46 protein-coding genes, 1 pseudogene and 1 riboswitch (2 of these 48 cut by a window edge) are annotated in these 57,671 nt (G+C 42.9%); of the genes and pseudogenes, 27 read left to right on the plus strand and 20 right to left on the minus strand.

The features are described 5' to 3' along the window. Positions 1-251, plus strand: the 3' portion of a protein-coding gene (locus OCU48_RS18970) for an ACT domain-containing protein (RefSeq protein ID WP_141346625.1). Its footprint begins 148 nt before the window's first position; 251 of the gene's 399 nt are visible here — the last part of the coding sequence; its start codon lies off the left edge, out of view; it ends in the stop codon at positions 249-251. Between the two features lie 72 nt (positions 252-323). On the opposite strand, the gene OCU48_RS18975 is transcribed toward OCU48_RS18970, so the two are convergent. Continuing rightward, positions 324-2,189, minus strand: a complete 1,866-nt coding sequence (locus tag OCU48_RS18975; RefSeq protein WP_141346626.1) for a TonB-dependent receptor domain-containing protein — start codon at positions 2,187-2,189, stop codon at positions 324-326. Between the two features lie 39 nt (positions 2,190-2,228). Then, positions 2,229-2,449, minus strand: a riboswitch (cobalamin riboswitch). 178 nt (positions 2,450-2,627) lie between these two features. On the opposite strand from OCU48_RS18975, the gene putA reads away from it, so the two are divergent. From putA to OCU48_RS18995, 4 genes are all read left to right on the plus strand, one after another. Next, complete coding sequence (putA, locus tag OCU48_RS18980; protein WP_141346627.1) at positions 2,628-5,798, plus strand: bifunctional proline dehydrogenase/L-glutamate gamma-semialdehyde dehydrogenase PutA; 3,171 nt, start codon at positions 2,628-2,630, stop codon at positions 5,796-5,798. A 2-nt stretch (positions 5,799-5,800) separates the two neighbouring features. Beyond that, complete coding sequence (locus OCU48_RS18985) at positions 5,801-6,496, plus strand: hypothetical protein (RefSeq protein ID WP_141346628.1); 696 nt, start codon at positions 5,801-5,803, stop codon at positions 6,494-6,496. Between the two features lie 101 nt (positions 6,497-6,597). Beyond that, complete coding sequence (locus tag OCU48_RS18990) at positions 6,598-7,692, plus strand: patatin-like phospholipase family protein (protein ID WP_141346629.1); 1,095 nt, start codon at positions 6,598-6,600, stop codon at positions 7,690-7,692. Positions 7,693-7,717: 25 nt separating this feature from the next. Beyond that, positions 7,718-8,506, plus strand: a complete 789-nt coding sequence (locus OCU48_RS18995) for an ABC transporter permease (RefSeq protein ID WP_141346630.1) — start codon at positions 7,718-7,720, stop codon at positions 8,504-8,506. A gap of 32 nt (positions 8,507-8,538) precedes the next feature. Here the strand turns inward: OCU48_RS18995 and OCU48_RS19000 are convergent, their stop codons facing one another. Together OCU48_RS19000 and OCU48_RS19005 are read right to left on the minus strand one after the other, a co-directional pair. Further along, positions 8,539-9,627 carry a mechanosensitive ion channel family protein gene (locus OCU48_RS19000; protein ID WP_141346631.1) on the minus strand — a complete coding sequence of 363 codons (1,089 nt, stop codon included), beginning with the start codon at positions 9,625-9,627 and terminating at the stop codon, positions 8,539-8,541. Next, positions 9,627-10,562 (minus strand): LysR family transcriptional regulator, encoded by a 936-nt coding sequence (locus tag OCU48_RS19005; protein ID WP_141346632.1) that lies wholly within the window; start codon positions 10,560-10,562, stop codon positions 9,627-9,629. Before OCU48_RS19005 ends, OCU48_RS19000 begins: the two co-directional genes overlap by 1 nt. A 127-nt stretch (positions 10,563-10,689) precedes the next feature. Between OCU48_RS19005 and chrA the strand changes: the two genes are divergently transcribed. Further along, the gene (gene chrA / locus OCU48_RS19010) at positions 10,690-11,838 is read left to right on the plus strand and encodes a chromate efflux transporter (RefSeq protein WP_141346633.1); all 1,149 of its coding nucleotides are present in this window, start codon (positions 10,690-10,692) and stop codon (positions 11,836-11,838) included. A 33-nt stretch (positions 11,839-11,871) separates the two neighbouring features. On the opposite strand, the gene OCU48_RS19015 is transcribed toward chrA, so the two are convergent. Then, positions 11,872-12,903: a helix-turn-helix transcriptional regulator gene (locus tag OCU48_RS19015; protein ID WP_141346634.1), complete on the minus strand. Its 1,032-nt coding sequence runs from the start codon at positions 12,901-12,903 to the stop codon at positions 11,872-11,874. Positions 12,904-13,642: 739 nt separating this feature from the next. Beyond that, positions 13,643-14,500 (minus strand): transporter, encoded by an 858-nt coding sequence (locus tag OCU48_RS19020; RefSeq protein WP_141346635.1) that lies wholly within the window; start codon positions 14,498-14,500, stop codon positions 13,643-13,645. Between the two features lie 207 nt (positions 14,501-14,707). Between OCU48_RS19020 and OCU48_RS19025 the strand changes: the two genes are divergently transcribed. Further along, positions 14,708-15,562, plus strand: coding sequence for an SMP-30/gluconolactonase/LRE family protein (locus tag OCU48_RS19025; RefSeq protein ID WP_244312359.1), 855 nt, complete (start codon positions 14,708-14,710; stop codon positions 15,560-15,562). Positions 15,563-15,622: 60 nt separating this feature from the next. On the opposite strand, the gene OCU48_RS19030 is transcribed toward OCU48_RS19025, so the two are convergent. Then, on the minus strand, positions 15,623-16,069 hold the full coding sequence (locus OCU48_RS19030) for a carboxymuconolactone decarboxylase family protein (protein WP_141346637.1): 447 nt from the start codon (positions 16,067-16,069) through the stop codon (positions 15,623-15,625). A 216-nt stretch (positions 16,070-16,285) separates the two neighbouring features. Here OCU48_RS19030 and OCU48_RS19035 point away from each other — a divergent pair, with 216 nt between their 5' ends. Beyond that, entirely contained in the window at positions 16,286-17,809 is a 1,524-nt protein-coding gene (locus OCU48_RS19035) for a sensor domain-containing diguanylate cyclase (protein WP_244312360.1), read from the plus strand. A 39-nt stretch (positions 17,810-17,848) separates the two neighbouring features. On the opposite strand, the gene OCU48_RS19040 is transcribed toward OCU48_RS19035, so the two are convergent. Next, positions 17,849-19,063: a multidrug effflux MFS transporter gene (locus OCU48_RS19040; RefSeq protein ID WP_371859131.1), complete on the minus strand. Its 1,215-nt coding sequence runs from the start codon at positions 19,061-19,063 to the stop codon at positions 17,849-17,851. Between the two features lie 78 nt (positions 19,064-19,141). Between OCU48_RS19040 and OCU48_RS19045 the strand changes: the two genes are divergently transcribed. Beyond that, complete coding sequence (locus OCU48_RS19045; protein ID WP_141346639.1) at positions 19,142-20,032, plus strand: LysR family transcriptional regulator; 891 nt, start codon at positions 19,142-19,144, stop codon at positions 20,030-20,032. Positions 20,033-20,052: 20 nt separating this feature from the next. Here the strand turns inward: OCU48_RS19045 and OCU48_RS19050 are convergent, their stop codons facing one another. Continuing rightward, positions 20,053-21,144 (minus strand): MBL fold metallo-hydrolase, encoded by a 1,092-nt coding sequence (locus OCU48_RS19050; RefSeq protein ID WP_371859132.1) that lies wholly within the window; start codon positions 21,142-21,144, stop codon positions 20,053-20,055. Positions 21,145-21,268: 124 nt separating this feature from the next. Between OCU48_RS19050 and OCU48_RS19055 the strand changes: the two genes are divergently transcribed. Together OCU48_RS19055 and aroG are read left to right on the plus strand one after the other, a co-directional pair. Beyond that, entirely contained in the window at positions 21,269-21,877 is a 609-nt protein-coding gene (locus OCU48_RS19055; protein WP_141346641.1) for a TetR/AcrR family transcriptional regulator, read from the plus strand. Positions 21,878-22,116: 239 nt separating this feature from the next. After that, positions 22,117-23,169 carry a 3-deoxy-7-phosphoheptulonate synthase AroG gene (aroG, locus tag OCU48_RS19060; protein WP_141346642.1) on the plus strand — a complete coding sequence of 351 codons (1,053 nt, stop codon included), beginning with the start codon at positions 22,117-22,119 and terminating at the stop codon, positions 23,167-23,169. 80 nt (positions 23,170-23,249) lie between these two features. On the opposite strand, the gene OCU48_RS19065 is transcribed toward aroG, so the two are convergent. From OCU48_RS19065 to astA, 3 genes are all read right to left on the minus strand, one after another. Beyond that, complete coding sequence (locus tag OCU48_RS19065) at positions 23,250-23,441, minus strand: hypothetical protein (protein WP_141346643.1); 192 nt, start codon at positions 23,439-23,441, stop codon at positions 23,250-23,252. A gap of 639 nt (positions 23,442-24,080) precedes the next feature. Beyond that, complete coding sequence (astB, locus tag OCU48_RS19070) at positions 24,081-25,436, minus strand: N-succinylarginine dihydrolase (protein WP_141346644.1); 1,356 nt, start codon at positions 25,434-25,436, stop codon at positions 24,081-24,083. A gap of 20 nt (positions 25,437-25,456) precedes the next feature. Beyond that, complete coding sequence (astA, locus tag OCU48_RS19075; protein WP_141346645.1) at positions 25,457-26,494, minus strand: arginine N-succinyltransferase; 1,038 nt, start codon at positions 26,492-26,494, stop codon at positions 25,457-25,459. Positions 26,495-26,873: 379 nt separating this feature from the next. Here astA and OCU48_RS19080 point away from each other — a divergent pair, with 379 nt between their 5' ends. Beyond that, a complete protein-coding gene (locus tag OCU48_RS19080; RefSeq protein WP_141346646.1) occupies positions 26,874-27,614 on the plus strand; it encodes a type 1 glutamine amidotransferase in 741 nt (246 codons plus the stop codon). Between the two features lie 59 nt (positions 27,615-27,673). Here OCU48_RS19080 and OCU48_RS19085 read toward each other — a convergent pair whose 3' ends face one another. The 3 genes from OCU48_RS19085 to glgX all read right to left on the minus strand — a co-directional run bounded on the left by OCU48_RS19085 (position 27,674) and on the right by glgX (position 34,938). Then, a complete protein-coding gene (locus OCU48_RS19085; protein ID WP_141346647.1) occupies positions 27,674-29,500 on the minus strand; it encodes an ABC transporter ATP-binding protein in 1,827 nt (608 codons plus the stop codon). A 1,186-nt stretch (positions 29,501-30,686) separates the two neighbouring features. Next, the gene (locus OCU48_RS19090; protein ID WP_141346149.1) at positions 30,687-32,567 is read right to left on the minus strand and encodes a sensor domain-containing diguanylate cyclase; all 1,881 of its coding nucleotides are present in this window, start codon (positions 32,565-32,567) and stop codon (positions 30,687-30,689) included. Between the two features lie 370 nt (positions 32,568-32,937). Continuing rightward, on the minus strand, positions 32,938-34,938 hold the full coding sequence (gene glgX / locus OCU48_RS19095) for a glycogen debranching protein GlgX (protein ID WP_141346150.1): 2,001 nt from the start codon (positions 34,936-34,938) through the stop codon (positions 32,938-32,940). A gap of 610 nt (positions 34,939-35,548) precedes the next feature. Here glgX and lamB point away from each other — a divergent pair. From lamB to OCU48_RS19130, 7 genes are all read left to right on the plus strand, one after another. Next, positions 35,549-36,757 carry a maltoporin LamB gene (gene lamB / locus OCU48_RS19100; RefSeq protein WP_141346151.1) on the plus strand — a complete coding sequence of 403 codons (1,209 nt, stop codon included), beginning with the start codon at positions 35,549-35,551 and terminating at the stop codon, positions 36,755-36,757. Positions 36,758-36,899: 142 nt separating this feature from the next. Next, entirely contained in the window at positions 36,900-37,730 is an 831-nt protein-coding gene (locus tag OCU48_RS19105) for a MalM family protein (protein WP_141346152.1), read from the plus strand. 788 nt (positions 37,731-38,518) lie between these two features. Further along, on the plus strand, positions 38,519-39,160 hold the full coding sequence (locus OCU48_RS19110) for a tetratricopeptide repeat protein (RefSeq protein WP_141346153.1): 642 nt from the start codon (positions 38,519-38,521) through the stop codon (positions 39,158-39,160). Between the two features lie 43 nt (positions 39,161-39,203). Beyond that, positions 39,204-39,470, plus strand: coding sequence for a hypothetical protein (locus OCU48_RS19115; protein ID WP_141346154.1), 267 nt, complete (start codon positions 39,204-39,206; stop codon positions 39,468-39,470). Between the two features lie 106 nt (positions 39,471-39,576). Further along, on the plus strand, positions 39,577-40,227 hold the full coding sequence (locus OCU48_RS19120) for a YjbF family lipoprotein (protein ID WP_141346155.1): 651 nt from the start codon (positions 39,577-39,579) through the stop codon (positions 40,225-40,227). A 20-nt stretch (positions 40,228-40,247) separates the two neighbouring features. Then, complete coding sequence (locus OCU48_RS19125; RefSeq protein ID WP_141346156.1) at positions 40,248-41,027, plus strand: capsule biosynthesis GfcC family protein; 780 nt, start codon at positions 40,248-40,250, stop codon at positions 41,025-41,027. Beyond that, on the plus strand, positions 41,024-43,207 hold the full coding sequence (locus OCU48_RS19130; RefSeq protein ID WP_141346157.1) for a YjbH domain-containing protein: 2,184 nt from the start codon (positions 41,024-41,026) through the stop codon (positions 43,205-43,207). The genes OCU48_RS19125 and OCU48_RS19130 overlap by 4 nt, the downstream gene beginning before the upstream one ends. Before the next feature lie 58 nt (positions 43,208-43,265). Here the strand turns inward: OCU48_RS19130 and OCU48_RS19135 are convergent, their stop codons facing one another. Together OCU48_RS19135 and OCU48_RS19140 are read right to left on the minus strand one after the other, a co-directional pair. Next, positions 43,266-44,180 carry a hypothetical protein gene (locus OCU48_RS19135; protein ID WP_141346158.1) on the minus strand — a complete coding sequence of 305 codons (915 nt, stop codon included), beginning with the start codon at positions 44,178-44,180 and terminating at the stop codon, positions 43,266-43,268. Between the two features lie 71 nt (positions 44,181-44,251). Next, positions 44,252-44,809 carry an outer membrane beta-barrel protein gene (locus tag OCU48_RS19140; protein WP_141346159.1) on the minus strand — a complete coding sequence of 186 codons (558 nt, stop codon included), beginning with the start codon at positions 44,807-44,809 and terminating at the stop codon, positions 44,252-44,254. Between the two features lie 332 nt (positions 44,810-45,141). Between OCU48_RS19140 and OCU48_RS19145 the strand changes: the two genes are divergently transcribed. Beyond that, the gene (locus OCU48_RS19145) at positions 45,142-46,020 is read left to right on the plus strand and encodes a DMT family transporter (RefSeq protein ID WP_141346274.1); all 879 of its coding nucleotides are present in this window, start codon (positions 45,142-45,144) and stop codon (positions 46,018-46,020) included. Continuing rightward, entirely contained in the window at positions 46,017-46,841 is an 825-nt protein-coding gene (locus OCU48_RS19150; RefSeq protein ID WP_141346160.1) for a methylated-DNA--[protein]-cysteine S-methyltransferase, read from the plus strand. The genes OCU48_RS19145 and OCU48_RS19150 overlap by 4 nt, the downstream gene beginning before the upstream one ends. 86 nt (positions 46,842-46,927) lie before the next feature. Here OCU48_RS19150 and OCU48_RS19155 read toward each other — a convergent pair whose 3' ends face one another. The 3 genes from OCU48_RS19155 to OCU48_RS19165 form a co-directional block, all read right to left on the minus strand. After that, positions 46,928-48,313, minus strand: a complete 1,386-nt coding sequence (locus OCU48_RS19155; protein ID WP_141346161.1) for a YjiH family protein — start codon at positions 48,311-48,313, stop codon at positions 46,928-46,930. Positions 48,314-48,531: 218 nt separating this feature from the next. Beyond that, positions 48,532-48,930 (minus strand): GFA family protein, encoded by a 399-nt coding sequence (locus tag OCU48_RS19160; protein ID WP_141346162.1) that lies wholly within the window; start codon positions 48,928-48,930, stop codon positions 48,532-48,534. A 1,145-nt stretch (positions 48,931-50,075) separates the two neighbouring features. Then, positions 50,076-51,680 carry a mechanosensitive ion channel family protein gene (locus OCU48_RS19165; protein ID WP_141346163.1) on the minus strand — a complete coding sequence of 535 codons (1,605 nt, stop codon included), beginning with the start codon at positions 51,678-51,680 and terminating at the stop codon, positions 50,076-50,078. 416 nt (positions 51,681-52,096) lie between these two features. Here OCU48_RS19165 and coxB point away from each other — a divergent pair, with 416 nt between their 5' ends. From coxB to OCU48_RS19185, 4 genes and pseudogenes are all read left to right on the plus strand, one after another. Next, entirely contained in the window at positions 52,097-53,212 is a 1,116-nt protein-coding gene (coxB, locus tag OCU48_RS19170) for a cytochrome c oxidase subunit II (protein ID WP_244312332.1), read from the plus strand. Positions 53,213-53,283: 71 nt separating this feature from the next. Next, positions 53,284-54,840: pseudogene (gene ctaD / locus OCU48_RS19175) on the plus strand (cytochrome c oxidase subunit I); the annotation flags it as partial. Positions 54,841-54,857: 17 nt separating this feature from the next. Further along, a complete protein-coding gene (locus OCU48_RS19180; protein ID WP_141346166.1) occupies positions 54,858-55,478 on the plus strand; it encodes a cytochrome c oxidase assembly protein in 621 nt (206 codons plus the stop codon). Continuing rightward, entirely contained in the window at positions 55,475-56,350 is an 876-nt protein-coding gene (locus tag OCU48_RS19185; RefSeq protein WP_141346167.1) for a cytochrome c oxidase subunit 3, read from the plus strand. Before OCU48_RS19180 ends, OCU48_RS19185 begins: the two co-directional genes overlap by 4 nt. Before the next feature lie 83 nt (positions 56,351-56,433). Here the strand turns inward: OCU48_RS19185 and OCU48_RS19190 are convergent, their stop codons facing one another. After that, positions 56,434-56,655 carry a DUF2909 domain-containing protein gene (locus tag OCU48_RS19190; RefSeq protein WP_141346168.1) on the minus strand — a complete coding sequence of 74 codons (222 nt, stop codon included), beginning with the start codon at positions 56,653-56,655 and terminating at the stop codon, positions 56,434-56,436. On the opposite strand from OCU48_RS19190, the gene OCU48_RS19195 reads away from it, so the two are divergent. Together OCU48_RS19195 and OCU48_RS19200 are read left to right on the plus strand one after the other, a co-directional pair. Then, positions 56,606-57,397, plus strand: coding sequence for an SURF1 family protein (locus tag OCU48_RS19195; protein ID WP_244312325.1), 792 nt, complete (start codon positions 56,606-56,608; stop codon positions 57,395-57,397). The genes OCU48_RS19190 and OCU48_RS19195 overlap by 50 nt on opposite strands. Positions 57,398-57,399: 2 nt before the next feature. Then, positions 57,400-57,671 carry the beginning of a hypothetical protein gene (locus OCU48_RS19200; protein WP_141346170.1) on the plus strand. Its footprint extends 289 nt past the window's final position, so the window shows 272 of its 561 coding nt (coding positions 1-272); it begins with the start codon at positions 57,400-57,402; its stop codon lies beyond the right edge, outside the window.

Below are 57,671 nucleotides of genomic sequence, written 5' to 3' on the forward strand. Positions count from 1 at the left end.
GTTTAACCTTAGTGCTAGAAAGAAGTGTGGCAGAGCAGAATCAATTACCGTTTGATGGCTCCTTTCGAATGATTACATTAACCGTGCATTCAAGTCTTGAGGCTGTGGGCCTCACTGCTGCAGTTTCAACTAAATTGGCTTCAAAGGACATCAGTGCGAATGTGGTAGCTGCGTATTACCATGACCATATTTTTGTTCCGGCTGCAAAGGCTGACTTAGCTCTTCAAGCTTTGAATGAATTTAGCGAGTAATATTATTCTTAAAATAGTAGATACAAAAATCCCGACATAAATGTCGGGATTTTTGTATCGCGTTAACGAGTACTAGAAGCGGTAGTCTAGGCCCGCGTAGTAGCTTCTTTCTGCACCAACCCAATAAAATTGGTTGAATGAGTCGTAACTGGTTTCGTAGTCTTCATCAAATAAATTGTCGACTTTAAACTTAACGTCCAAATTGTCTGTCACTTTATAGGAACTAGCAAAGTCTACAGTGATGTATGAGTCTAGCTCTACTGTGCCTTTGGCATCAGGACGCTCACCAGTATAGTTTGTGGCAAGAGATAAACCGAGTGCTTCGTAGTTATATCCAGCGATCCATTTGTAGTTCTGTTTTGCTCGGCGGTCTAGTTGGCGGTCGTTTGTGCGATCTTGTGGATCTTTCCAATCACCTACTAGGATGTGATGAACAGGACCTGTATCAAAATCAACACTTAACTCGATACCTTGAATTCGTGCATCTTCAACGTTGGATGGCACGAATGTAAGTGGATCAGCAACGATAAGATTTTCAATATCATTTTGGTATGCAACTAGCTGCCATGTAAACAAGTCATAGTAGCCATTTAAGCCCACTTCAAATGACTCTGATTTTTCTGGTTCTAAGTCCGGATTACCAGACCCCCCAAAGGCATCAGAGTAAAAAAGGTCAAAGAATGTTGGCGCACGGAATGCAGTGCCGTAATTACTGGTAAGCTGTATTGAGTCTGTTATAAACCAACCAGCCCCAATCCCCCAAGTTGTGTTACCACCATAGGCACTGTTTTCATCATGACGAACACTTGCTTCTAGGAGCACAGGGGAGAAATCTATGGCAGTAGTAACAAATACACCAGTGTTATTGCGCGTAGTTTCTGTGAAGTCTTGTACTGGTGTTCCGTAGATTTCACCTGAATTATTCGCTTCATCATAGGAGTAATCTACCCCACCGTTTAATGTCACTGCATCAATACCTTTATAGGTATTCACCCAAAGTACAGAAGTGCGTTTTGAGTCAATAAAGCTTCTCGGTGCATTGGTTACATCATTACCATCACTTTGCTCTTCAGCTGAAAAGTTGACTTGCAGTGAAGAGTTAAAGTCATCAATTTGATAATTCACATTACCAGAAACGATGTAGCTTTCAGTCTCTTGACGCTTTGGCGTACCTGAAGGTCCAAAGTCTCCAACATACTGGTTTTCATAGCGTTGCCAAACACCGTTGAAGCCGGCGCTCCAGTTGTTATTAATTTTTTTAGTAACACCACCTGTTGCAAACTGAGATTGGTAACCAAAGTCTTGGTCAATATCTTGGTCTGTAATGTTGTAGCCCTTGCTGCCTTCATTGCTTATTACGATATGACCTTGAGCGGAATCGGACAGATCACCTGCAGAGCGCCAACCTTCTTGATGATAGTTGTTTGAACCACCATTTAAGGTTAGTTCATGCACTGATTCATTATTTGGTTTAGTGATAATTGCAATAACACCACCAATAGCATCTGCACCATATACAGCTGCACGTGGACCACGCACAACTTCAATGCGTTCGATAGCAAAAGCAGGAATTAAACCTAAAGTGTTGTATGTGCCACCAGCCGCAGTATTTAAACGCACACCGTCTAGCAAAATTAAGGTTTGATTACTGTTAGAGCCGCGAAGAAACACACTGTTATTACTGGCTTTGGTTCCTTGTCCGCGAACTTCGACGCCTGGCAAAGTTTCTAACACATCATAAGCACTATCAGCTTGCAGTTGCTCTATTTGTTCGCGTTCAACAACACTCACGGAAGCTAATGCAGAAGTTTTAGTTTGTTCAAATCGATTGGCTGTGACGACCATAGTTTCATCAACTTCTGTAGAGTCGACGTCTTGAGCTAAAAGTGTTGGAGCGTACAGCGAAACAATGGCTGTAGCTAAAATGGATTTTTTCATTTTGAGTCCTAATACGCGTAGTTATAAAAACGCTTATGTTTGCGTTTTTTCTTACTGGCAGGTATTCGGACTAATGAGCACTGTAGAGTCGTATCTACAACCTAGCGTCGCACTTCCTGCAATAGGCTATTGCAGTGTGTAGGGTCACCCCTAAGACGTTCGTTCTCAAATACCGCTGCGCGTCAGTTTTGGATTCACACCAAATTCCCTTTTAAGCCTGAAATCTCCGATTTCATGACACCAGCGGGGGAGAGTCTATAGAGTGTTAAAGGAGGTGTCTAGTTCCCTGAAAAACTTGTTAAATGTGACGAAATGTAATGTTAAGCGGCTGTAATCACACTTCTCTTGATCAGTGTTCCGTATTCTTTGCTTTGCATAGTTGCGCTCTGTAGGATTGTCGCCAAATTCATGGTGGTTTTATAGAGCTGAGGAAAAGCAATGTTTACAGCATCTAGTGTTTTAAATCCCGATTTCATTAACCAACCGAAAGAGACGCTTTGGTCTCTTATTTCACCTATGTACATGGTGGATGAATCGACTTGGTTGAATGAATTATTAAAGCTAGCAACACCTCTTGAAGAGGAAAAGCAGCGCACAAAACGCCAAACTACGGCTCTAATTACAGCGATTCGCGCCGATAAGCGTTCAATCCAGATGATTGACGCGCTTTTACTGGAATACAGCTTAGATACGCAAGAAGGCATTTTGTTGATGTGTCTTGCCGAAGCATTGATGCGCATTCCTGACTCTGAAACTGCCGATGCCCTAATCAAAGACAAACTAACGGTAGCCGATTGGAAGTCTCATCTAAGCCAATCTGACTCAGTGTTTGTTAATGCCTCAACTTGGGGTTTAATGCTGACAGGTAAGGTTGTCGGGGTTAACAATCAAGAAACAACTAGCCCAAGTTCTGCTTTGTCTAAGCTAGTAAATAAAATGTCTGAGCCGGTGATTCGTAAGGCGATGCACCAAGCAATGAAGGTTATGGGGCACCAGTTTGTATTAGGTCGTGATATTAAAGAAGCCCAGAAAAACGGAGCTTCATTACGTAAAAAAGGGTTTACCCACTCTTTTGATATGCTTGGCGAAGCGGCTTTAACTTCAGAGGATGCACAAAAGTACTTCAATGACTACTTGATGGCGATCGAATCTGTAGGCCGAAACAAACAAAATGATGACTCAAGTCCTGCACCATCTATTTCTATCAAGCTATCAGCATTGCACCCTCGTTATGAGGTAGCAAACAAAGAGCGAGTTCTCAACGAGCTTCATGACACATTGATTGAGTTATTAACTCGAGCTATCGAGCTAGATGTAGCCATCACCATTGATGCAGAAGAAGCGGATCGTCTTGAATTGTCTTTGCAGTTGTTTGAGAAGGTCTACACCAACGATCTTGTTAAAGGCTGGGGCAAGTTTGGGCTTGTGATCCAAGCATACTCAAAGCGTTGTTTACCTGTTTTAGTATGGGTGAATGCGCTTGCGAAAGAGCAGGGCGATCTTATCCCACTGCGTTTGGTTAAGGGCGCGTATTGGGATAGTGAGATTAAATGGTCGCAGCAGGCCGGTTACGCTAACTACCCTGTTTACACGCGCAAAGAAGCCACGGATATGTCTTATCTGGCTTGTGCTCGCTTCTTATTGAGTGACAGTGTACGTGGCAATATTTTCCCACAATTTGCGAGCCATAATGCGCATACTGTAACTGCTATTGCAGAGATGGCAGATCATTCGGACTATGAGTTCCAGCGCCTGCATGGCATGGGCGACTCGCTCTACCATCATGTGATGGAGAAGTATGGTCAACCTGTGCGTATCTACGCGCCAGTAGGAAGCCACAAAGATTTACTACCGTACTTAGTGCGTCGTCTTCTTGAAAATGGTGCCAACAGCTCGTTTGTACATAGACTGGTTGATGCACGTTGTCCGGTTGAAGATCTCACACATCACCCCGTTGATACTTTGTTATCCAATGAAACCCTACACAATGATCAGATCCCGCTTCCACCGCAGATATTTGGTGAGCGAGTGAATTCCATCGGTATCAATGTGGATGTTGAGAGTGAGGCTCTGCCATTTGAAGAACAAGTAACAAGCTTCTTTGAGAAGCAATGGCTAGGTACTCCAATCATCAATGGATCTGCAATTTCAGGAACTATGATCAAGGAAGAAAATGTCGTAGCTCCTTTTGATCGTCGTTTAACCGTAGGTAAGATCAGTTTTGCAAACCTTGATCATGTTTCCGAGGCGATTGCCACCGCTCAATTAGGCCTTGAGCACTGGCGGTATGCGCCGGTTGCTCGTCGTGCTGAGTGTTTGAAAAATCTCGCGGATAAACTAGAAGAGAATCTTGCTGAGCTAGTTGCCCTTTGTCATATGGAAGCAGGCAAAACTATCCATGACAGTATTGATGAGGTACGTGAAGCGGTCGACTTCTGTCGCTACTATGCAGATAGCGCCATTCATCTTGGCCCTGAATCTATTCAAGGTTTTGATGGCAACTTGCAATGGTGTGAGCGACATGGCCGTGGGGTATTTGTGTGCATTAGCCCATGGAACTTCCCGTTAGCGATCTTCTTGGGGCAAATATCGGCGGCGCTTGTCGCAGGTAATACCGTTATCGCGAAACCTGCTGAGCAAACAAGTTTGATTGCCTCTCGAACCATAGAGTTGATGCTAGAGTCAGGTTTCCCTGCAGATGTGATTCAATTCCTTCCAGGACGAGGGGCAGAGATTGGTTCTGCTCTTACTTCTCATCCTGCGATTGCAGGTGTGGCATTTACTGGCTCGACTGCTACGGCTAAGCGAATCAACCTCTCTCTTGCTGAACGCGACAGCCAACCGGTTCCGTTTATTGCAGAAACGGGGGGACAGAATGCAATGATCGTCGATTCTACAGCGCTTCCAGAACAAGTGGTTCGTGATGTAGTGCGAAGTGCGTTTGCTTCTGCAGGTCAGCGCTGTTCGGCGCTACGAGTGTTGTTTGTTCAACAAGACATAGCACCAAGAATTATTACGTTGATTCAAGGGGCAATGAAAGAACTCAGCGTAGGTTTGCCTTATCTGCACAGCACCGATGTAGGCCCTGTGATTGATGAGCTAGCCCAACAGAAGTTGCTCTCACATATCGAGACTATGCGCAAAACCCAGAAGGTTATTGCTGAAGTCGAATTAGGTGAGCAATGCAATCCTGGAATGTATGTACCACCAACGGCAATCGAGATTAGTGATATCTCTGTGTTAAAAGAAGAACAGTTCGGTCCAATCTTGCATATCGTACAATTTGAGGCGAGCCAGATCGCTGAGATCGTGGATACGATTAATAACACAGGCTTTGGTTTAACCATGGGTATTCACTCTCGTAATGAAACCACTTATCGCTGGATTGAAGAAAATGCTCGAGTGGGCAACTGTTACATTAACCGTGATCAAGTGGGTGCAGTGGTAGGCGTTCAACCCTTTGGTGGGCAGGGGCTATCTGGTACTGGTCCAAAAGCCGGTGGGTCAAATTATTTGTATCGCTTTACTGAACATGTGTGCCGAAATCGTCAAGTGACGGATTCAACACAAGCACAACAATCTACACAAACTGATGAGCAAGGGGTATAGCCATGAAAAAAGCATCGATTTGCTTCTCAGAAGCACAACACGCGTGGGCACTTTGGAATCAAACGGCATACGCGACTCGCTACGAGCTTCTTTGTTCGGTAGCGACTAAGCTTAAATTGGACAACTTTAAGGCTCCATTGGCATTTCATCATAAACACAGCGCTCAGTTATTATCTGAGCCTGAATTGATGCCGGGTCCAACGGGAGAAACCAATGAGCTTTACACCGCAGGGCGCGGAGTCGCACTTATCATTGCTGATAAGTCTGTGGAGCTAGGTTGTGCAAAAGCACTCTACGCACAGCTAGCGGTGGCGCTACTGTCGGGAAATTGTGTGCTACTGTGTGTGCAAGATAGTGAGTTGGCAAACGAAGTATTGACGCTTATCGAGAATCTATCGCTTCCATTAGGCGTAATTAGTTTGGTGGAGTATGACCAATTCTCTCAATTATTGGATAGTGATGTTCGTGTTGTCTGTGTTCTAGGTGAAGAAGAGCTAGTGAAGTCAGTAAATCGCAGCTTGGCAGGTAAACCTGGTGCTATCGCTCCGTTAGTCACCGAGGTGGACTTGCACAGAATGCCAGTAGCGCAAGACCCTAAATTGGCTCTTCGCTACATTACAGAGCGCACACGAACTATAAATATTACAGCGGTTGGCGGCAATGCAACACTGCTCGAGTTGGGTAGTGCTGAACATTAAGGTCAATAGGCTCTAGCCACGCTCAAATATCACGATACCGAGTTGAAACCTTTGGATTCACTCGGTATTTTGTTATCTGACGTATTAAAGGAATGTGGAACATGGAAATTGAGTGTACGAATAAGTATTCGCTAGTGGTTCAAGGTGGAGGGCAAAAAGGCGCATTTGCGGCCGGTGTCTTGGACACCTTTATTGCCGCGAACTATGATCCGTTTTCTTTGTATTTAGGAACCTCTGCTGGTGCGCTCAATGTTTCTTCATTTGTGACCAAGCAACCTGGTTTAGGTTTAGATTTTATCCTTAATTACACGACTCAGAATCGCTTCTTTGACTTTAATAGATTGGTTAATAAAGAGCGCACAGCAATGGATCTGGATTGGGCATTTCAGTTTGTGCATAGCGGCGAGTTCCCATTAGATTTGAAAAAGGGTGCTATAAACCTTGGTTCAGAAAAGCAAGCGTTGGCATGTGTTACTCATGTTGAAGAGATGAAGGACTATTACTTCCCTATTTTTTCTGAGAATTGGTATGACGTGCTAAGGGCCACTTGCGCTATCCCTATGCTTTACCATCAAGAGATCAATATAGATGGCGCTAACTGGGTTGATGGTGGTGTTACTGCCACTGTTCCTGTTCACGAGGCGTATCGACGTGGAGCGTGCAACATGGTAGTGATTACTACAGAGCCCATGATTGAAAAAGCAATGCAAAATAAGGTCGCTATAAAAGCTGATCCACTTGAAAAGCTTAAATTAGAATTAGCTCGTGGTATAGAACCCTACATCAATCGCATTGCACCTTTAAGCAAGAATGAGCGCGTGAGACACCTTAGTGATCTGTTCTTGAATCGAGTGAGTCAGCTTAAGCAAAGCCACCAGTTTCCTGCACTCAATTCCCTGCCTAAAAACTGGTTGCCGGACACCGAGAAGTTGAAAGAAATGCTTGCACATCAATCACACAAGCAACTAAAAGCGCATACCCCCCGTTCGATGGAAATGCTATTTGCTCACTATATGAATCATTCCAGTATTACGGAGTTTATGAACCAGCCTCCGGAGGGGGTTACGATCCGAGAGATTGCTCCGCATAAGCCACTTAACTGTACCGGCTTGTTGAGCCACAAAGACGATATCTTTGCGGACTATGAGATGGGAGTCTTGGCAGGAAAAGAGTTTTTATCTAACCTGCCAAGCTAAATCAATTTCTACTACGGTCTTAACTATGCAGCCTTCTCACGATATTGATTGGTGGTATCTAGCTGCCTTTTCTTTTCTACTTATTATACCTTTTGCGATTAATCGCTTTTATAGGCTTGAGCTAGGAAAAGAGATGGGAATATCTGTCGCAAGAATGTTTGTGCAGCTGATCTTAGTGGGAGCGTATTTAGAGTTTGTATTTTCGATTAACAATCTATGGCTAAATTTGATTTGGATTGCCGTGATGCTTGGAGTCGGTGCCAGTGCGATTGTTAGTAAAGCAAAACTCCCACACAAGGTGTTATTTACCCCTGTGATCGGTGGCTTGATTATAGGCCTCGGCCCGATACTTTTTATTTTGTGTTGGCTGGTGGTTCAGCCCACTCCAATCTACAGTGCGCAATATGTGATTCCTTTGGCGGGGATGCTGCTTGGGAATAGTTTGAGTGGCAACATCGTCGCATTGCAAAATCTATATACCGCTTTTGAACAGCGAAATGAAGAGTATCAAGTTGCCATTGCATTGGGAGCACCACCTCTTTTTGCAACATTGCCATTTGTGAGAGCGGCTATGCAAAAAGCGTTTGCTCCTATCTTGGCTTCGATGGCAACAACAGGCTTAGTAACGTTACCTGGGATGATGACAGGGCAGATCTTAGGAGGTGCTTCCCCTATGGTCGCCATCAAGTATCAGATGATGATACTGATCGCTATCTTTGTGATGATGAGCATTTCGGTCACGCTGACTTTACAATTTAGTTTGCGCAGGTCGGTAAATGAGAACGGAAGAGTGATTGTTGGTTTGATGAAGTGATGTCCGAGGACATCACTTAAATTGCTTAGGCATTAGTTCTGAACAAAAGCCTGTTCAGGTGCATGATCCAGCTTTAAGGTCTGAGTAGGGAAGGCTACATCAGCGCCGTTGTCGTGGATAATTTGCATGATTTGCAGCAGTACATCTTGTTTCACTTCGTGGTACCTGACCCAGTTTACGGTCTTAGTAAAGGTGTAAACAAAGAAGTCTAAAGACGAAGACCCAAAGGTATTAAAGTTCACGATCAGTGTTTGATTTGCATCGATATCTGGGTGATTTTTTAACATGTAATGCACGTCTTCAATAACCTTATCGACCTTAGTTGAATCATCATAACGAAGACCTATTGTTTCGTATATTCTGCGGTTGGTCATACGTGAAGGGTTCTCCACAACAATGTTACTGAATACCGAGTTTGGTACATACAATGGACGCTTATCAAAGGTAATAATCTTAGTCATTCGCCAGCCAATACGATCAACTGTCCCTTCAATGCTACGATCTGGAGAACGGATCCAATCGCCGACTTTAAATGGACGGTCAAAGTAGATCATCATTCCGCCAAAAAAGTTAGAGAGTAAATCTTTTGCAGCAAGACCTGCAATTAAGCCACCGACACCACCAAAGGTAAGTAAGCCAGAAAGACTAAGCCCAAGGGCTTGCATTACCGTAAGCACACCGATAATGACGACCAGCAACCGAGCTAGCTTGGCTATAGCTTGAACTGTAGTGACGTCTCGATTTTTTTTCTCTAAAAGTTGGTTTTCAAAGTTTGTAATGATTCGAGATAGAATCCAAATTGCAATGCAAATAACCAGAATCAGCTTGAGAGTAGAGAGCCAATTTAAATCATGGTTAAAGTTTTCTTCAAGGAATAATCCCATCGAGACAGTGCCAGGCCATAGCCAGATCAAGGTACTTATTGGAGCCTTAAGTCCATGAATGACAGCGTTATCCCAAGTAATTTTGGTTTTTTCTGCAATGCTTTCGAGCCTTGTAATTAATAACTTCCAAACCAACCAAAAAACCAAACTTAGAGTGGTGATAAACACTATTTCATTGATGATTGGACTGTCGGTTATCTTAAAGAGGTTAAGCCATTCAGCTTTGGTATGTTCCATTATTGCTTGTTTTCCTTGAGTTGATTGTTTTGCACTGCCGTTGCTACTCGAGATTGTAGCCACTGCTGCTTATCATTGCTTGCTAGTCCGCTCTTCCATACCATGCTAATAGTAAAGTCTCCGACCTCAATGGCGGGTTTTGCGCGAGTGAGCCCATCTGAAATGTAGGGGATCAGCGACATTAGCTGCGGTACAATACAAATGAGATTTCTCCCTTTTATTAACTGGCCAATGGTTAAGAAATTTCGAGAAATTACCTGCACGTTTCGCTGGTGGTTCTGCTTTGCCAATTTATTATCAGTAGCTGTTACCCATTGACCATCAGGGCTTACCAATGCATGAGGAATACGACAGAAGTCCTCCAAGCTCACCGGTGCGCGTAACCCTGTTGCGTCTGGGTCGAACAAGCAAACGTGGCTTTCTTGGTAGAGTTTTTGAGATTCAAAACCTTCCCCTAGTTCAGGAAAGCTACCGATAACCAAGTCTAAGCGTTCTTTTTCAATGATGTCGACGAAATTGTGTCTATTCACATTGATAAAGCTTACCTTAACATTAGGGGCCTGCTCAGTTAATGCGTCGAATATCAGAGGTGCGAAGACGAACTCTGCATAATCGGTAAGTCCTAACCTGCAGGTGCCATTGAAGGTTTCTGCGTCGAAGTTTTCTGGGGATAGGATATTGTTTTTAATCACAGACAAAACTTGTTCGACATCATTACCCAGATTGAGAGCTCTTTCTGTCGGCTCCATTTTATGCCCACTACGATGAAATAGAGGATCATTTAATAGAGTTCGGAGACGCGATAAGCTGTGGCTCATAGCTGATTGACTAATATGTAGTTCATTTGCAGCTGCAGACACACTGCGAGCCCTAAGAAGGGCTTGAAATGCGACGAGTAAGTTCAGGTCAACGCCTTTCCAATTGATCTCCGCCATTGAGCCTCCAGAATGTAATTGGTTTCTTTAATCCTATTTCATTCATTAAATATATCAATACTATTAATTTGAGTCATATAAATGTATCGATTAGGGTATGAACAAATTTCATCAGTCGTAATTGGTTATGATTTCAATTTTTAAAATATTTTTTGCATTGGGTTGGGTCAGCTTTGGCGGGCCAGCAGCACATATTGGTTATTTCAGAAAAACGTTTGTAGAGCAGAAACAATGGTTAACGGATGAAGAGTATGCGCAGCTAGTTGCCCTTAGCCAGTTTCTTCCGGGTCCAGGGTCTAGTCAGGTTGGGTTTGCATTAGGTTACAAGAAAGGTGGTATTGCTGGCGCTTTTGCTGCTTTTTTCGGGTTTACCCTTCCGTCTGTGATCTTGATGTTAGCACTGGCTTTACTGAGCAGTAGTTTACTAGAGACGTCATTATTTATTGCCATTATTCATTCTCTAAAGCTGCTCGCAGTAGTGGTGGTTGCTGACGCTATAGTTGGGATGTACAAGAATTTTTGTCAGACTAAACAATCTATTGGTCTTTGCCTCTTTGTCGCGGTTGCTATGTTGATGTTTAGCGGTATTGCCGCTCAAATCGTTGTTCTATTGCTGTGTGCGGTACTGGGCTCGGTGTGGTTCAAACAGCAGAGTCAGACTCATACTGACTCATTAAAGGGTAAGCTCTCGGTTGCTCCATTGGTCGTTTTTGTTGCTGTGTTGTTGATAGGACCTTTTGTAGCAAGCCAAACACCGCTACTGAAGATATTTCATGACTTCTTCTATGCAGGTTCTTTGGTATTTGGTGGTGGGCATGTTGTCCTTCCGTTATTACAAAATTTAATTGGTGATCAGCTTACAACGGATAGCTTCTTAACGGGCTATGCAGCAGCGCAGGCAGTTCCTGGACCTATGTTTACCTTTGCGACTTACTTAGGGTATGAATTATTGCCTCAGCAGCCCATTGTTGGTGCATTAGTGGCAACGATAGCGGTATTCCTACCGGGTTTTTTACTGGTGCTGTGTGTCATTAACAATTGGCAAGCTTTAGCTTCTATTCCCAGAGTTTCAGCTGCGCTAAAAGGAGTAAACGCGGGTGTGGTAGGATTATTGATTGCTGCATTGTACCAGCCTATCTTTGTCAGCGCCGTCAATGGCGCGCAAGATTTCGCTATCGTACTCATTGGTTACTTCTTGTTAAAACAGATGAAGCTGCCCATTGTTGCTTTGGTCGGGAGTTTTATAGGCTATGGTGTTCTGCTCTCTGTCTTTTAAGAGATAGGCGCTAGTTAAAGGCTCTGCTCGTGTTCATTCTGAGCGCGGGCTAAGTCCATTTTTCTGAGCATACTGCATCGGTGGCAGACCTGTAATACGCTTAAAGGCTCGGATAAACTTTGATGAGTTGGCATACCCTAGGTGTGATGCAATGTCAGAGATACTAAACCTACCGTCTTTCAATACTCGAATTGCAAACTGCATGTGCAGTTGTTCAATGACCTTTCGAAATGTAGTGTGCTCATTTTTTAGCTTTCGTTGAATAGTACGTCTAGAGGTATTGAGGATCTCAGATGCACTATCAAGGTCGAGTTTACGTTCACCAATATATGGCATCAATGCTGATGAAAACTGTTCATGGTAGGTGGCAAGCACGTTGTACTCAGGAAGAGAGTACTGGTAAGGCTTCACATTGAGGTCTTGGTGAGCCTCCTCTTCTGACAAAATAAGATAAGTACTCTCCCTATCAACAAAGACGCCTTGTTTCGCCAATTTCAACTCAGCATCCAATTGACTAATATCGACATGTTGTAACCCGACAGAAAGGGGAAGCCAGTCCTTGCCTAGCAGTCTTCGGATATATTGAATCAAGAAGAACAGACTCTTCATTTCCAGCCAGAATGCCGTACCTTGATGACGACTTTCATAGAGGTTGGCGGTAGAGATATGGATTTTGACTTGGTTTTGATAGCCCTCAAGCTCTATTTGGATTTCGGATTGACTAGAGCGAGTATTAAATTGTTCGGTGATTTCGTTGAGAATTGAAACCACTGTACTGTTCTTCGAATCGAACGGAATTGGCCACATGAAGCTCAATTGTGCGGTACAGTCGACTAAGTATTGAGTAAAAGTCTTTGGCTCAGATTCTTGATACAAGGTTTGCATAAAGTAAATGAAGGCATATTCAGGTATCGATTCTAAGTAGGGACGCTCAAGGTTTGAAGGTAGTAACTCTGCTGCCTTAGCCATTAGAGGAGCAGGGAAGTAGTTCTGAGCACAGTTCAAGACCAACCTAATGGTTTCGACTCTTATGAGAGGGATATCTGTATGAGCTGCACTGTTCACAGGGCTTTCCTTGCTGAAGTTATTACTTCAAGCTTACAGCTTGAAGTCTGACTTTCATACACAAGTCTTGGTAATTCACCTAAATGTGATCTGGCTTATTCTATAGCTTACTTAGTAGACCACTGCTTTAGTGATCGTGCGACAAACAACTATCGTCCCCGAGTTTTTTATCGGGGATCTTTTATAGAAACAGATGCTCGATAGAAGCACTCGAGCATGAATAGGTGGCAAGCCTCTCGACTTGATTAAATGGCTTCTGGTCGAGCCCAATTCAATCGCAAAAGGTCAACAGGTCTTAATAACCGTCGTCCCCGAGTTTTTTATCGGGGACCTTTTATAGAAACAGATGCTCGATAGAAGCACTCGGGCATGACTAGGTGGCAAGCTCCTAGCCTTGATTAAATGGTTTCTGGTCGAGAAAAATCAATCGCAAAAGGTCAACAGGTCTTAATAACCGTCGTCCCCGAGTTTTTTATCGGGGACCTTTTATAGAAACAGATGCCCGATAAAAGCGCTCGGGCATGACTAGGCGGCAAGGTCCTCGCCTTGATTAAATGGTTTCTGGTCGAGCAAAATTTAATCGCAAAAGGTCAACAGGCCCTAATAACTGTCGTCCCCGAGTTTTTTATCGGAGACCTTTTATAGGAACAGATGCCTGATAAAAGCACTCGAGCATGACGAAGTCGACTTGTGATTAAGAGGCAGGTTAGAATCTAGAGTAATGGGCACTGGCTAACCCCTAAAACAACCCAGCGAACTTGTTTTCTACTACCGGAGTAATGTTCAAACCGATCATAAAGTCTGGACGTGTCTTCTCATCTTTCTCAATGTAATAGTTTGCTTCCAAACCTATCTTCCATGGGCGACTACCCATAATGACCGTCTTACTCACTTGAAAGTTAAGCGGGATCTCAGCTTGGTCTGTATTCCAGTCGTAGGTCATTGTAGGCGATGAGGCGATAGTCCAACCATTGCCCAGTAATTCAACCCAGCCAATCTGCAAAGAGGTACGGTTGATATCTTCAATGACATGTTCACCGTTTATTTTGTCAGAGTTATTAGAGACACCCCATAGGTGGTTAGGGAAGAAGATAAAAATACGTTCTTTACTTGCCTTACCTAGCAACATCTCAGGACCGATAGCAAATTGCTCTGAGCTAAATCCGTCACTACCTGTAGGTAATTGTGCGATAACACCAAAGGCTGTGATATTTCCTGGCTCAGCCTTAGGGGCGTAAGCAAGGTCGAAAGAGATATCGCCGAAACCGGAATCGTCCCTTTCTAGGTTACCTACATCGTTGTTGATGACATAAGGCAGAGCAGGACGAAATATTACCTTATCACCGTTATCCATTGGAAAAGGCAATGCAGGTTGAAACAAGATAGTTGAGCTGTCACCGCCACCCTCATAACCAGAATAATATTGAAACTTAAAGTTGAGACTCGCAAGGGCTGTATTAGGGTTTGCTAGCTCTTTAGCGGCCTTATCAGCTAGAGACTTGTTATCAATATCTTGTTGGTTACTTAATGCTGGAAGAGCAAATAGTGTTGAAAGTAACGCAATAGTGGTGGCGGTTTTTTTTATGGATATCGGCATGATAAGACTCACTTGCAAACTGTCAAAATGTTTGGATTGCGTGTATTTTAATCGTTTAATTTCATAGTGATGCCCATATTGCGCCATCGACAGATCGAGTAACTTTGTAAGAAAGTAAATAACTGCGAGCCGTCTATCGGCATTTTCTACTCGTTTATGGTTTTCTCTATCTCATTATAAAAGATGAAAAATTAGGAAGTTATAAGCATGGTTTCTACACTGCAGCATGTCCCTTGTGGCTTAGGGGAAGGGATTCTTTGGCACCCTGAACGTCAACAATTGTTTTGGATCGATATTGTTGAGCATCGACTGCTGTCACTTAAGGGTAAACAGATCACTGATACTCCACTCGATCGAACTCCATCAGCCCTCGGTTGGGTTGATAAGGACTCTTTGCTTCTTGCTGATGAGATCGGTCTTCATCTGTTTGATATTGAACAACAGTCGCTTAAGTTCGTAGTCGGTTTTGAGCATGATCCTTTGACGCACCGCAGTAACGATGGACGCGCAGATCCTTGGGGTGGCTTTTGGATTAGTACCATGCATCGAGATGCCGTCGAGGGTGAAGCTGCGTTTTATCGCTATTATCAAGGCAAGCTTACTCAGGTTGTTTCGAATATCACTATTCCTAACGGTTGTTGCTTCTCTGCTGACAAACAGTGGGTCTATTTCACGAATTCGCCTACGGCACAAATAATGAGAATGAAGCTAGATAACGACACTGGTTGGCCTGTCTCGGAACCTGAGCTGTTTATTGATCACTCAGATAATTTTAGAGAGCCTGACGGGGCGATTGTGGCTGATAATGGCGACATGATTAGTGCTCACTGGGGCGCTGGAGAGTTAGTGCGTTACTCACCCGAAGGAGACGTTGTTGAACGTTACGCAGTACCCGTCAAGCAACCCACCTGTCCTGCATTTGGTGGGGAAAACTTAGATACGTTATTTGTGACTTCTGCGAAAGTTGGTATTGAAGAACGCTCGGATAATGAAGGTAAAACATTAGTATTGACTGGAGTAGGTAAAGGCATTGCTGAGCCTGCAGTGAAGCTGTCATTGTAGCGCTACAAAACTGAATTTTAGAGGCCTAAGATAAGCATCAGGCCTCGATTTTCTTCACTACTATTTGTATACCGTTAGTTCATTGGCATGAGTTGCAACACCTAAGCGGTTCCATGCATTCATCATGGTACAAAGAACGATTAACTTAGCTATGTCGTCCTCAGAGAAGTGCAGCTCTAGCTCTTTATATGTGTGGTCGGTAATCCCCTGATCATAGATATGAACCATATCTTCAACCAACGCCAATACAGCTCTTTCTTTCTCAGTAAATAGTTTGGACTCTTTCCAAACGGATAATGCAAAGATACGTTCTTGTGATTCTCCATGCTGCAGTGCTCCTTTTGTATGAACGTGTATGCAGTAGGCACAGCCGTTAATTTGAGAGGTGCGGACACGAACGATCTCTTCAATAATGGGGTCAAAAGCACATTGCTTGAGATAGGCTTCTACGGCAAAAAAGGCTTTATAAGCGGCAGGCTGTACATTGTAGATGTTGACTCGAGACATAACGATCCTTGTTGGGGTGCTAAATTAGAGAGGTGCTCAATTCACCAGTGTGCATAATTTTAGTCTATTATAAGCACAGTAGTAATGTTCATAATTCATTGATCCAACTGATAAATCTTTCTAGATAGTTGGGGTATTTCTCTCTCACTGGTATTTTTTCACTGAATGTCGTTATCAAAAAAAATCCTCTACATACTATTGCCACTTTTAGGCGCTATGGTAACTGTAAGTTATTTAGCGCACTGGCAGTACGTTTTTCCGATCTTTAAACAACTAGAAAGAGAAGATGCAATTACAAATTTTGAACGAGTGGCAGCTCGTTTTAATGAGGATATTGTCTATTTAGACTTACAAAATAAAGACTGGGGCGCTTGGGATGATACCTATGAATTTATTCAAGGAAAAAGGCCCGATTATATAGAGGCTAACCTAGGCGTTGAGAGCTTTAGAAATGGTCAGTTTGATTTCTTGTTTTTCTTTGATGCTGCAAAGCATTTGTATTGGCATGGTATCTATGACTCGAATAGTAATTCATTAGTGTTCGATGGTAGCTTTGTGCAGAGCGTTGTTGATCGCTTAGAAGATAAATTAATTCAAACTCAGCTGGATTTATTCAGCCTTAATGTTCATTACACTGGACTTGTTCTTTTGCAGGATAAGCCCGTCGTATATTCTATTCGCCCCATTTTAACATCAAAAGAAACTGGCCCTTCAAAAGGGTTTGTTCTTCGAGGGCGTTATGTCGACCCAAGCCTTATTTCGAATTTTATCAAACAAACTCATGTAAGGTTTAAGATCACGCCCGTTGCCGACAAAACCAAGACCTATAGTGATGAGATAGTGGTGACTGAACTTGATGACGAAACCCTCGAGGTTTCCAGCTACGTGTTTAGTTATGGAGTCCCCATTATGTTGGTAGAGTCATTCTTCCCAAGAGATATCAGTGAACAGGGTAAGGTGGCGGTACAGTCGGCTTTAATTACGAGTATTGTACTTGGGTTTTTATTGCTATTTGCACTGTGGATTACCTTACGGAAAGTGGTATTAGAGCCCGTAATGCACCTTACACAAAAAGCCACAGCCATCACCAATACCAAAGATTATAAAAAGCGTGCGCAGGTAGAAACAAGTGATGAAATAGGGGAATTGTCTCGACAATTAAATAAGATGCTAGATGTTATTGAGAATAGAGATGCAAGCTTAGAAGAGGTGTTGTCTCGGTTGCAAGAGTTGTCAATGACAGACTCTCTTACTCAAATCGCTAATCGTTTGAAATTTGATTCTGTGTCCGAAATGGAATGGCGACGAATGCAACGTGAACAGTTACCTATTTCGATAATCATGTGCGATGTGGATTTTTTTAAGCAATATAACGATCATTACGGCCATGTTGAAGGCGATCAGTGTTTAGTTAATATAGCTAAAGCACTGAAGGATTGTGTAGCGCGCCCTGCGGATTTGGTTGCCCGTTATGGGGGAGAAGAGTTCGTGATGTTGTTACCTGGTACCGATCTTAATGGTGCTACTCATCTTGCTAATACAGTGTTAGATAAGGTCTCTTCTATGCAACTGCCGCATGCTAAGAGCACGACGGCACCTTTCGTGACAGTGAGCTTGGGTGTTGCAAGTGTCACTCCCCATGAGGACCACTCTTTGCTACAGCTTCTTACTGATGCTGATAACGCTTTGTACCGAGCCAAGCAGAATGGCCGAAATACGTTAGTTTCTGAGGCATATTGATTTTTGTGGTTTGCTCTGTAGTCATCTAATTAATATCTGTTATTTTTCTTCCAGTAGAGCCTTATCTTGAAGGCTCTTTTTTAGCACTGAACATAGTAGTACTGCTCCCATCGTCGCGCCAATGCACAAGTAAAGAACACCAAGCTCCACCTGATTGGTTACCCAGTTACCGACTAAGTAGCTACCAAAAAAGCCAGCAATACACATTTGTACGGATCCAGAAAGCGCTGAAACCGATCCTGCGTCTTTTTTGTGTGGTTGCAGCAGTAGCGTGATTGAAAGTGGGAAGGAGAGACCTTGTGCCACAGCAAGCCAGGTAAATGCCCAGATCAGATTGAATACAGTAAACGGAGTGATGAGTAGCCAAAGGCCGGCAAAGAAGAATAATCCAATGCTGAGTGCGAGTAACTGAAAGGTGCTATAACGATTATTAAGCATGTTCAGCAACAGACTACCACCTAGAAGGCCTGCCGAGGGTATGATCATTAACGTACCGTAATCAGCAGCACTCATTCCCATTTCTTGCTGCATCAAGTAAGGCATGATGGATAGCGATACCACCGCAGCCAGGTAGCTGAACCAGTTGTAGGATGCAGAGCCAATAACCTGTGGGTTCTTAATTAATTGTAAGTACTTACTTAGGACAATAGATGGTCTAAATTTTTGCTTAGCGTAAGGCAAAGTTTCAGGCATCACATACCAGCCTATGACAAAGGTGGCGCCGAGATAGGCAAGTACAAAAGCAAATACTGAATGCCAACTAAGATGAAAGGCTATCCAACCTCCTAGAACAGGAGAGAGAATGGGCATTATAGATGCAGTAACAGACAAATAAGCTAAGGCTTTTGTTAATTGCCCGCCATCATAACTGTCTCTTAAAACACTTCGACCCAGTACTGAAGCACTCCCCGCACCTAACCCTTGCAATAATCGACCAGCTTCAAGTGTGCTGATGCTATCGGAAAAGCTGAGGCAGGTAATAGTGCCGATAATGTAGATAAATTGCCCTAATAAAAATACAGGGCGTCTGCCAATAGCATCTGATAAGGGACCATAAAAGAGTTGCGAGACACCGAAGCCGACCAAAAATAGGGTAACAATTGACTGCAAATGGGACTTATCTACCTGCAAGCTTTCACTAATTAAAGGCAGTGAAGGTAAGTAAATGCTCACCCCCATTTGTCCTGTAGCAATGATCATCATTGCCAAGACTAGTGGGCCTAATTTCATCTTTGAAGTATGTTTTAATTTCATGTTGAATAGTTTAGATTGAAATGTATTAGATGATAATTGCTGATTTAGGAATTAGATTAATTCTCTATAGGAAACAATATGGATTGGATTCAGAGTCTGAAAAGCTATGTATTGGTGGTTGAAGAGGGGAGCTTTAATGGCGCTGCGAGGCGTTTATCAACCACAAGCTCAGCAGTAAGCAAGCGCATACAGTGGCTAGAAGATAGGATAGGCGTACAACTATTGAAGCGTACGACTCGCTCTGTAACCCAGACAGAAGCAGGGGCTTTATTTTACGATAGAACCAAGAAGCTTTTGGACCAACTTCAATCTGTTGTGGATGAAACTCGCTCAGTCAGTGATAGCCCGAACGGGATGCTAAAGATTGGAGCGACTATCGCCGTAGGATCTAAATTTTTGGTTCATTACCTTGATGGATTTTTGAAGAAATACCCAGACATTCGAATTCAACTCATTACTACGACGCCCGGTCAGATGCCAGAAATGAGCCTAGACTTGTTTATTACAAGAGAGATTGAACACCTGAACTCGTTGAGCTTCAAATCCAAGCCGTTATTTGAAGACCGATTGGGTTTTTATGCTTCTCCTAAATACTTGCTAGAGCACGGCGAACCGAAAAATACTATAGAGCTCCAACAACACAATGTATTAATTTTTGGTGAGCAACTTCATCGAGAATTAAAGTTGGCTGATGGTAAGCGACTCTCCCTCAACGGCAACTTTGCTTCAACGAATCCGGAGGCCATGTTTCACGCAGCAAAAAGTGGAATGGGTATTTTAATTTCCAATGCTGTGATGATTCAGCAGGAATTGATGCAGGGAAGTCTGGTTAAGATTCTTCCAGATGTGCAAGCAAAAGACACTATGGTTTACGCGTATTACCCAAAGCTTGATTATGAGCATACGCGTACGCGCCTGTTTTTAGATTATTTGCAGCAACGTTTAGAAGAAGAGCAGAATACTTCGTAGTCTCTGCTCTTTGCTCACCATTAAAGGGTATTCGTTACCGCTGTTTTGAACTCCTCTGTATCGGGTTGCAAATCACGCCACCATGCGTGTTGAGTTTGGCTATTTGGTGAGCCTACATCGACCAATTGTCCAAATATTGGCGTAATTAATTGAACTTGCTTGCTGTTTGCATGATTGAGTGCACGCTCGAGGGGTTCAAACCAATCATGAAGAGCAAGGTCGAAAGTAGAGTTATGGATAGGCAACATTGCTTTTCCTCTAAGGTCTATATGAGCCTGAACACTTTGCTCTGGTGTCATGTGAATATCACTCCATGCATCGTTATAGGCACCTGTTTCCATCATAGTCAGATCAAACGGTCCATATTCTTCTCCAATAGCCTTAAATCCAGAGAAATAACCAGAATCGCCACTGAAGAATAGGTTAGCTTGTTCGCCCTTTATTACCCAACTGGCCCATAAGGTTTGGTCTCTATCAAATAGACTGCGACCAGAGAAATGTTGAGTGGGTGTCGCGGCAAAGGTAATTGAACCTATTGTTTTTTCGTGCCACCAATCTAATTCAATGATTTTTTCCTCAGCAACGCCCCAATCTTGCAAGATTTTGCCAATACGTAGCGGAACCAAAAAGTGTTCGACTTTTGTGTGTATTGACTTGATGACGTGTTTGTCTAGGTGATCGTAGTGATCATGGCTTATGACAACCATATCGATAGCTGGGAGCTCTTCAATAGAGATCGCAGCAGGTTGGAAGCGCTTGGGGCCAGCCCATTGCACTGGTGATGCTCGATCACTAAAAACAGGATCAGTAAGAATAGTTTTACCATCTAGACGAATGAGCATACTGCTATGACCTAGGCGAGCAACCGCTGGACTAGTTGTATTCTCAATATCCACTCGGGAGAGAGGAACACTTGGTAAACTTCCTTGTGGAATCGGATATTCACGATCTGCTGTAACATAGGACTTAATAATGCCGTAAAGATCACCTAGACCGCTTTTGTATTTGATCTCGTTGTTCTGAAACTTGCCATTTTTCTCAGCAGATGAAAATTCAGCTGCGTTGATGGTTGTTGTCGACATAAGCAGTGCTCCTAATACAAATCGTTTCATGTTAATGCAATCAACACAAGTAAACTATACGGTGTAGTTTACACGTAAGGTTTTAAAAGTAAACTGCATAGTGTAAAATCAAATAATGGTTTTTCCTCTATCATTGATAAGATTCTGATAAGTAATGAAAAAAACACGTAGTGAATTAAAGCGCGAAGCGATCCTTGCTGCGGCAAAACAGTCCTTTCTTGAATTTGGTGTTAAAAACACCAGTATGGATAAGCTTGCTAGCCTTGCCAGTGTCTCCAAACGCACGGTATACAATCATTTCAGTTCTAAAGAAGCATTAGTGGTCGAGCTAGTGGGCATTTTGTGGCGAGAAGCAGTGCAAGAAATTGACCTAGATTACCAGTCAGATATGGATCTTGAGCTGCAGTTAGAAAAAGTATTGCTGGCTGAAATTGAAGTGAGCTGTGCGCCTGATTACATTGAATTGGCACGTGTTGCTATCGGTCATTATTTTTACTCCCCTGAAGAGTTGCAATTGCAAGTGGCAAAGTTTTCCAAAGAAGACAGCGCTATAACTCTTTGGGCAAAACAAGCGATGGCAGATGGAAAATTACGAGAATGCGATATTAGCCTATTTACTGAACAAACCTATGCATTAATAAAAGGATATTATTTCTGGCCGCTGTTGGTAGGAATGAGAGAATTTCCCACAGAAGAAGAAAAGTGTTTACATGCGAAGCGTAGTGCTGAATTATTATTAAGTCATTATAAATTAGAGTCTTAGATGATGCATTGAGTCTCTTTGATACTCTCAATTACAAGGTGTAATATAAACTATACACCTCGCGTAAAATTTATATATTGTCGAAATATTGCTTTTTAATTAAAAAAGTGATTGAAACTCGTTTTCTTCTTAGTTAAGTTGCATGGACACAAGCAAAACAGATGCCGTTATAGCACTGCATAAATTTAGTATGCCATGTGCACATTCTGTAAGCGGTAAGAATTTAAGGATAATCTACTATGTACCAAACCGATGACGTTCGCATCAATAGAGTAAAAGAACTACTACCGCCAATTGCTATTTTGGAGCGCTTTCCAGCAACAGAAACTGCAGCTGCGACCACATATAATTCACGAAAAGCGATTCACGACATTCTAAATGACCAAGATGACCGTTTGTTAGTGATCGTCGGTCCTTGTTCGATTCACGATACTGAAGCTGCACTAGAGTATGGTAAGCGTTTAAAACCTCTTCGTGATGAGTTAGGTGATCGCCTAGAAGTGGTTATGCGTGTTTACTTTGAAAAACCTCGTACTACGGTTGGTTGGAAAGGTTTAATTAACGACCCGTACTTAAACGATACTTATAAGCTTAATGATGGCCTAAGAATTGCTCGTAAACTGCTACTCGACCTAACTGATTTGGGGTTACCGACGGCGGGTGAGTTTCTAGATATGATCACACCTCAATATGTGGGTGACTTGATTAGTTGGGGTGCTATCGGTGCTCGTACTACAGAGTCTCAAGTTCACCGTGAGTTGGCTTCAGGCGTATCTTGCCCAGTTGGCTTTAAAAACGGTACAGACGGTAACATCAAGATTGCATCTGATGCGATCCGAAGTGCTGAGGCATCTCATCACTTCTTATCGGTAACGAAGTATGGCCATTCTGCGATTGTGGAAACGGGTGGCAATCCAGATTGTCATATCATTCTTCGTGGCGGCAAAGAGCCGAACTACAGTGCTGAGCACGTTGCTGATATCAAACAACAACTAGAAGCTTCTAAGTTGCGTAAGAAGGTGATGATTGACTTTAGCCATGCAAACAGCAGCAAGCAATATCAGCGCCAAATAAACGTCTCTGAGGACGTTTCAGCGCAGTTGGAAAATGGCGAGCAAGCTATCTTCGGTGTAATGATTGAGTCACATCTAGTTGAAGGCAGACAAGACCTCGTTGACGGAAAAGCGGCAACATACGGACAGTCTATTACTGATGCTTGTATTGGCTGGGAAGATACTGAGAAGGTGTTACGTCAACTTGCTGATGCTGTATCGGCACGTCGCAAGGCATAAGCTTCTCAAAAGACGCTATTAAATTAAAACGCCCTGATGTAAATCAGGGCGTTTTTCTATTGATGTTAGTCGACCTTAAATTACTTCGCTTGGCCTAATGCTTTGATCATATCTACCAGCTCATCTTCTGTTTTAGGCTCTTTATGGAAGTCCACCGAAGGTGAAGCTCCTCCTCTGAGTACATAAGCTTTTTTTCCACAGTGATCGTAGTGATACCAAAGTCCGTTTACGCATACGTCTGTGTAGCATCTTGGGTCTTGTTTTAGTTCCATGCGAATACTCCTTTGTTCACACTTTATTAACAACTTCACCTTAATTCAGCTGCGCATTTCAGAAAATGATCCAGATCAAGTTTGTTGCTGTTTTGTTGATGGGATGTAATTTCTATCGGCGGTGCATCATTTATCAAAATGTGAGGTTTCAGGGAGAGCTTGCCGATAGAAACCTCGGCAATGACGAGTCTTTGAGTAGCAATGTGCGCTAACGGGATACGCCTATATGTATGGTTCTAGAGGAGGCTAGACACTGTCCAAAAGCGGTGCCTGCTAGTGGACTAACACGTCATTTCCGCGTGTTTTTAGCGGAAATCTAAGTACAAATATTGCAATAGTAGACGGGCTATGAGCAATGGGTTTGTTGCTTGACGACCACGCAAAGAAAAACCCAAGGTGGATGGCCTTGGGTATGGAGAGTGGGTCTGATGTGTTAAAGTTAGCCAACTGATACAGATAAGACCAAATGTATGAGACTTTAATTAAGTCTTCTCATTTTGTAGTCATTGAGAACGTCGACTACAAAATAACCTTATCTGTAATTAAGGCGCAGATCCATTTTATTTGTTAACAAAATGTGTCTAGTTAATGAAATGGAACTATTTTCATACTTTGTTGCACCAAATGTATCGCGTACGGTCATGCTCCCGTTTTTTGGAAGTCATACACTGAGCCTAGCTTGAGTATCTGAGTGAGTTCATCCAATGCAAACTGACTTTCGCTTAACAACGCTGGGTCAACTAAGTCTTGAGCAGAAATAGAATCACGATAGTGTGCGTCTACCCACTGATTTAGTGTGGAAAATAACGAATCATTCATAATAACAGATTGATTCATAGCCGTTTGTTCGTCAGGAGAAAGAACAACTCTTAAGCGCAGACATGCTGGACCACCACCATTTTGCATACTCTGTTTTAAGTCAAAACACAGCAACTCATCAATACCTTGCTTGCTTGCAATCAGGGTTTGCAGATAATCAGCAACTTGAGGGTTTTCCTCGCACTCTCTCGGTACTACCAATGCGGTTTTACCATTTGGCAGGCTTAGCAATTGGCTGTTAAATAAGTAACTCCCTACCGCATCTGTGACAGATACTGCAGATTCAGGGACTTCTATGACGTTTAACGGTTTTTCTAGAGCAGTACTCAGGTTGTTGTAAACATCGTTTTTATTCAGGAAAGCGTGCTCATGGCAGAACATGACGTCTCGGTTGCCCACAGCTATGACGTCGTTATGAAATACACCTGCGTCAATGACGTCTGGATTTTGCTGAGCAAAAACGACCTTGTCTTCCGCCAATCCATGTATTCGGGCAAGAGCAGAGCTTGCCTCTAACGTTTGGCGCGCAGGGAAACGCTTCGGCTTTGGCATTGCTCCATTAAACGCACTTTCGCCAAACACAAAGAATCCTACGCCATGGTCGCCATATTCATTACAGAATCGAGTATGATTTGCTGCACCTTCATCACCAAAGTAGTTACTTGCTGGAAGCGCATTGTGATGAGCAAAATGATTGGCATCGCTGAACATGCCTTTTAAAATTCGGCCTGTTTGCGGATGCTCAATAGAGCGATGAAACTTATTGATTAGATTTGCTGGCGTAAAGTGCAGTTTACCATCGTGTGTATCACGGCTGGGAGAGACTGTCGCTGCGTTAGCTGTCCACATGCTTGATGCAGAGTAGCAAGCGGCTAAAAGCGCTGGTGAATGTTTAGCGGCCTGTTTTAATACTGAGGCGGTATCCCCGGTAAAACCCAATTGGCGAAGCATGCCGATATCTGGGCGGGCGAGTGGCGCTATAACCCCTTGGACCATGCCAAGATCATGTAGCGCTTTCATTTTCTTGAGACCTTCTTTGGCCGCTAATTTAGGGCTAGATGCCTTGGTTTGATTGTTCTTTGAGGCAAGGTTTCCATCAGAAAGACCTGCGTAGTTGTGAGTAGGGCCTACAAGACCATCAAAATTGGCTTCAACATGTTGGGTTGAGTTGTTCATTTTCACTCCTTGAATGGATTCTACTCTTGCTCTGCTAGAGCGTTAAATAGTGGAACAAACGGCGCAGAATCGCCCTCTTTAAGTTTCAATGTATCGGCAAGCTGGGTATCCATAATGATGGTATTGCCTTCAAACTGTATCGCTTTGGTTGCTAAGGCTCGGAAGTGCTTCACGTGACCATTGCTGACTAGGTAGGGCACCTCACTGGCAGTGATATCTTTGGCAATCTTTACGGTAGCTAAGCGTTGTTCTCGGACCGCTCTAATATCTCTGACTTGCGACTCCAGCATTGGGCCTGCATCGAAGATATCAACGTAGTGGTTGAAGCGAAATCCTTCTGATTCCAGAAGCTTGCGTGCTGGCAAAGTGTGAGGGTGTGTATGACCAATCACTTCTTGAACTTCCTCTGGAAGTAAATTGGTATAAATAGGGTTTTTCGGCATTAATTCAGCAATAAATACCTTATCGTGCATCGAAAGCTTATCGGCGATTGCAAAATCAAGGTTGAAAAAGTGACGCCCTAGTCCTTCCCAAAAAGGCGAACTTCCTTCTTCATCACTAAAACCGCGCATCTCGGCGATAACAGTAGAATCAAAGCGTTCTTGGTTTTGGCCCATGAACAAAAAACGACTTTTAGATAGCAAATGACCGTTGTAGCTTATTCGCGACTCAGGAAGTAAAAACAGAGTGCACAACTCAGTGCATCCAGTATGGAAATTGCTAAGGCTTAAGGTTTGCACCTTGTTGTATACATCCAGTTCACGAGAGGCATGGACAGTTGTATCTAAATGATAGCTGTAGAAAGGGTCTTGTAAGCCGACACCCGCTTGCACTGCGCAGGTCCCAACCAATGTTTGTTGCTCTAAATCTTCAGCAACAAATAAATAATATCCATCTTCTAGAGGGGTATCGCTCTCAAACGCGGCACAGCCATCTTCAATCATTTGATCGATGCGCTTTGGATCATCCTGCATTGAGGTGAAACCGGTACCTGTTTGCTTCGCTAATTCCGCCAGTCCTTGACGATCGCTTGCTGTAATTGGACGTATCAACAGCATAAAAAATGCATCCCTTGCAATCTAAAATGAGAAGTCACAATACAGGCTTAGAAGTGCTTAGCAAGCCAAAAATATTCATTGTGATTGAATATCACCTTATTTTATTCGCATTTTATGCAGATTAAGCATTTGTGTATTCAGTTGTTGCCAATTTAAAGGGTTGAGTTCATAGAAGATGGGTGACTATTTATGAGATCTCAAAGATAGGTCGGAAATTTTAAACTATGTATTAAAACGTGATCTGCAGCTAAGTTTGCACTTTGGATTTATGGTTGATTTTTGAGCTTTATTCTTTCTGAATTTGTCGATGTGATGAGAAATAAGTGCCTATACTCGTTAGTGTTGAGCGGGTTTCTCAAAGGATAAGCGAGGGCGATGGATGAAAATAGGGATTCTAGTATGCGGGCATTTAGCACCGGCACTTTCTGAAAATTACGGCCAATATTCAAATATGATCGCGACGGTATTTAAAGCGGTCAATAATGAAATTACCTTCTATGAGTACGATGCATTCAATCAGCAACGGCCTGAAATAGAAGATTGTGACGGTTACATAATCACTGGAAGTGTATCTAATGCGTATGATGATGAACCGTGGATTTTAGGATTAATTGATTGGATTCAACGATGCGAAGCAAGACGTAAACCTTTGGTCGGAATCTGCTTTGGTCATCAACTCATTGCTCGTGCTCTTGGGGGGACGGTCGACAAATCAACCAAAGGCTGGGGGATAGGTAATTATGAAGTCAACATTGTTGCCCAAAAGCGTTGGATGAATTTGTCTATCGATAGGCTTCGAATGTTGGTGAGCCATCAAGATCAAGTGATTACCGTTCCTCGCGGTATGCGTGTTGTAGCCTCCAGTGATTTTTGTCCTAACTTTATGCTGGCAAAGGACAACCATATTTTCACCGTTCAAGGGCACCCCGAATTCTCTATGGAATTTACAGCTGAGCTCATTGAGATGCGTAAACACTTAATTAGTGATGAGCATTATCGTTCCACCTTTGAACAGTTAAAAGAAGCCCCCGATTCCGCTATTGTTCTGCACTGGATAGATGCTTTTTTTGTGTTTAATACTCAGTCGATCCAGGAACAAGGTTTTCAGCAGGCAGGATAGAAAAGCAAAGGCCTAGAGAATTCTCTAGGCCAGATGTGATGATGAGTTAACCCTTTGATCTATTGTGCAATAAAACCGCCGGTTTGATGAGCCCATAGTTGTGCGTAAATTCCCTTACCTTGTATGAGTTCTTGATGAGTGCCTTGCTCCACTATGTGTCCCTTATCTAAAACAATGAGTCTATCCATAGCCGCAATTGTCGATAGACGGTGAGCAATAGCGATTACGGTTTTTCCTTCCATTAACTCATTTAAACTCTCTTGAATAGCAGCCTCAACCTCAGAATCCAAAGCAGAAGTTGCCTCATCAAGCACCAATATTGGTGCATCTTTCAACAGTACACGAGAAATGGCAATGCGCTGACGTTGTCCGCCAGAGAGTTTCACTCCTCGTTCTCCTACTTGAGCATCATAGCCAAGGTTACCAAACGGGTCGGTTAATGTTTCGATGAACTCATGAGCGTGTGCTTGTTTGGTCGCTGCAATTAATTGGTCTTCACTGGCTGTCGGATTACCATACAAGATGTTGTCTCTAATAGAGCGGTGTAGTAGTGAGGTATCTTGCGTCACCATGCCGATATTACTGCGCAATGAGTCCTGAGTGATGGCTGAGATATCTTGCTCATCTATACTTATCTTGCCCCCTTCTACATCGTGAAAGCGCAACAGTAGGTTCACTAAGGTCGATTTACCTGCTCCAGAACGTCCCACTAAGCCTACTTTCTCACCAGGCTTAATATTTAAGCTCAGATTGCTTATTACTCCTTTGTTTTCACCATAATGAAAGCTGACGTCATCAAAGTGTATTCCACCATTCGCAACTTGCAGAGGCTTAGCATCGTGTTTGTCCTTAATGTCTATAGGCTTAGAAAGTGTCGCCATGCCATCAACGGTGGTGCCCATGTTTTCAAACAACGCACCTACTTCCCACATGATCCACATCGACATGCCATTTAACCGCAGTGCCAAACTGATGGCGATGGCAATAGCCCCAATACTGATGGCATTATCCATCCATAACATGATGGATATCGCGGCAATGGCGAACACTAAAACATAATTGACGATTTCCACCATGACATTGAAGCCAGTGACAAGGCGCATCTGGCGATAAACAGTGTCCAAGAAGCCCTCCATGCCTTCTTCTGCATACTCGGTCTCTCGTTTACTATGCGAGAAGAGCTTAACTGTTGCGATGTTGGTGTAGCTATCGACAATACGTCCGGTCATGGTCGAGCGCGCATTGGCTTGCTCTGAAGAGACTTGCTTTAAGCGAGGTACAAAGTAGATTTGGATAGCAATATAGGCTAACAGCCAAACCAGCATAGGTAGCATTAAACGATAATCAGCTTGAGCAAGAAGCACTATGATCGAAGTGAAATAGACACAGACGTACACAAATACATCCAGCGTCTTCATAACGGTCTCTCTCACCGAGAGGGATGTTTGCATTACTTTGGTGGCTATCCTGCCGGCAAAATCGTCTTGATAAAACGATAAACTTTGTTTCAGTAGATAGCGGTGTGCCATCCAGCGAATAGACATCGGATAATTGCCAAGTAAGGTCTGATGTTGAACCAGTGAATGCAAAGTGACTAAAAGAGGCATAACGATTAATACCAATACGCCGTAGGTGATGAGCGTATCTGCATTTTCTTGCATGAAAGAGTCAGGATCACTTGACCCTAACCAATCAACAAGCTTACCCATCATGCTAAAGAGGGACACCTCTACAATGGCGACTATAGTACTGAGTAGCGCCATCAATAGCAGAGGCTTTTCAAATCCTTTGGTGTAATAACGACAAAAAGCGATAACCGTATTGGGTGGCTGTTCGGGCTCGTTTTTTGGGAAGGCCTTAGTGAATCCTTCGAAGATTTTATACATAAACTAATCCTAAAATGCACCTTGCTGAGAGACAATAAGAAATAGTGAGCAAGGTTTAAATAGTGTTTTTTAAACAGACACTTAGATAAATAGGATAGTTGATGATAAAGGAAAGAACATCTTAAGAATGATTCTTTTAATTGGCAGCCTAAAACGTCTTTTTGAAAAGGATCACCTCTGAGCGATTTTATCGGAGATCTAATTTGTTCTGCAGTTGAAGAGGTCTCCAATAAAAGACCTTGGAGACGACGAAAGGTGCCATTGCTTAAAGGCGTGAGTGCTACTTTCCAGCTGAAGATATTGTCTTAAAAACGGTCATCTCCGAGCGCTCTAATCGGAGATCTAAGTTGTTCTGCAGTTGAAAATGTCTCCAATAAAAGACTTTGGAGACGACGAAAAGTGCCATTGTTGAAAGGCGTAAGTGTTACCTTCCAGCTGAAGATATCGTCTTAAAAATAGCCATCTCCGAGCGCTCTAATCGGAGATCTAAGTTGTTCTGTAGTTGAAGAGGTCCCCAATAAAAGACTTTGGAGACGACAAAAGTGCCACTGCTACGTTCCAGCTGAAGATATTGTCTTAAAAACGGTCATCTCCGAGCGCTCTAATCGGAGATCTAAGTTGTGCTGCAGTTGAAAAGGTCTCCAATAAAAGACCTTGGAGACGACGAAAGGTGCCATTGTTGAAAGGCGTAAGTGTTACCTTCCAGCTGAATATATTGTCTTAAAAACGGTCATCTCCGAGCGCTCTAATCGGAGATCTAAGTTGTGCTGCAGTTGAAAAGGTCTCCAATAAAAGACCTTGGAGACGACGAAAGGTGCCACTACTGAAAGGCGTGAGTTATTAAATTCCAGCTGAAGATATCGTCTCAAAACGGTCATCTCCGAGCGCTTTAATCGGAGATCTAATTTGTTCTGTAGTTGAAGAGGTCTCCAATAAAAGACCTTGGAGACGACGAAAAATGCCATTGTTGAAAGGCGTAAGTGTTACCTTCCAGCTGAAGATATTGTCTTAAAAACGGTCATCTCCGAGCGCTTTAATCGGAGATCTAATTTGTTCTGCAGTTGAAGAGGTCTCCAATAAAAGACCTTGGAAACGACGAAAGCTGTCATTGCTGAGAGCTAGAAGCTTTCAGCATCAAAGAGTGGGATGCTTGAAATCTGCAACCCCCCTAACTCATAAATAATCATCAAGAAACAGCACTCATAATGGCCAGGTTTTTGCCGTTTTGTTTGCCTTTGTCTGTGGCTTGTAGTGATGATGACAGTGTTTTGTCTACGCAATCATACAGGTGAGATACACCGATGCTGACGGTAAAGTTGACGTTTACGGTATCAAAGACAAATTTATGTCCTTCAATGGCAGCACGCAGTTTTTCTGCCAAGATAAATGCGTGTTGCTGATCAACGGCGTTGTAGAGCACACAGAATTCATCCCCCCCTGTTCTGGCGACTGACAGTGTCGATGATGTTGGGAAGTATTTAGTGATCACACTCGACATCTCGAGTATCAGCTGATCGCCACACATATAACCATATTGGTAGTTAATCAGCTTTAAGTCATCCACATCAATAGTCAGTAGGTACACATCACGGTGACCCTTGTAGCGATTGATTTTATTGCGTAGCGTAAACAAGTTATCTTGATTTGTAGCAGCGTCACGTAGTGAAATCTGTTGCTGTAACAATACGTTAGATAACGAAGTTTCGATATAGGTTTGTAGTAGCTTCATCAAGCTTGGAAATGTCTGAAACCGACTTTCGATGAATATCACACCAGTCAGTCCATTGTGTCCAAGCAAAGGAATACGATAATAGTTTGTGCTTAACTGAATCTGTTTCGCCAAAGGATCCTGACTCGCTGAGCGTAGATACTTCACCTTACTTGTTAGTAGGTCTAGAGCATATTCTTTATCGGTTAATATCGACTGTTCTTGACCATGATAGTCGACAGTATAAAACGTCTGCCCCTCGTGATTATAGAGGCATAGCTGCGCACGTCGACGTGTACAAAATCTCCCTAGTAGATACAGAACCTGGTTTTTGAACTCCAGTAGAGTAGTTGTTTTTGACAAATCAGTGAGCGCAACTTGCAGTTGTTTATTCAGGTAATGAAAGACAGATACGAATAAGGATAAGCTCAATGCAACAAAGGCAACAAGTAGCATTGAATAACTGTGAGCAAACAGATCAGATCGAGATATCGACGAAAAATAGATCCAATTTAGGCTATTTTTGGCGTTGTAGGACGCAAGTTTTGCGTCACCGTGAAAGAAATAATTTATCGAACCAGACTGTTTATTGTTGGGTAACGCATTCTCTGGATTGAACGTATAGTTTGGTGTATCTGAAAAATAGTAGCTAACAGGCTGTGCTCTCTCATCTTGAGATAGTTCACCGGCAATAGAATATTTATAGATAACCGCCATTTCACCAATCCTGTTTGGATTTGGATGCAGTATTATTTTGCCAGTGGCCCTATCAACAATAAATACGTTACCACTGTTTAGGGTACGCAGATCTATCAGAGCCTGACTCATATACATTAGGTCAAATTCAATAATGTATTGAGGTGTATTAACTGGGTTTTTTTCGCGTAATGCTACGACCCAACGGCGATTTTGACTGCGATATAGGCTGGATATTTGGTATCGGTTTTCCATGAAACTGATATCGGTCCAGCTGACATCTTGCATATTAAAGGACTTTGCATCTGTATTATGTAAGCTTGCGTTGTAGATTTCAGACTCAGAGAACGCCTTATTGGTGCCAGCATCGTAACGTAAGATATCGTTATAATTCTCAGTATTTCGAATAATATTGATAGCATTAAGATTAGAAGCACTCTGATCTTCAAGCTCAAATGATCTGTTCAAAGAAGAAAAGATATTGATGCTATTTTTTAGGTGTGCCTTAGTCAGCTTTGCAGCTGTCCTGAGATTAGCCTGTGTTTGTTTCAGTGCATCATCTTTAACACTAACGTAGTGTTGATAAGCAACGAAAATTAATACTGTACTGAGCACGACCACATAAGGTCGCATAAGCCGAATAATAGTTCTTGGTAAAGCCATACTGAGTTCATTGTTGTTAATTTAGTTGGGCGTTTAACGCCATTAAGTTTCGCGGTTACTTTTTGTCCGCTTTGAAACGAAAGGCGATTGTATAGTAATTGTAAATGTGATCAAGATCTCTTTATTGTGTCGTCGTTAAATGACAAGTGCCGTATTAAAGCGTGTTTTTGTATGCATAGCCTTGATATAAGACAGGTGGAAGGCTGTATGTATGTTCTTTGTGTCAGAGAGTTTTCGAGGTTAAAGCCAATTAATTCCGTTCGAAAATGTAACGATTGTTGTTTGTTAGGGCTATAACTTTGAAGGTTTAAAAAAAGTAGCCCCAGCAAAAGGCTGAGGCTACTTTTTAGGTTTGAAAGGGCTAGGGCGGTTAGGCTTCTAAAGTTTCTTGTTTAACCGGCAGTATTTTTGCAGGTCCTTGAGCCTTCAAAATGACCATAGACTGTGGTTTTAACAACATGTCTCTAGTGATTTCGCCTTTACCTGTTTCTGATTCACCGGTATCACAAATTAATGTCCAGCGATCGGTTCCACCATCAGGTAGCTTAAAGCGCGCAGGCGTTTTAGACTGGTTAATACAATAAAGAAGCTCAGCACCATCTTTACCAATGCCTAATTTTAATGACACGGCATTAAGCTGATTCCAGTCGTCCATTTCCATTAAGTGACCATCAGGACGATGCCAACTCACGCGGTTGTCGTTACGGGTTTCTCCGCTAAATGCTTCAATGAACGGTAACATGTGCTCACGACGAGCTTTTAGCATATTTGCTAGCCACAATTTGAAGCTTTCTTCATGCGTTTCAAGCTCCCAATCTAACCAACTGGTTTCATTGTCCTGACAGTAGGCGTTGTTGTTGCCTTTTTGGGTATGTGACAGCACATCAGCAGTGAGAATATGAGGGATACTAAACGAAAACAGCAAACTACTCATAAAGTTACGCTTACGCTTTTCTCGTAACTGGATGATTTCAGTGCTAGAGGTTTCGCCCTCAATGCCTAAGTTATCTGAGCGGTTATCACCATGTCCATCATGGTTGTGCTCACCATTCTCATCATTGTGCTTCATTTTGTAAGACACTAAGTCCTGCATAGTGAAGCCATCATGATAGGTGATGTAGTTGATGGTCATCTTGTGTGGCCAACGGCTTGCACTGTACAAGTCGCGAGAACCCATGATTCGCGTAGCAAACTCTTTTAAGAAGCCTTGATCGCCACGCCAAAAGCTACGTGTAATATCGCGGAATTTGTCGTTACATTCGTTCCAACCATCGGGGAAGTTTCCTACCTGATAGCCATTTGGACCAATATCCCAAGGTTCAGCGATTAATTTAGTTTCTTTTAGTGCAGGGTCTTGCGCCACTGCTTTAAAGAATGCGGCGTCGCGATTAAAGTTGTCACCGTTGCGACCTAGAGTTGCAGCAAGATCGAAGCGGAACCCATCAATCTTAAACTCTTGTACCCAATAACGAAGGGTATCCATGACCAAATTCAGTGCAGGTTGGTAATTCAGATCGACAGTATTGCCACAGCCTGTGAAGTTCGCATAGTGACAACCGTGCTTAAGGTAATATTGGTTGTCTAGCAATTTAAGGTTGAATACAGGCCCACCATCACCACCTTCAGCGGTATGGTTATAAACCACATCTAAAATGACTTCGATACCATTCTTATGTAGCTCACGAATTGTGGTTTTAAGCTCTTGAACGGCGTCGGTATCGGCGTAACGTGGATCGGGAGCCATAAATACATAAGGGTTGTATCCCCAGTAATTGACCATTTCCATATCTAGTAGATGCGGTTCATGCATGCAAGCCGCTACTGGAAGTAATTGTAGGCAGTTGATGTTTTGCTCTTTGTAAAACGTGAGCATCTCATCGCTAACCAGACCCAGATATTTTCCTCTGTGCTCAGTAGGCACTTTCCTATTCAGCTTTGTCAGCCCTTTAGTATGAGTTTCAAATAGCACTATTTCTGAACGCGCTAATCGAGGGTGCTCAACTTCTTGCCAATCAAATATTGATGACGTGACAACAGATTTTGCCATCGCCCAGCTTTTTTCATTGGAAAAGGGCGCGACATAGTGAAGAGGCTTACTTAATGCTTTGGCATAAGGGTCTGATAATAGGATTTTCTCGCCATTTGGGTCGATGACGACGAAGCCATATTCTTGGCCTGCAGTAACACCCTCTATATAGATGTGTTTAATGCCAGCGTAATTTTCAGTAATTGGGTAGGCTTTGAACTCGCCTTTGGAGTCGAAAAGCGCTAAAGATATCTCTTTGCAGCTAGGTGCGTGAATAGAGAAATTACATCCACTTTTATCTAGTTCAGCGCCTAGCGGATAAGGGCGCGATTGTTTACTACTCATTCGTTGTTTTGTCTTTTGTTTATTTTGTGAATGGTTTGAGTGTTAAGTTAAAAGGTTTGCCCCGCTAACGCAATAGTGATTGTGCCATGAAGCCTGTTCTGATCAGGTTTTAAGTAAAAATATTGAACACCGTACACTATCTGTAGTGAGGCTCTACACGTTAATCTTGCTAGCTGGCTGATGAGTAAACCCAGTATCGAAGTGGTTACAAAAGTTTTCGTCATAGGGTATTGAGAGCTACATCACGAAAAATACTATTTGACGAAATTAAATGAATATTTGATGGAACTTTTAAATAGAGACATAGATCTTACTCTGCGCATAATCCACTGTGACCGCTCTCTCTAGCAGTGGCCGATCTACTCCTTAATTGTGTGATCAACTAGACAAGTAGCTATATCTACGCCCCCTCATCCCCTCCCTGCTTCCCCCGCTATTTAACCAAAGGAGGAGGACTCAGACCTATACCGTTCCAATTATTATCTCTCCTGTCGAATAAGAACAGATTTCACACTTACATTTTTTGTTGGCGGTATTAACGGAATGGACTGTTAAGCAGCGAAGAATGTATTAGAAAAATAAAAAAAATCGTTTCGGGAGTTAACGAATAATGAAAAAGGTAAACCTACTTACAGCAGCGGTTACAGCTGCCCTACTATCTACTTCAGCTATGGCTGTAGAATTCAACGGTTACATGCGTGCTGGTACTGGTATCTCTGGTAACAGTGGTTCTGATGTAGCAGTAAACAAAAACGGTATTGGTCGTCTAGGTAACGAAAACGACAACTACTCTGAGTTTGGTCTTGCTCAAGATCTTCAAACGGGTGAAGTTAACTGGCGTATCGAGTCAATGATTGCTTCTGGTGCTCCAGGTGCAAACGGTTGGGAAGATGCTGACTTCAATGTTGCACAGTTTGCTGTTAAAGCAAATGGTATCTTTGATTTCGACAAGGAAGCAACACTTTGGGCAGGTAAAACATACTACCAACGTAAAGACATCCATATTACAGACTTCTACTACCTGAATACATCGGGTACTGGTGGTGGTATTGAAAACCTATCTGTTGGTAACCAAAAACTTTCTCTAGCTGTAATCCAAGATGGTGAGAATGGCGATGACTCTTCTGGTTTTATCTTTGATGCTCGTCTAGCAAATATCGGCCTATGGTCTGATGCTAACTTAGAAGTCGCTCTTGCATACAACTTTGCAAACGAAAAAGATGGCGGCTCTGAAGAAGCTGATGATGGCTTGTTAGCAACTTTCATCCTTCAGCAAGGTTTGAGCATTGGCTTTAACCAAACAGTATTCCAGTACGGTACTAATGGTTACGGTGTTCAAGCAGCTAACTTCTGGGGTTCAGGCTCATACTACGCACGTGGTACTAATAACTTCAACGATTCAACAGGTTACCGCCTGATCAACTGGGGTGTTATCTCAATGGGCGACTCTTGGGAAATGGGTCACCAGTTAGCATTTATGGCAGGTCAAGACATCGGTGATGACACTGGCGCTACTAACGACACTGACCAATACTCTGTAGTTGTTCGCCCTATGTACAAGTGGGATGACACTATGCGTACAGTATTCGAAGCGGGTTACAATGCAGGTGAACAGCTAGATGGCAACGGTAGCACTGAAGACTTTGGTAACGCTAAATTTACAGTAGCTCAAGCATGGGCTATGGGAAGCAGCTTCTGGGCTCGTCCTGAAATCCGCGTATACGGTTCTTACATCCTAGACACTGAAGACGACAATGCATTTGGTCAAGGTAACGACACTGAGTATGTTGTTGGTATCCAAGCAGAAGCATGGTGGTAATCAAACCGTTCTAGTTTGAATTAGGTTTATCAAATAGCCGACGTTCAGTCGGCTATTTTTTTAAGGGCTTTACTCTGCTGTATTTGCTATAACAGATAGTCAGATTTCAAAGTCATTAAAAAAATAACAAAGGAAACATCCAATGAAATTACGAGCCTTAGTGTTAAGTTGTTGTGTGGCTCTTGCTGGTTGTGCAACCCAAGATACTATTCATCAAGTGGGGCAATCAGACACCGCTGCTACTTCAGTAGCATCGCTAGTTAAATCGCCTTTTACCCTTGATACACAAGCATTAGTGACGATTGATCAAAATACACAGGTACTGAATAACAATGTCATCGATAGCCCTGTCGCTGCTTTCGAGATCCCATCAAACCGTGGTCCATTGGATATTTCAGTCACGAGCAACATGACTTCAGACAAGACTTTCTTTTCACCAGAGATTATGATCGTTACTAATGATGGTGAAGTGATTGAGAAGTACGACTCTTCATCATTTGAATATCGCCGTCCGCGTTTAGCGTGGGGAGATCGCCTAGTCGCAGAAATCCGATTTACACCGCCGGTTGATCAGAAAACCGTCACTATGCTGATTTACACAACACCACAAGAATTGGCTAAAACAACCGATCGTGTAGACCCTTACCGCGCAATGGTAGAAGGTCAGGGCGGTTACATGCCTGAACTGAAGGACATTCCAACCCCACACTCTGAAACGGGTAAATTGGTGGTTGAAGTTGCAGGTGCAAGCGCTGGAGTCTTTGCAAAAGACGAAGCAGATAAAAATACGCAAAACTTAGATGCAACCGTAGAGAAGTCAACGCAAGACTATTATCACAACGCCATTCGAAAGGCTGTTGAAGAAGACAATATGCCAAAAGCGTTAGCCCTATTAGATGAAGCAAAAGAGCTTAACGTAGAAGGTGCTCAACAGGTGTACATTGATGCACTAGAGACGCGCCAAGCTAACTAGCTTTTAACCCGAAATACTTTGTGTATTTGTCCTGTTAGCCAGAGAAGGTGTACACCTTACTCTGGCTTTTTTTTGCCTTTACGATGGCGCATCGAGTGTAAATATATAGGTGGTATACCCAGTAGTTCGCTATTCGCTTACTGAAATTGGTATTACTGTAGGTTATCAAAATCTCCAACTAGAGATTTACACTGTAAACTGAAACTCATTAAATTTGAGTAGAAATGAGGGAGCGATTGTTGTTGTGCCTAGAGCATCCGATGCTGGCATTACCTTCATTTACCTAAGGCTAATGGAGCGGGACTTCGATGCAAACAAAAAGGGGGCTTTCGTACTGTCAGCAATCATTGCGTGATGCGATACACTTGAAAATTGATGTGTGTTTTGCCCAATTTATGTATTTATAGCAAAGCTAAACCAGACAAATTCGAATTTCTTCAATCCATTTTCTTCTTTTATTCCTCAAGGTGCATACCTAGATAGCTTGTTGTCAGACATTTGCGTAAGTGCCTGATAAATATTGAGCTTGCTGTTTTCCATAGCTTTGCATCCGAGATAAACAGTCTGCGTTAAGAAGCAATAAAAGGCAGTGGCGACTGAAGACTTTGTGGTTATCAAGGTTGACCTAAGTGTGGTAAAACCTAAGTTCGAACGATCTTGAACTATAATTTAACCATGTCTTAGTGGCTAGATCATATTTACTAGTCTTTAGATTTCCTAGCTTGGTATGTCTAAACCATCATAATGATGGGAGGGCAAACCGGGCTTTTGTCGCATGGAGGTACTGTATGGACACAGTTACTGAGATTATCGCTACCGTTGGCTCTATCTTTGCTTTTATGCTGGTATTTTTAGGTGTGGCAAAATGGCTTTCAGGTCGCACTGCTCGAGCAGAGAAACGACGTCAGTATTCAGAACAGCAAGCTCATTTAGCTAAAGCGGAGCGAGTACGAATTCATAAAGAAAAAGTCGCTCTTGCGGATAATGGCCATTTGGCTAAACAACTCGAATTAGCTCGAGAAAACGAGCTATCGCATCCTAAAGAGTCAGTGTATTGGTTTGAAAAAGCGGCTTTGCAAGAGAGTAGAGACGGCATAGAAGGTATTGTAAGGGTGTGTGAAAGATCATCCGGAGACGTAGTCCCTCAAGATAAGTATCGTTACTGGAGAAGTGCTCTTGATGCATTGAATGGCGATGAGCAAGCCGAGTATGAGCAGGGAGTTGCCCTGTTTGAGGGTTTTGGCATTCGCAGTAATATGGACAAGGGTTTACAGTTAATAGAGCACGCAGCGAATAAACGTTGCGTGAGGGCTCAGATGTTTTTAGCTGATTGGTATAAGTCCCCAGAAAACCCTTTGGCCGATCAGGATAAAGCCAAGATGTGGAAAAGTATGCTAGAGCATATCGAGCTCAATGATAACTCCAAATAGAGAAGATGGACTTAAACATAAGGTAGGTGTGGTGAAGAGATCGATGATGCTATTACTAGCGAGCTTTGCAAGCTTGTCTTTTGCGGCAGAAGAAGCGGTAACCGGGACTGAAACTGCAGCAGGCACTACGGGCACGGCCACGTCAGCATCTACTACTGGTGGTGTTGCTGCCGGAACGACAGCCTCAACACTTGCCACAGGAACCGTTGTCGGCGCAGTTGTTGCTGTGAGTGCAGTTGTTATTGTTGCGGGAGTTGCGATTGCTGATGCGGGAGATGATTCCCCCTCTACTACGGTCAACAATCAATAAAATACCCCTCTAAAACACCAACCACTTTCGTCTGCAAAGTGGTTTTTTTCTGTCTGTAATCTATTGTTAATAAAGATTTTTCTTTGAGCTTTGCAGGGTTGGCAAGATGATACAAAAGGGATTGTTGTATTTTATCTTATCTGCATTAATCGCAGGGTGTTCCCAAAAATTTAAAGATGTGGGAGCCACCTTAGAGCAGTCGATATGGGGTGAGCAGGATATTGAACTTGCTAAGGAACGCTTACAACAATTGCCTTATGCAAGTCTTTATGCCCGAATTAATCAAGGTCACCAAATACACATGGTCCTAGCCTATGCTGATAGGTTATCGGATAAAGACCCAATACAATTAAAATGGATAACCGAAGATCGAGTAATGATAGTCACTGAAGGAGGACGAATTACCAAGACGCTAGCTATGCCTCAAGACAATCTTGCTGAGCTTTCAACTAAGAGTTATCCGTTTGGTTCTGTTACCCCTGCTTCGTGGTCTGTTATGTACGATTGGCAACCAGGTTATCGTTATGGCTATCAAGCCAAAATCAGCAGAAAATTTATCGGAAGTGAGGCGGTGGATACTCCACTAAAAACTTTCGCAACCAAGCATTACATTGAAACTGTTTATTTCCAGTCTCTTAAAGCAGGCTTTGACAATCATTATTGGGTGGATAGTCAAGGCAGAGTAATTAGAACGATTCAGCATATAGGTCCGGATATGAGCAAAATTGAATTGCTCTTAATCCGTGACTTTGGCTAACGGGCTATGGCGAAGCTACGATGAAAGGCATTAATAAAGTTTCTTTTGCATTTCTTGTTTCGGTACTGATGCTTTCTGCAGATACTGCTTGGTCTAGTGCTTTGATAATAGCTATGCCGAATCAAAAGACGGAGCTTCATTATTCAAAGGCGGTGCGATTAAGTCAGGTCTTAATCGATGCTCATAGGCTAGAACCTGCGGCTTTTACAATAGCAAATCACCTATCCCTATTGGACGAAGATTCAAAAATGAAGCCCGAGATTGATGAGGTATTCCAGCAACTTTATCAAAGGGCGAATAAACCGAATAATGTTAGTTTAAATCAATCTTCTCACTCAATTCTTGAGCAATTGAAGCATTTTTCATATCTAAGAAGGTTGCCTTATACACTTGATGCTGATTGGGCGCGAAGCCAAATATCTAGCGATCCCATTTTACAATTTAAATCAGATAATCCAGAGCTGCGCTTTCAGTTACTTTTAACGACTAGGCCAACTCAAATTCGAATAATAGGCGCTATTGATAAGCCCAAATTAGTCTCTTTTCACGTCCATTGGCAACTTCCCGACTATTTAGAACACAACCAAATTGAACTACTTCCAGGTGCAAAAGCAAGTACTGCTTTTGTCATTCAGCCAGACGGTGTGGTTGAGTTGATATCTTATGGTTGGTGGAATGGCAAGGAGGTCTATTTTGCTCCTGGGTCCACCATTTTTATTGGACTCAGAAGCCTTGCTAGCGAGAATGAAGACCTTAATTTGCAGATAGCGGAACTGCTCACACATAAGGTGGGGCTATGAGGTCGACTTACAACCTCGCTATCGGGCTAATGTGTGTGAGTTTACCAAGTGGAGTGAGTCTCGCAGAGGATCTGTTTTATAGTGCGCAATACTCGCCATCTCAGTCCGATTTTGGTGGTGTTGGCCTGATGCAAATGCCAACAGGTAGGATGGCAAGAGAGGGGGAGTTTAGTTTCAATGGAACATGGAATAACGAGTATCATTTTTATAGTCTAAGCCTGCAATTGATGCCTTGGTTAGAAACGACGGTTCGGTACACCTTAGTTCAAGACTTGCTTTATAGTGGAGACCCCGAATTTAGCGGTGACAATGAACTCGCTGATAAAGCGATTGATTTTAAGATCCGACTATTACAAGAGAGTCGTTTTATTCCCGAGCTATCCATTGGTTTTAGGGATTTTGGTGGTACTGGGTTATTTGATGGCGAATTTATAGCTGCGAGCAAACGCTTTGGTCCCTTCGATGCCACATTAGGTATTGGGTGGGGCTATATCGGTCAAAGCGGTAATATTTCCAATCCAATGTGCTCAATGGCGGATAGGTTTTGTAACAGAACCAATGAGTTTAGTGGGAATGGAGGACAATTTGACACTGACCGTTGGTTTAGTGGACCGGCATCTATTTATGCTGGTTTAGAGTATCAAACGCCTTTTCAGCCTCTTTCATTCAAAATTGAATATGATACCAATGATTATTCACAAGATGCTCCGGTAGTCGCTGGGCGAGCAGACATGACGCAGCATATCCCCATTAATTTTGGCTTAGTCTACCGAGTAGATGATTGGGCACAAATGAGAGTGAGTTATGAACGGGGAGACACCCTAACGTTCGGGCTCACACTATCCACCAATTTCAATGATCTCTATGCCACATGGATTGATGAGAAGCCTCCCGAGCTAAGGCTAAACAGTACCTCATCGAATGAAGATATTGACTATCAAAGATTGTCTGAGGAGTTGTATCAAGTCGCGGGCTATAAAACTCATGCCATTAGCACTCAGGAGGGCGGGGTAACTATTTCTGCTGAACAAGAGCGATATCGAGATAGAACTCATGCTCAAGAGCGAGCGGCGACGGTTGCTATCAGTCACACCCCTTCTTCAATAGAAACTATTTCTATTATTGAAACTCAATACTCGATGCCTCTTTTAGAAACACACATCGATCGTGAGACATTTGTTTCCGCTCATGAACAAGAATACTTAGATCTAGATATTGAAGACTCAATTGTGGTTGAGAATGCCGAATCTGTGCAGAGTAAGGCACAATACGATGAATTTGAGCGCTTTGATTATGCGTTCTCTCCTCAGCTAATACAGTCTTTCGGCTCGGCTGAAAGCTTTTATCTGTATAGCATCGGTGTCAATGCTGATGCAGGGTATTGGCTGACATCAAACCTACAGTTGAGTGGGGCTTTGTACCTTAACTTGATTGATAACTACGATAAATTTAATTACGTAGCGCCACCGGATGGTACTGATGTTCCTCGAGTGCGTACTTTGTTTCGAGCTTATGTGGATGAAAGTGCCCTCTTAGTAAAGAATCTGCAATTTACTTGGTTTGAAGACCTTGGCTCTAATTGGTATACGCAAATCTATGGGGGTTACTTAGAAACCATGTTTGCTGGAGTCGGGGGGGAAGTGCTGTATCGCCCTTTAAATAGTAGTTGGGCTTTCGGTGTGGATTTAAATCTTATTTATCAACGTGACCCCGAAACTTGGCTTGGTTTGTTTGATAGCTCTAGCCAGTACAGTGAAGCTGATCAACGCTATTACAACGTCATTGACCAAGGGACTACAGGGTTTGTTAGTGCTTACTATATGCCCCGATGGTCTTGGCTGGATGATACTTTGTTTAAAGTGGGCGTTGGGGAATTTCTAGCGGGGGATATAGGCGCTCGAGTGGATTTTTCCAAACAATTTGACTCAGGGGTTATTGCAGGAGTATTTGCCAGCTTTTCAGACTTAACCCCTGAGGAGTATGGTGAAGGAAGCTTTACTAAAGGTTTTTATATATCGATACCGTTTGATGTGATGACAGTGAGACCAAGTCAGAATCGAGCTAACTTCACTTGGCTTCCAATCACTCGAGATGGGGGGCAGATGCTACAGAGGAAATATGAGCTATTTGAAGTGACGGATGCAAGAAGTCCTTGGTACCAAAGAGCACCTAGACAATAGAAAATTAGTCGAGACTAAAAAAACGCCTCTTATTTAAGAGGCGTTTATGGGTTGTTACTTATCCTGTGGTGCCGCCAGTACCACCTGTTGGTGGTGGACCTTCCTCTCCCGGAGGAGGAATTACCGCTGGTGGTTCCTCTGGAAGCTCTTCACCATCTTGTAGAGTATCATCCGGTAAAGGCTCTTCTGGATCTGGTTCTTGTGCCACTACATCATTAAATGCAGTTTCATCTTTCAGGTCTTCTGACACATCAATATAGGTAGGCTTACCTGTTGTTTGATTGACTGGAAAATCAGGATCTGCAGCCAAAGAGGTCGATATAGTTTGGGTTACATTAGTGAGATCTTCTGAAGATCTATTAGGCTGAGCAACTAAAGCATCAGACAGCGCAATGGTGGCAGCTTGCACGTTTGTTGATTGTTCAGTACTCATTGAAGCTAACGCAGCATCAGGATCGCTAAGCAACTGACGCTTTTGTGCATCAGAAAGATCAGTGCCCTCAGGTAATGAGTCTTCAAAGACATCATCAATGATGTCATCAATAATTACGTCTTCTCCCGCTGCTTCAAGCTCCTCTATTCGCTTATTAATTAGTGTTGTATAAGGTGTAGCCGCGATAACTGTATTAGGCTCATACAACTCTAGAGGAACAATGTATTGTACCTCGCTCATGTCCTTGCTGTTGACTTCATCTACGGCACCTTGAGTAGGACCGAAGCTCACTACACACTGATCTGGGTTTTCAGTGAATTCAGGGAAATTTCCTAGCCCAATCTCAAGAAAACCACCACCACCGGTAGTCCCCATTAACATGTCACCATCACCACAGTTATAGAATGCTTCAATGTTCCGTACACCGCCATCATAGGCTTGCACGGTAACGTTTTCTGGGGTTACATAATTATCATTGTCGCTGCCACATGCCGCAAGAAGGGCACCACTCACAGCTAATGCGATTAGTTTATATTTCACAATAATCCTCCTGAGTGAAATAAGCGCTTTCCACTTAGTGGTAAAGCAAATTAATATCCATTTAAAATGCGTTAGCGCCAGTGATAGGCCGCTGAGATTCCGAAGTAATTAATGTCTGGGCCACCGATATCGTTATACCAAGTGTAGTCTAAAGCACCAGTCCAGTTCTTATCGAATTCATACTGAAGACCTAAGCCAAGGTGAGGTGTCCAGCCGGTGTCATCTTCAAAAACACCTGAGCCGTTCGCGTTCCAATCGTACCATTGCGTACCCACTTTGCCGTAAACAGCAAAGCGTTCAGCAAAGTCGTAAGAAAATTTAGCGGTTAAGTTGATGATTTGAGCATCATAGCTACCAGACACATCTTTTAGGTCTGCTTCACCAAGGTCTTGATAGCCCAGTTCGAAGGCAAGCCATGGCAGAGTTTGCATACCTACGAAGGCACCCCATGAGAAGTCTGAGTCGTCGACACCGGTGACGCTGGTTACGCCAGAACCGAGACTACCCCAGCTAGTTCCACCTAGATTGATACCACCATAATAGTGATGTTGATGGCTCTTGGCATCTTCAGCTACAGAAGCCGAGGACACCGCAAGTAAAAGTGAGACAGCTAAGCTGATTTTTTTCATTGGCTGAAATCCCTATCAGTAAAAATCAATTCTTGAATACCAAGTGGGTATACAAGACCACACTACAGATTTATCTTAACTTATTGTTTAATGGTAAAGTTTCACAGAATTGAACTATTTGTGATACTTGTAAGTGATTTGTTTATATTTGAGGCTCTGTTCGCATTTTTGCTTCTTTTGTTATCATTTCGTTGCAGTAAGAGGTGCTATTTTTTAGAGGTATTTTAGTGAATTGCGCAAGAATCGGGTTGAGTATGGATACGTTAACTATCACACTGCTTTAATGCTATTGATTAATTGATACAAGGTTCTCTATTTTGACTATATCGAGCATGCTACGTCTGATCTGCTTGGCTGCGATTTGGGGAGGTTCATTTCTTTTCATGCGTATTTCCGCCAATGCACTAGGCCCAGCCTACCTTATTGAAGCAAGAGTGTTATTTGCTGCAATGAGCTTGCTGATTGTGGCTTGGTATATGAAAAAGACGTTAGATTTCTCCGCATATACTAAGCACTTCTTTATCATAGGTTTGTTCAATACAGCGTTACCTTTTTTATTGTTTGCTTATGCCGCGCAAACTTTACCTGCCTCTATTTTATCTATATTAAATTCAACTGCGGCTATATGGGGCGCTGCAATTGCTATTGTTTGGTCGAGAAGTTTACCCACGTTAAGGGTTATTGTTGGGTTAATTTCTGGTGTTATTGGTGTGTATATATTAGTAGGTCTTGATAGTGCTCATTTACCTACGGATTCAGGTATCGCCATGATTGCAGGTGTTATGGCGGCTTGCTGTTATGGCATCGCCAGCAACTATGCTAAAAATGCACCAAAGATCTCGTCGTTTGATAATGCACATGGAAGTATGTGGGCGGCATGTTTGATTGTACTGCCTTTGTTGCCCTTTATGCCGATTAGAGAAATGCCTGACGTACAGATTTCTATTTCAGTAATATTGTTAGGAGTTGTATGTACAGGGCTAGCCTATCTTCTCTATTTCAGGCTTATAGAAGATCTTGGACCACCATCAGCACTTTCGGTCACCTTCCTTATCCCTCTTTTTGGAATTCTATGGGGTTACCTGTTTCTTGATGAACAAGTAGGGTGGAACACCGCTTTAGGCGCTTTATTTGTCATCGGTGGAACCATGCTAGTCACTGGGTTTTCTATGAAAAAGATGCTCGCATCAAATCGAAAGGTGAAAATATGAATGCTAGTCAGCAACGTCATTACGATACCGTCGAAAAAGCGATAGTGTTCATTCGGGAGCATCTAAACTGTCAGCCGAACCTATCTGAAGTAGCAGAGCATGTTCATCTAAGCGAGTATCATTTGCAGCGACTTTTTACCGAGTGGGCAGGTATTTCTCCCAAGCGTTTTATGCAGTCGATGACTAAAGAGCGTGCACTGCAAGTGCTGAAAACCTCCTCTAATCTTATCGATGTAGCAGATAATGTGGGTTTATCCGGTACTGGGCGACTGCATGATCTCATTGTGTCTTGCGAAGCGATGACACCTGGTGATGTAAAAAGTATGGGTGCAGAGTTAATTATCTCCTTTGGAGAGGCCCAAACCCCGTTTGGAATTGCAATAATTGGTTGGACTGAAAGAGGCATATGTTTTCTACAATTTGTAGATGTCTCTGCCACTGGGACGGTGGCGATATTGAAAGAGCAATGGCCATTAGCAACGTACAAACAAGCAGATGCACAAGGTATCTCGGACAGCATCTTTGCTGGTTCTGGTGATAAGGTGAGCCTCATTGTCAAAGGTACTAATTTTCAAATCAAGGTGTGGGAGGCGTTGATGAAAAGTCACTCAGGAGAGCTTTTTTCCTATTCTCAGATAGCTGAGCGTATTGGGTCACCCAAGGCTTCTCGCGCAGTAGGTAGTGCTATCGCATCTAATACTATTGGCTTTCTGATACCTTGTCATCGCGTTATTCGCGGTGATGGTGATGTTGGTCAGTTCCGTTGGGGTAGTGATCGCAAGGTCGCTATCCAAGGGTGGGAAGCAGCTCAATTGGGTTAATTTACGCCCTCTATCTTGATGAGAAAAAGCCCGAACATCTTGCGATGCTCGGGCTTTATAACGTTTAGCGTTTAGTGCACTTTCTTTTAGAAAATCAGATGCGCCACACCGGCAATAACTGGCAGAGTAATCAAGGTTCTTAAAATGAAGATGATAAATAGTTCACCAATATTCACTGGAATCTTACTTCCTAGCAGTAAAGCACCTACTTCTGACATGTAGATAAGCTGTGTTACTGACATTGCTGCAATAACGAAGCGTGTCAATTCGCTATCAATAGAAGCCGCTAGGATAGATGGAATGAACATATCAGCAAAACCAACCACAATGGTTTGTGATGCTGCAACTGCTTCAGGAATAGCGAGAAGCTCAAGATAAGGTACAAATGGTTTACCCATAATTGCGAATACAGAGGTGTATTCAGCAATGACCAATGCGATAGTACCTAACCCCATAACAACCGGTAGTACACCAAAAACCATATCTACTGCGTTTTTAACGCCTTCTTTAGCTACCGAACTAACCGAAGTCACCTGACCTGCTTTTCGCAGTGCTAAGTCCATTCCCCAAGAGAAGGTAGAGTGTCCTGCAGGAATAGCATTGGCATCATGGTGTGGCTTAGATCCATCGATGAACACATCTTTCTTACGGCTCAATGGCGGTAGGCGAGGAATAATCACAGCGGCTACAAAGCCCGCTAAACAGATAGCGCCATAGAAAGGTAAGAATAGGTGCTCTAGTTCCACTTGAGCGATAACAACCAAGCTAAAAGTAATCGATACAGCAGAGAAAGTTGTACCAACAACAGCGGCTTCTCGCTGAGTGTAAAACTTGCTTTCGTATTGTTTGCTTGTCATCAAAATACCGACACTGCCATCACCTAACCAAGAAGCCATACAGTCGATAGCCGAACGCCCTGGGAGATTAAAAAGTGGACGCATGATCTTACTCAATAATGTACCAAACAACTCTAGTAGGCCAAAATTAAGTAAGAAAGGAAGAAGCAAGCCTGCAAAAATGAATACAGAAAACAGAGTTGGCAATAATCCGTCTAGCACTAGTCCGCCTGTATTCTCTTCCCAGATGGCTTCTGGGCCAACCTGGAAATAGGTGAGTGCAACAGCAAGACCACCGATAATACGCACAGTCAACCAAAGAGAAGATGGCTTGAACAGTCCGTTTAAAAAGTCATTTTCTTCGATAAAGCGCGGCGTTTTTATTGCACACAATAGTGATGCTAATGCCATACCCGAAATGATAAGTGTGATGATACCAATCAAGCTGCCCTCAAGTACTCCTTGAAGGGTTTTAGCTAATACAGCAACAGGAATCGTTAGGTTACCGTCATAGCTAATCGGAGCCATGAACAAGAATAACCCTATGATAGAAGGGATAAAGAACTTCCAGAAATTGCCTTTTACAGGCGGCTCAGCATCATTCGGTGCTAGTTTGTTTGTTGTATTAGTTTGCATTTTTAACTCGTGCTTAACGTCTAAATAAGGACACTAGATTGTCATGTTGGATAGTTCATTTGCGAATCTATCGAATTGCGCGCAAGGATAAGCATCTTCGTGTTTGATAGCAATACTATTCATTAAAAATGTCTAATTATTCAGGTTGAGATTCTGATATTTATGATCTGTACCATGTTTTGTAATGACAAAGTGTATTTTGTTGGGATTTTGTTGCGTTAAAGGTGGTACTCCATTTGTTCAGAAAATTGCACCCAATCATGTTTGCGTTCTTCATAGATGGAGAAACTAGGTGGTGGGAAGTCTTGTACATCAAAGACGCCCATTGGGATTACGGCGAATTCTCTTGCGATCGATAAAGAAAGCAGCATGGTTGTGCCGCAACTAGGACAGAAACTGTGTTTAACTGAGTTATTGCTGTCGCTAACTCGCGTAAAATGATTAAGGTCTCCATTAACGGTAACGCGCTCTAATAAAAAGCGAACCTGCACGCCAAAAACACTCCCTGTGCGCTTTTGACAAGAGATACAGTGACATAAAGCTGAACGAATAGGATCGCCTCTAGCTATGATCTCAACTTGACCACAGCTGCACGATGCCGTGCGAACTTTCAGCATTTTATACCCTCCATAAGCCTGACAATACTAATCATAGCAATGAAATTTAGCTCAGCTAACGCAACAGAGCTGAAAAATGTGATAAAAAACAGGTAGCTCACAAAGGTATAAAGGTAAGAATTTCTACTTTTCTTGTGCGAGATCTCTTACAAAGTCGTAGGAGAATTGGATTACCTCAATCAGAAAATAACGAGTTTCTGTAGTTAAGCTGTTGAATTTATTCTTATTGATGTATTTATCATTAGATTTTATGTTGAGTGAAAGTCTCACATCTATTGTTAGTAGGACCAAAAACAACGAAACTTAAGTTGTCAGCAGGAAGCAGACATTATGGATTCTTCAGGATGGAGAGCAACGACTAGGATTGTCGTTGAAAAAGGATTTAGGACATTGTACGGATACAGAAGTTACTAGGATGGTAACTTGCAAAGGAAAGCAATGGACACCTCTAGGACAGAGGCAAGGAACAAGCATCAGGATGATGTAAAGGACACCGCTCAAGGAACAAGTGAGTGATACCAGTAAGGATATTGGTCAGCCAGGATAAGGCATTGGACACCGCTAGGAAGGCGTGAAAGGATTAAGCTTAGGATAAGCACACTATCATGGATTAGATGCATGGAGCACTTTTAGTAGCCGGACTGCTGCGAGTAAGACTATAACCCCGAAGGGCGCAAGCCCTCGGGGTTTTTCTTTGTCTGCAATTTGTTAAATTTCATCCAACCTACCTCAGACTTCCAATATGCAAAACGCGTTACCTCAAAATAATTCATCCCTGAGGTTTTTATCGGGGATCTAAGTTGTTCAGAAGTTGAAGAGGTCTCCGATAAAAGACTTCGGAGACGACGGTGAATTTGGCGTTGTAAGAGGCTAACTTTTACTTGTATTCATCCAATTCGAAAGGGTCATCCCCGAGGTTGTTATCGGGGATCTATGTTGTACAGAAGTTGAAGAGGTCTCCGATAAATGACTTCGGAGACGACGGTGAATTTGGAGTTGTGAGAGGCTAACTTTTACTTGTATTCACACTAAATCGAACAGGTCATCCTCGAGGTTTTTAACGGGGCTCTAGGTTGTTCAGAAGTTGAATAGGTCTCCGAAAAATCCTCCGGAGACATCGTTATATTGTTACTACGAGCTTTTTACTACGAATTTTCAGTCTTAAAAATATGCACATCTCGTTGAGGGAAAGGTATGGTAATACCATTCGCATCGAATTGACGTTTTATTTCTTCTGTTACGTCCCAGTACACATCCCAGTAGTCGTCTGTTCTTACCCAAGGGCGAACGATTAGGTCAACAGACGATTCGTTTAGCGTGTGCACTCTGACATTCAGCTCAGGATTTTTAAGTACTCTATCGTGGTTTTGAAGAACCTTAACTGCAATCTCTTTCGCGAAATCGAAATCATCGGAATAAGCGATACCAAATACCATGTCAACACGACGGACTCGCTCTGATGTCATGTTGTTTATGACGTCGCCCCAGATCTTGTTATTTGGAATCACGAGAGTCTGGTTATCTAGGGTACGGATTGTGGTTGATACCAAGCTCATGTGGCTAACGTTACCTTGAATCCCCGCCACTTGAACTAAGTCTTTCACATCAAACGGGCGGTAGATAAGGATCATAAGCCCCGATGCAAAGTTAGATAGAGTATCTTGCAGCGCGAAACCAATGATGACACCTGCAACACCGAAACCTGTAAGCAGTGGGCCAAGGTTGATGCCTACTTGAGACAGGGCAATTAATAAGCCTATAAAGGTTACCGCTTTAGCGACAATGGAAATAAAGAAGTCCTGCATTAACACACTAAAGTCCATTTTTGAGTGTGACACGCTTTTCTTTACTAGGTTTGCCACGAGTCGGGACAAAATGCGAGTGACCCAAAGTATTGCTAAGAAAACGAGTAGTTTAACCAGAAGTGATGGTGAGTTATCCAGTGACCAATTTTTAAATGAATCAAGCCATTCGCTGAATAAACCAAACGCCACATTTACATCCAGTACGTCAGCATTGATATCCCCTGTCATGGCAAACAAAGTTTGTTTATATTCAGTCACATCCAACCCAAAGTCAGACATAAGCGTAACAGTATTGTTCATGCTAGACAGCAAGAAACGCTGCAATTGAGCAAGAGCAAATATTTGTTTTTCTAGATCGGGTTTGTCAGCCTCAATGGTGTATTTCATGCGCTCATCGAATGCTTTTTTTCGGCTGTCTAGATAAATGACGATGTCATATAGCACTTCACTGCGTTTCTGAAGGTCTTGCTTGAAGCTTGATTCATCGAGCTCCATTCCTAGGGTTTTAGCCCATCCAAAGGTAGTGGCTAGTTCAGTGTAGTAGACATCAACACTGCTGATTCTTTGTTGGGTGAGAAACTGGTATTCCGCCTTGTCAGCTGAATCTTTAGCATCTCGAGTGTTGCCAAAAAGTACTTCAGCTTGCTTGTCCGCATGAACAATTAATGTCTGCAACATACTGGCTTGAGCAGGAATAAGGATTTTTAGTTCTTTCGCATTGGGAGATTGCACTACTAAATTTGAAATATTCCCTCTTAGTACTGCGTTCTTGCGTCGTAAGACGTCTTCAAGAAATAGAGCTTGCTCTCCTTCAGCTGCCTCTATCTTTTCTAATTGAGAAGTAAATTGCTGTTGTTGCTGTAACAAATGGTTGTTATCAGCAGCTATAGCAATACCGGCAAAAACATTGCACAGAAAAATGAGCAGTAATAATCCTTTACGCATGATGAGATCTCTTTGAAATTTTTATAAAAAATATGAGGTTACAGGTGAGCTACCCTAGTTGGGAGTATAGTTAAACTTTGATCTGTTCGCCGTGCAATAACAGCGAATTTCACTGATTTCTTGAATGTTATCTAATCTAAACTAGCATTTATTAACACAAATGTAACATCGCTGTATCGTAGGGTTACTCAGATAACCCATCGAGTGTGTGACGAATCTTTTAGGGTGCGCATACCTGATCTCTGTCGTTCAGATATGCATTGACGTTCAAATGTTCTGATGAGCTGGGTAGATTCCGGCCTCAACATTGGCTCACCAGGAGGGTGATACGCCTAATGCGAGACCATACAGTAATGCGATCATTCGTGAGAGTAGTCGACCGGCTACGCGCGGGGTTTTTCAGCTTGTCTCTCGGGATGCTTTTAGGCATACCGGGCATAGCTTTGGCTGAAAATACCAACTCTTCCTTCAATATGACCCAAGGTGTGACCGAAATAAGTGGCAAGGTGTATCACTTGCACATGCTTATTTTTTATATCTGTGTTGCGATAGCAGTTGTTGTATTTGGAGTTATGTTTTACTCCATTATCAAGCACCGTAAATCTAAAGGTGCCGTAGCGGCCAACTTCCATGAAAGTACGAAGGTCGAAATCATTTGGACCATTATTCCAATCCTCATTCTTATCGGAATGGCGATTCCCGCAACCAAGACTCTTATTGAGATGGAAGACACAAGCGAGTCTGATATCACGGTTAAAATCACCGGTTCACAATGGAAGTGGCATTACAGTTACTTTGACCACGACGTTGAGTTCTTTAGTTACCTTTCCACTAGCAATGAACAAATTGAAGGTACCGATGAGAAGGGAGAGCATTACCTTCTTGAGGTCGACAATGCTTTAGTGCTTCCTATCGGTAAGAAAATCCGTTTCTTAATGACTTCTGATGATGTGATTCACTCTTGGTGGGTGCCTGATTTTGCAGTAAAGAAAGATACTATTCCTGGATTTATTAATGAAGCGTGGACCAAGATTGATAAGCCTGGCATCTATCGCGGGCAATGTGCTGAACTTTGTGGACGTAATCATGGTTTTATGCCGATTGTCGTTCAAGCGGTTGAGGCTGCAGAATTCGATGAATGGATAGCGAATAAAGAACAAGAGTTGGCAGCTGCCAAATTAGAAGAACAGAAAGCCCTAGAAAAGACGTTGAGCATGGATGAGTTGATGGCATTGGGTAAAGACGTTTACGAGGGTCGCTGTGCAGTCTGTCACCAGAGTAACGGTTTAGGTGTGGCGAATGTGTTCCCCGCAATGAAAGGCAGTTCGGTGGTGCTAGGGGATGTAAATGGCCATATCGATATTATCGTTAACGGTGTGAACGGAACTGCGATGCAGGCATTTGGCACTCAGTTAACTGCTGAAGAGATCGCGGCTGTAGTGACGTATGAGCGCAATGCTTGGGATAACAACACTGGTGATCTAGTCCAAGCGTCCGATGTCAGCACACAAATGAATGCCGAGGCTGAGTGATGAAAGAATACGACAAAACCTCTACCTATGAGAGTAGCGCCACCGATGATCTTCATGCGGGAGGGGGTGGCGAACACGACCACCATGGACCAGCAAAAGGAATCGCTCGTTGGATATACTCAACCAGCCATAAGGATATTGGAACACTCTATCTGTGGTTCAGCTTGATTATGTTCTTCACTGGCGGTGCGATGGCAATGGTTATTCGCGCCGAGTTATTCCAACCAGGTTTACAGCTCGTTGATCCTCAATTTTTTAACCAGATGACAACGGTTCATGGTTTGGTGATGGTATTCGGTGCAGTTATGCCAGCCTTTACTGGCCTAGCTAACTGGATGATCCCTATGATGATTGGTGCTCCAGATATGGCACTTCCTCGAATGAACAACTTGAGCTTTTGGATTCTACCTTTTGCGTTCTTGATTCTATTAAGTTCGCTATTTATGCCGGGAGGTGGCCCTGATTTCGGTTGGACTTTCTATGCACCCCTTTCTACCACTTACGGTCCAGACAGTACTGCTTTATTCGTTTTCTCGGTTCACATTATGGGTATCAGTTCCATTATGGGAGCGATTAATGTCATCGTGACCATATTCAACATGCGAGCTCCGGGTATGACGCTGATGAAGATGCCCTTGTTTGTGTGGACTTGGCTAATTACTGCGTTCTTATTGATAGCAGTAATGCCAGTATTAGCCGGTGCTGTAACTATGGTTCTGACCGATAAATACTTTGGCACCAGCTTTTTTGATGCCGCAGGAGGTGGCGACCCCGTGATGTTCCAGCATATATTCTGGTTCTTCGGGCATCCAGAGGTGTACATCATGATTTTGCCATCGTTTGGCATCATCTCAGCGATTGTACCGGCATTCAGTGGCAAGAAATTATTTGGCTATCACTCCATGGTCTACGCGACCTGCTCAATCGCATTACTGTCATTTTTAGTATGGGCTCACCATATGTTTACAACAGGGATGCCTGTTTTTGCCGAACTATTCTTTATGTATTGCACTATGTTGATTGCAGTTCCCACAGGGGTGAAGGTATTCAATTGGGTTGCTACCATGTGGCGAGGAGCGCTCACCTTTGAAACGCCAATGCTGTTTGCGATTGCCTTTATTGTCCTATTTACCATCGGCGGTTTTTCTGGGTTGATGCTAGCGATAGTGCCTGCTGATTTTCAATATCATGATACTTATTTTGTGGTGGCACATTTCCACTATGTATTAGTGTCAGGTGCGGTATTTTCTATAATGGCGGCGGCTTACTATTGGTTACCAAAATGGACAGGTAATATGTACAACCAGAAACTGAGCCTACTTCATTTCTGGACCTCTATTATCTCGGTAAACGTACTGTTCTTCCCAATGCACTTCTTAGGTTTGGCTGGTATGCCACGTAGGATCCCTGATTATGCTATCCAATTTGCGGATGTGAACCAGATAGTTTCAATTGGTGGTTTTGCATTTGGGCTATCACAGTTGATTTTCTTATGGGTAGTTATCAAATGTATTCGTGGGGGCGAAAAAGCACCCGCTAAACCTTGGGAAAGAGCCGAGGGTTTGGAGTGGACAGTACCAAGCCCTGCACCACATCACACCTTCTCAACCCCTCCTAAAGTGGACTGATTGCTATGAGCAAGGGAATGTCGAATAAGAAACTGACACTAGTGCTGTGTGGAGCCACTCTTGCTATGTTTGGTTTTGGCTTTGCGCTTGTGCCGTTATACGACATTCTTTGCGAACAGCTTGGTATTAATGGGAAAACCTCTACCGTCGCAGCGCAAGTACCAGAAACAATGCAAGTGGATGAATCCCGCACCATAAAGGTTGAATTTGTCTCGCACATACCTCCAGGATTGCCTATTACTTTTGAACCTCAATCCAAGGTGATGAAGGTTCATCCTGGACAGGTCATTCGTACCGCTTATATTGCAACGAATCAATCAAAAGTAGCGTTAGTTGCACAAGCCGTACCTTCTGTGTCTCCGGGATTGGGGGCAACACATTTCAATAAAATAGAATGTTTCTGCTTTAATCAGCAGCCACTCAGTGCCAAGCAAGAAGCTGAGTTGCCGCTGATTTTTTATGTAGAGCATGACTTACCAGATTCTATCCATACGCTAACCCTGTCTTATACGCTCTATGACATCAGTGATAGCGTGGAGGACAGTGAGCAGAAAATCGCTTCCTTGGCTGTTACAGAGAAATTAGCTGTATCGGAGCAATTGATGCAGCCATATGACACGCAAGGAGATGCGTTATGAGCGACAAGCATGAAACTTATTACGTTCCAGCCCAAAGCCAGTGGCCTTTAATCGCTGCTTTTGCACTGTTTTTTGTTGCCGTTGGAGCAGGGCTGACCGTTCAGACCATGAATGAGGGTGGTTTATTAGGTCCTTGGCTGTTAGCGATAGGCTTTATTGGGTTGTTGGTGGTGCTGGCAGGTTGGTTCACTAATGTGGTTCAAGAATCGCTGTCTGGCTACTACAGCGCACAAATTGCCCGTTCTTTTAGGCAAGGAATGAGTTGGTTTATCTTTTCCGAAGTTATGTTTTTTGGTGCTTTCTTTGGCGCACTGTTTTATGCACGAATGTTCTCGGTGCCTTGGCTAGGAGGGGCTGATAACAACCTAATGACTAATGAAGTACTGTGGCCGACCTTCGAAGCAATGTGGCCACTAACGTTGACACCTGGAGGGGATACAACGCAAGCCATGGGGTGGCAGGGGCTACCACTAAAGAACACCGTAATCTTATTACTATCTTCGATTACGTTACATATGGCGCATATTAGTCTTGAGCAAAATAAGCGTATGGCACTAGTGGTATGGCTTGAGTTAACTATAGTGCTGGCAGGATTCTTTCTATTCTTCCAAGCTGAAGAATATATTCATGCATATCAGGATATGGGGCTCACCCTGCAATCTGGTATTTACGGAAACACCTTCTTCTTACTGACTGGTTTCCATGGGATGCATGTATTCATCGGTACGATATTTTTGATTGTACTGTTATTTAGAATTAGCAAAGACCACTTCACCCCTAAAGACCATTTTGGCTTTCAAGCAGGAAGTTGGTATTGGCACTTCGTTGATGTGGTCTGGCTGTGTCTGTTTATCTTTGTGTATGTCATATAATTTCCTAGCTGATAGCTGATAGCTGATAGCTGATAGCTGATAGCTGATAGCTGATAGCTGATAGCTGATAGCTGATTAAGTAACTAATAAGGTCGTTGATTAGGCACCACCCACCCTAGTTTTAACGCAAGAATTAAAAATAGGATAACGACAGCAGATAATGCAACGCGGCGCCCAAGATAACGGCTCATCGGAACCTTAGAATCTGGCTCTTCTCGCACCATACGTACCATCGCAAGGGCCAGATTGAAGACAATGAATAGTAGTAGCAGGATGATTATAAATTTGAACAGCAGTGGTGACATCAGGTCTCCTAGGTCTTCAAAAAGAGTACTTTGGGCATTAGCAATCGTCTTAACTGTGGGTCTATTTTTAGTTCTGGTCAAATTAGGTTTTTGGCAATTATCTCGTGGAGAAGAAAAGCTGCTTCTTGAGCAAAAATTACAAGATAGGGAGCAGATGACCCCTATGGTTATTGAGCAACTAGTTGGAATAGACAGTAAATTTAACCTTACGGGATTTCCTTTACAGGTAGATGCACTACCAGAAGCAATGCCTCTAATTTATATCGATAACGTGACGTATCAAGGAAGAGTGGGATATACCGTATTGCAAGCAATGGCCGTTCATCTTCAGGGAAAAAAGCAAGTGCTTTTGGTTGAGTTGGGATTTGCTATTGCTCCTTCAACGAGAGATCACTTGCCAAAGGTCGATAGTATAGAAAATGCTGGGAATTTAGTGGGCAGAGTGTATCAACGAAGCATCAATCCATTAAGCAGTGATGTGATGAGCGAACAAATGGTTGAGGGGATTCGGATTCAAAATCTAAATCTTAAACAATTAGCTAAGAGTTTAAATCTGCCTTTGTTTGATTTTGTCCTTCAGCCGTATACCTCGCCAAACAGTCATTTGCCCAAGATCTGGTCACCCTACCCAATGACCTCACAAAAGCATTTTGGATACGCATTTCAATGGTTTGGTATGGCGTTCGTTTATGCCCTACTTGTTGTCTTGTTTGTGATGAGAAAGAGAAAAGTTAAGGAATAACCATGCATAGCCAAGCAATTAGTCCTCTTCAAAAACAGGGTCGCTTAAAGCTGCTGGCTTTGATCTTGATATTTGCCTTACCTGTGATTGCTGCCCATTTGATATTGAACCAAGGATGGTATCAGTCCGGTGTAACCAATAAAGGCGAACTTATTGAACCGAGATTCACTTTTGAATCTGCAGGTCTGGTGAGCCCGGTCACTGAAGCTTGGCAACTCGCCTTTATCGTTCCTGATAAGTGTGATCAAACGTGTGAACAAAGATGGCACTTGCT

Origin of the sequence: Vibrio inusitatus (assembly GCA_024346935.1) — a bacterium.
Taxonomy (GTDB): Bacteria; Pseudomonadota; Gammaproteobacteria; order Enterobacterales; family Vibrionaceae; genus Vibrio; species Vibrio inusitatus.

Coding starts and splice junctions, on each gene's coding strand:
- OCU48_RS18975 (WP_141346626.1), bottom strand. CDS start 2,189: ATGAAAAAATCCATTTTAGCTACAGCCATTGTTTCGCTGTACGCTCCA.
- putA (WP_141346627.1), top strand. CDS start 2,628: ATGTTTACAGCATCTAGTGTTTTAAATCCCGATTTCATTAACCAACCG.
- OCU48_RS18985 (WP_141346628.1), top strand. CDS start 5,801: ATGAAAAAAGCATCGATTTGCTTCTCAGAAGCACAACACGCGTGGGCA.
- OCU48_RS18990 (WP_141346629.1), top strand. CDS start 6,598: ATGGAAATTGAGTGTACGAATAAGTATTCGCTAGTGGTTCAAGGTGGA.
- OCU48_RS18995 (WP_141346630.1), top strand. CDS start 7,718: ATGCAGCCTTCTCACGATATTGATTGGTGGTATCTAGCTGCCTTTTCT.
- OCU48_RS19000 (WP_141346631.1), bottom strand. CDS start 9,627: ATGGAACATACCAAAGCTGAATGGCTTAACCTCTTTAAGATAACCGAC.
- OCU48_RS19005 (WP_141346632.1), bottom strand. CDS start 10,562: ATGGCGGAGATCAATTGGAAAGGCGTTGACCTGAACTTACTCGTCGCA.
- chrA (WP_141346633.1), top strand. CDS start 10,690: ATGATTTCAATTTTTAAAATATTTTTTGCATTGGGTTGGGTCAGCTTT.
- OCU48_RS19020 (WP_141346635.1), bottom strand. CDS start 14,500: ATGCCGATATCCATAAAAAAAACCGCCACCACTATTGCGTTACTTTCA.
- OCU48_RS19025 (WP_244312359.1), top strand. CDS start 14,708: ATGGTTTCTACACTGCAGCATGTCCCTTGTGGCTTAGGGGAAGGGATT.
- OCU48_RS19030 (WP_141346637.1), bottom strand. CDS start 16,069: ATGTCTCGAGTCAACATCTACAATGTACAGCCTGCCGCTTATAAAGCC.
- OCU48_RS19035 (WP_244312360.1), top strand. CDS start 16,286: ATGGTAACTGTAAGTTATTTAGCGCACTGGCAGTACGTTTTTCCGATC.
- OCU48_RS19040 (WP_371859131.1), bottom strand. CDS start 19,063: ATGAAATTAAAACATACTTCAAAGATGAAATTAGGCCCACTAGTCTTG.
- OCU48_RS19045 (WP_141346639.1), top strand. CDS start 19,142: ATGGATTGGATTCAGAGTCTGAAAAGCTATGTATTGGTGGTTGAAGAG.
- OCU48_RS19050 (WP_371859132.1), bottom strand. CDS start 21,144: ATGAAACGATTTGTATTAGGAGCACTGCTTATGTCGACAACAACCATC.
- OCU48_RS19055 (WP_141346641.1), top strand. CDS start 21,269: ATGAAAAAAACACGTAGTGAATTAAAGCGCGAAGCGATCCTTGCTGCG.
- aroG (WP_141346642.1), top strand. CDS start 22,117: ATGTACCAAACCGATGACGTTCGCATCAATAGAGTAAAAGAACTACTA.
- OCU48_RS19065 (WP_141346643.1), bottom strand. CDS start 23,441: ATGGAACTAAAACAAGACCCAAGATGCTACACAGACGTATGCGTAAAC.
- astB (WP_141346644.1), bottom strand. CDS start 25,436: ATGAACAACTCAACCCAACATGTTGAAGCCAATTTTGATGGTCTTGTA.
- astA (WP_141346645.1), bottom strand. CDS start 26,494: ATGCTGTTGATACGTCCAATTACAGCAAGCGATCGTCAAGGACTGGCG.
- OCU48_RS19080 (WP_141346646.1), top strand. CDS start 26,874: ATGAAAATAGGGATTCTAGTATGCGGGCATTTAGCACCGGCACTTTCT.
- OCU48_RS19085 (WP_141346647.1), bottom strand. CDS start 29,500: ATGTATAAAATCTTCGAAGGATTCACTAAGGCCTTCCCAAAAAACGAG.
- OCU48_RS19090 (WP_141346149.1), bottom strand. CDS start 32,567: ATGGCTTTACCAAGAACTATTATTCGGCTTATGCGACCTTATGTGGTC.
- glgX (WP_141346150.1), bottom strand. CDS start 34,938: ATGAGTAGTAAACAATCGCGCCCTTATCCGCTAGGCGCTGAACTAGAT.
- lamB (WP_141346151.1), top strand. CDS start 35,549: ATGAAAAAGGTAAACCTACTTACAGCAGCGGTTACAGCTGCCCTACTA.
- OCU48_RS19105 (WP_141346152.1), top strand. CDS start 36,900: ATGAAATTACGAGCCTTAGTGTTAAGTTGTTGTGTGGCTCTTGCTGGT.
- OCU48_RS19110 (WP_141346153.1), top strand. CDS start 38,519: ATGGACACAGTTACTGAGATTATCGCTACCGTTGGCTCTATCTTTGCT.
- OCU48_RS19115 (WP_141346154.1), top strand. CDS start 39,204: ATGATGCTATTACTAGCGAGCTTTGCAAGCTTGTCTTTTGCGGCAGAA.
- OCU48_RS19120 (WP_141346155.1), top strand. CDS start 39,577: ATGATACAAAAGGGATTGTTGTATTTTATCTTATCTGCATTAATCGCA.
- OCU48_RS19125 (WP_141346156.1), top strand. CDS start 40,248: ATGAAAGGCATTAATAAAGTTTCTTTTGCATTTCTTGTTTCGGTACTG.
- OCU48_RS19130 (WP_141346157.1), top strand. CDS start 41,024: ATGAGGTCGACTTACAACCTCGCTATCGGGCTAATGTGTGTGAGTTTA.
- OCU48_RS19140 (WP_141346159.1), bottom strand. CDS start 44,809: ATGAAAAAAATCAGCTTAGCTGTCTCACTTTTACTTGCGGTGTCCTCG.
- OCU48_RS19145 (WP_141346274.1), top strand. CDS start 45,142: ATGCTACGTCTGATCTGCTTGGCTGCGATTTGGGGAGGTTCATTTCTT.
- OCU48_RS19150 (WP_141346160.1), top strand. CDS start 46,017: ATGAATGCTAGTCAGCAACGTCATTACGATACCGTCGAAAAAGCGATA.
- OCU48_RS19155 (WP_141346161.1), bottom strand. CDS start 48,313: ATGCAAACTAATACAACAAACAAACTAGCACCGAATGATGCTGAGCCG.
- OCU48_RS19160 (WP_141346162.1), bottom strand. CDS start 48,930: ATGCTGAAAGTTCGCACGGCATCGTGCAGCTGTGGTCAAGTTGAGATC.
- OCU48_RS19165 (WP_141346163.1), bottom strand. CDS start 51,680: ATGCGTAAAGGATTATTACTGCTCATTTTTCTGTGCAATGTTTTTGCC.
- coxB (WP_244312332.1), top strand. CDS start 52,097: ATGCTTTTAGGCATACCGGGCATAGCTTTGGCTGAAAATACCAACTCT.
- OCU48_RS19180 (WP_141346166.1), top strand. CDS start 54,858: ATGTCGAATAAGAAACTGACACTAGTGCTGTGTGGAGCCACTCTTGCT.
- OCU48_RS19185 (WP_141346167.1), top strand. CDS start 55,475: ATGAGCGACAAGCATGAAACTTATTACGTTCCAGCCCAAAGCCAGTGG.
- OCU48_RS19195 (WP_244312325.1), top strand. CDS start 56,606: ATGAATAGTAGTAGCAGGATGATTATAAATTTGAACAGCAGTGGTGAC.
- OCU48_RS19190 (WP_141346168.1), bottom strand. CDS start 56,655: ATGTCACCACTGCTGTTCAAATTTATAATCATCCTGCTACTACTATTC.